Source organism: Deltaproteobacteria bacterium (genome assembly GCA_020845775.1).
Lineage (GTDB): Bacteria > Bdellovibrionota_C > UBA2361 > SZUA-149 > JADLFC01 > JADLFC01.
In genome coordinates this window covers 1-55,594 of the sequence record JADLFC010000017.1, presented here as the reverse complement: position 1 = coordinate 55,594, position 55,594 = coordinate 1, and the positions used below count along the sequence as shown (strand labels likewise).

Sequence of the window (55,594 nt, the reverse complement as noted above, 5' to 3'; positions counted from 1 at the left end):
TGGCCTTCGAGCTTTGAAAGTTAGTCGTTGGAAGCCCAAATACTGCCTCGATGTTAACCATTTTGTTATCTCGCTCGGGAAGCTTACCAGCGGAAGAGCTTTCTGGAACTGTGCGCAAGACATAGGATTCAGCCAATCGAGCCCCCTCCTCTAACTGCGGCATCTCTTGCATTCCCACTTTTGTAGCTACCTCTCTGGAACATTGCTTCTCGGCGTGAAACTCATCGTACATGAAGCCATCGTCTTTTGCGCCTGGGGCCATGCGCAGCATGCAATCCTTTATTGCAATTGGCAGTACGCAAACTTCCTGAACCTCGTTATCGGAAATTGCAGTACTTACTCTCGCCGTAGTGCCAATCTTTGACTGCCCAAAAACTTTCGCAAAAGTTAAATCCATTTCAGCAAGCTCTAGGCTAACTTGAGCGGCATTCGCTAAAGCATAAGGTGGAAAATCATTTACTTCCTTCAAGCCCTCAAATGAAAAAAACTTCTGTTGGCCGGCATCGTCTTTGTGTTCATCCACTTCATACCACCATGCACCTCGCTCAATAGTTAGTGCAACATCGCCAACGCGCATCTTGGTGGCTTTGTAATTGGCACTATCCTCATATGGGTCATCAACGCCATCATTAAAACTTGCAGACTCGAAGCTAATATTCCCCACTCCGTAAATCTTACTTTGCCTCAATACTGCTACGGCCGCACGTTTGGCCTGTCGCCAGCCGTCATGGGTTCCATCCAGTTTGCGCGATGCCGCAAGCGAGGCAGCATCAGCAACAGTCTTAAGGTGAAGAGCAGTTACGGCATGCCTAGAATGATCCACTACCAAACCGACCACGCCAACCATTACTCCAATTAGCAGTGCGACAAAGACTATCACTGAGCCACGCTCGTCAAAAGCACGAGTCCGCCTGTCGTTAGAATTAAAAAAATTGCCTAAACCCATATCAACCAAAAAGCCTCATTCCAAACCAACTACTATTCATTTGCACAGCGAAAATTCATATTTTCGATTAAGGAGCTACTTCTAGTTCTTACAGTGAAATTTTTGTTATCTGGCAGCAATAAGCAAAAGAAACAGTCTAGCGGCCATCTCCCCTCAAGTGATACGAACTCCCTTCCCTTACTTCCAACTGTTGCTAAAAATTCATAGTCACCGCTAATACCCATCTCCTTTTCGAGTGCATTTTTCGCACTAAGCGCCAAACATGCGCCCAACTCGTTACATTTTGGCGATGCCTTATTGCTTACTAAATCTTCACATGCCGGAGGTAAGAGCAGCCCACCCGCTCGCGCTGCAAATTCGCGAACAGCCTCATTTGTGGTATGAGTCATCAATACGTAGTTGCGAAAACCAATGCCTACGTCGAAAACGGCGCCCACAATTCCAATTAAAACTAGACACGAAAGGCTGAACTCTAGCATCGTAGCTCCCTTCTGCTGTCTAAAGGTTTGTAGTAACGATGAGATCGATTGAGCATCTACGGACATTTGCATCCTGGCTCCATGGCAAATGTGCTCTCCGCGTTAGCGCGAAGCCCAAGAAAAGTCTCGCCCAAACAGATGACGCAGGACGGAGTGTTTTGGTCGATCGATACCCTTAACATGCACTCATCGAATGCCGCCGTTCCCAAACCCTCTTGGTGTTGCGCCTGAACGGCAGCGATAATCCAGTGGTTAATAGTCTCATCTCCTTTTACTTCCTGAACTTTATAACCAGCATTCGTAAGGAAATTAGTAGCAGTGTCCACAGCCACGCCGGGAGCGTCAGCACAGCTAACGCCACTACCAACTCGAGCCGCCTGTCTAGCAGCTTCCGAGACGACCTGATAAGTCCTAAGCGTTAGACCGACATCCACTATGCCGCCTAAAAGCAGCATCAACATTGGAAGAATAATTGAAAGCTCTACTAGTGAGATACCTCTATTATCTCCTAGATTACACCTCATTAAAGGCATAGCAAAAAACCCCCCAAATCCTAAAATATCACGCAGCAGTATCCAATTCAAGCAAGTGAACAAGCGCGAGAGAACAAGCGCCTCCTGTTAGGCAGTTCAGCGCAAAAAAACCTGCCGTCTCTGCATCTCGTCGAACAGAATGTGCACAGAAGTAACCGCCTATGAAAAATTGCACGCCGTAATCACTCTCGAACAAAAAACTGCAATAATTGTGCCACCTTAAAAAAGCCAATTTGGCGCGAATGTTACTACAAAACAACTTACCGAAGCCTAAAATCTATCATCTTACACTAATAGTTATTAGCGGTTTTTCAATAATAGTTACGCTAATACTAGCTTATTTCCTAGTTATTCTTTAAATACTGCCTTATTAGGGAATGATGGCTCTCCATTACCTCTTTCTTGGAGCCCGAGGCTATTATTTCTCCTCCAGACCGTCCGGCGCCTGGCCCCAGTTCCAGAATAAAATCCGCCTCACTAATTATGTGCGTATTGTGCTCAATTAGTAGTACAGTATTACCAGCATTTACTAAGCGCCTAAAAAGTTTAATGAGAAGCGAAATTTCGTCTCTATGTAGGCCCTCCGACGGCTCATCGAAGATATAGAGTGCTGGGCTGTTTCGTCCTCTCAGGGATCGAGACAGTATGTCTCTTGCTAGCATTAATCGATTGTACTCGCCAAAAGATAGAGAGGCGGTAGGCTCGGACAGCTTTAAATAGCCCAAGCCCACCTCAATGGCCTGTGAAAGCGGATGCCCAATCTGCTCAATCTTCTGAAAAACGGCAAATGCCTGCTCAATGTTTAGGTCTAAAACCTCCTGGATAGACAGATTGCGATAACGAATCTCCTCTAGTTCCGGGCGGTAGCGCCTTCCACGGCAATCCTCGCAGACTGCCTCTAGTATGTTGCCAGACTCAGCTAAGCTTTTTTCGACCCCAATTCCCTTGCAGCGCATGCAGGCGCCTTCAATCAAGTTAAAAGAAAAATGCCTATTGCTAAAACCTCGCATCTTGGCGCCGACTGTCCGAGCAAACATGCCTCTTAGAGGAAGCATCACACCGATTGCAGTAGCGACAACGGATCGCCGATTGTCTTTCCTAGCAGCTCGCCATGAGTCAACCACCCTGCTTATGCCCTCAAAGCCCGAAATACTTTCAAGTTGCCACTTGCTCCAGTCAATCGCTATCAGTTTTAAACCTTGAGCACCCTTCTTTACCCTCAAAGCCTCTTTTATAGCTGGCGCAATAGTTTCGGCGATTAAGCTAGTTTTCCCCGAACCCGAAACACCGCAAATTACTGCGAGACGGTTTAGAGGAACAACGCAATCGAGGTTTTTTAAATTATTTTTCTTAGCACCTTTGATACTTAAGCACGGCGGATTCTCCACAGATGTAAGATTATCCACTACGCGCGACGTATCTTCTATTCTCGCCTGCGCCTCATGCTTAGGAGTCGACCTCTCATTATCGGCGCAAAAGCTCAGATAATCCCTTGCATTGCCAGAAAAAACCACTCTTCCACCATTCGTCCCTCCGCCAGGCCCCAATGAAAGTACGTGGCTTGCATGAGCAACAAAAGAAAAGTCGTGCTCGATAACAATAGCTGTATTGCCGAGACTAATGATTCGCTCCAATACGCGCACTACATTTGTTGTATCTTTTGGATGTAAACCCAACGTTGGCTCATCCAGCGCATAGACGATTCCACTCATGCCATTGTTTAACACCCGAGCAAGCTGTGCTCGCTGTAACTCTCCTTTAGACAAACTGCTTATTGGCCTGTTTAATTCAAGATATCCAAGTCCCAATTCGCTTAGATTGCTAGCTCGTGCAATAAGTTCTTTAGCTGCGGCACGTAACACATCGAAGCTTTCACGAAAAGGCATTCGTTCGCCGTTAGGAGAAGAAGAATCGCCAGTGCGTTTAAAGTGCTCCTGAGCGCCAAGCTGAGACTCTGCCTGTTTAGCAAATATTAAGAGGCTGTCCACTGAATCGCCGACCACTTGTGCGAAAGATCTGTCTAATAGGCGATAGTGCCGAGCCTCCACACCCACTCGGGCACCTCCACAATCTGGACAGTGTTTTTCCTCCGCCGCGCCATGTCGACCGCGATGCCTGCTGCGAAATCCGCTTCCACGGCAGGTATCGCAGGCGCAATGAGGGTTGTGGTACGAAAACGCTGCCAACTCTATTCGCCTCTGTACGAGTTCGCAATCCTTACATCTCAGCAACTCCGAGAGATGTCTTTTTTCCCCACTGTCGCGCATCTCGGCGATAAATGCCTCGCCGCCTCCGACACTAAGCGCCGTCTCGAGTGCCTCGATAATTCGAGCCTCACTGCGATTGTCAGCACACTGTGGAATTACATCTATTACTAGCGAAAATGTTAGCTGTGGCTCATTAATCTTTAGGCGTAACGCATCGTCGATGTGAAAAAACTTCTTTCCCAATCGAATGCGCGAGAATCCCTTGGATCCAAAATCCTTGCATTTTTCCCTAAACTGCTCCCGCGAAACTTTTTTAAAGCGTACAATTACGGCAATCGCCGAATCCTTGGCCATTGTCAGCGCGAAACGACACATATCGCGGCGCGAATGGCAGGAAAGTTTCGCACCGCAATTTAGGCAATGTGGAGCGCCGCAGTAATAGAAAATTAAGCGCAAGTACTCATAGATGCGAGTAAGCGTAGACAACGTAGCAAACGGCGACGGAAGATCGCGGAAACTGATCCCAGATACAAATGAAAGACCGCTGATGGATTTGACGTCCGGACGCTTTAAACTAACGGCAATATTTTTTGAGCGGCTTAGAGAACTCTCAAAAAAACGCCACTGCGCTTCTCGGCATAATACGTCAAATACTAATGACGTCTTGCCAGAGCCAGACGGCCCAGTAACCACGTTAAGGGCATTTCGCGAAAAAAAACAGTTAATGCGCGCCAAATTGTTTTCATTGGCCTCGATGATGCATATCTCATCACGCATAAGGCGAATTCGCGGACGCTTAGCCAAGTTCTTTAACTGCTTGTTCGAGCCTAGACTCCACTATCTTTCTGTATTCGTCCAAATGCTCTGCACTGTCCGCCTCAAATCTCATTACTAGCACCGGTTGGGTGTTAGACGCCCTGACCAAACCCCAGCCGCTGGGAAACGTTACTCGAACCCCATCGAGCGTGTTTACAGTGTATTCGGAAAAGGCCGACTTCATAATGTCGACAATCTTAAACTTCTGTTCCTCAATACAGTCTACGCGAATTTCGGGCGTGCTTACCATATGCGGAATGTCGCCTAATAACGTCCCTAGTGACTTGTCGCTATTGCTTAAAATCTCTACTAATCTTGCCGAAGCATGAATCGCATCGTCGAAGCCATAATAGCGGTGCTTAAAGAAAACATGACCACTCATTTCGCCTGCTAAATGGGCATTTAATTCTCGCAACTTGCCCTTTATTAAGCTATGGCCAGTTTTCCACATAACTGCTTCGGCTCCTTCATTGCGAAGAGTAGAAAACAGCACTTCCGAACACTTAACATCAGCAATGATAATGGGCTTTTTTACCTCCTTGAGAAGTTGTCTCCCGTAGAGAATTAACAGCATGTCGCCGTAGATCACAGCCCCGTTTTCATCAACCACCCCAATTCGATCAGCATCGCCATCCCAGGCTATCCCCAAATCCGCCCTCTCGGAGACGACGCGCTCGCGCATTTCAGCGATATTTTCTAACACCGTCGGGTCTGGATGATGATTGGGGAAGCTACCGTCAGCCTCGGTGTACAGCTCAATTACTTCGCAACCCAAGCCCCTCAAAACATCCGGGCCACAAAGTCCACCTACCCCATTTCCAGCATCAACAACAACTCTTAGCTTCCTTTGCCCCATATGCGGCTTTGAGCGCTCGATTAGTTCACTTACGTAAGTTGACGTCATGTCTAACTCGCGGCAGCCGCCACCGGGGCCGTTATACGAATTGGCACGCCTAGTGTTTACGAGCTTTTTTAGCAATTGTATGTCGGCCCCACTAAGCGTTAACTCACCAATCATCATTTTAAAACCATTCTGGTCTGCCGGATTATGACTGCCAGTGATTTGTATGCCTGCCTTTGTACCAAGAGCAAAAACTGAATAGTACAACTGCGGGGTCGGTCCCATACCGGTAAACACTACATCCATTCCCGCATCGCACAATCCTTCTATTAGGCGAGTCCCTAATTCTTCTCCGCTTAAGCGACAATCTCGGCCAACAGCAACTTCGTAAACTCCATCGCCAAGGCGCTGGCGCATTAGCTCCGCAAATGCGCGGCCAAGCTCGTAGGCAAAATTGGCATCAAAATCTTCGCCTACCACGCCTCTAATGTCATACTCTCTATAAATTTTTTCTTTTGCGACCAATTGTCTTTCTCCCTAGTTCGAATAACAGAAAAAACACAAATTAATTACAGTAATTAGATAGTCGAGAAACATATAGTAGTAATGTCTATAGCTTTATCTCGACCTCATATTTTGTTGGTAGTTGCTCAGTAAGGAATTTTTCTAGCCCTTCCTTAAGCGCAGCTTGGTAGAGCTCGTCTCGAATCTGTTTTTCCATGCCCGGAGCTACCCCGTTCTCTCCGCGCGTAGATCCCGAAACGCGCAACAAATAAACCCCCTGACCTGCGATTATTACATTACTTACGCCACCGTCTTCAAGCCCCACCGCCGCCTGCCTCAACTCAGTTGATAGATCCGCTAAATTCATATATCCCAGGTCACTATAATTCGCGCCACCAGCCTGTGAGAATTCCAGGCCGCCGATGATTCTTTTTCGCAACTCCGATAGTGTCTCGGCCAAAGCCTTTTCGTTCGCAGAAATATCGATTGGAAAAAATATCTGCTCTACTCTAACCATTCCTGCCGGCGGAATCCTTTGTGGGTTTTTCTCTATATATCGCTTGACGTCCTCGTCGACTATTTGAACTTTTGCACGCACTTTGGCGCTAATAACCTTGGCACGCAAAATATCGCCTGCAACCACCCTTTTGTAGTCTTGTTCCGAAAGGCCACGACTCTCCAATAACTTCCGGAAACCATCTATGTCGACTCCGTTCTGTCGCCGAATCTCCTCAATATATGAGGCTATCTCCTCGGAACTCACCTCTATCCCACTTTCCTTAGCTTCGCGTTCGATTAGTTTGCTTAGCACCATATCCTTGACGAGCTGCATAATTTTTGTGTCCCCGCCAAAAATGTCTGGCGGTAAATCTTGTCCCTGAAGGGCTGCGTATTGCTCTAAATCTTTAACTGTCAACGGTTCTCCATCGATGTCGGCCACTACCTCATTAATGATGTTGCCGTCTGTCCTAGCAGCGGATTGCGCAAAAGAGGCCGGCGAAAATAGCAAAAAAAAGACCCCTATGGTGACAAACATTAACGCCGACTTAAGTATATTCATATGACTCATATAGCGACCTTTTTTTGCGAAGAATTTACACTTGCACGCCAAGCTGTTTTAATATTGCCTTTGTGTGACCTAGCAACTCGGCGGGTGACTCCAGTTTCTGTACTCCAATATCAGCTTTTAATACCATATCTGGGCTAATCTTTAGGCGACCCCTTGCGGTCTGAATAGCTTCGATAACTGTTTTGCCATCCAGAGAAACGCGCGGGTGAAATGCTAACACTAGCTGAGAATTTCTAAAACTAGCCGACACAATTCGAGCTTGTTTTAGCAAACTGCGAAAAGTCATTAGCTCGAGCAGCAAAGCGACTTCTTCTGGAAGCCTGCCAAATCTGTCCTCGATCTCTTCTCTTAACTCGCCAGCTCGCGCCTCGTCTCGCAAATCTACTAATCGCTGGTACAATACTAACCTCTCGGCAACATCCGGAATATACCACTCCGGTATATGAACGGGAAAACCAATATGAACCTCTGGTTCCACTATGGGAACATCTTTTGTGAGATTGGTGGTTTCTACAGCACTCTCCTGCATGTTATCCACAACTTCCTTCAAAATCCGAGAATATAACTCAAAGCCAACTTGGCTTACTTGTCCTGACTGATCCTTTCCCAAAAGATTTCCTGCGCCGCGAATTTCCATATCCTGAAGCGCTAATCGAAAGCCCACACCTAGGTCGTCTAACGATTGAAGCACTTGTAGGCGCCGCTTTGCATCCCCGGCAATGTTCTTTAAATCTTGCACTAGTAGGTAGGCATAGGCGCGGCGCGAGCTCCTTCCTACCCGACCTCTAAGCTGATAAAGCTCAGCCAAGCCGAATTTTTCTGCTCCTCGAATGATGATGGTGTTGGCGTTTGGAATATCTAAGCCAGACTCGACAATCGTAGTTGAAACCAGCACATCGATCTCGCGACTTACGAATCGATGCATAATAACCTCTAGCTCCTTTTCGTGCATCTGTCCATGGGCAAATTCTATCTTGGCCTCTGGAACCAGTTTGCCAAGCTCGGCTGCAATAGCAGCGATATTGCTGACTCGATTGTGAATGTAAAACACCTGCCCGCTGCGTCCTATCTCGCGCATTATCGCCTCGCGCACTACGCCATCGCTATACGGCGCAATGTACGTTCTAATTACTTGCCGATCGCTTGGTGGTGTTTCGATTACGCTTAAATCCCGTATACCAGATAGCGACATGTTGAGAGTTCTTGGGATAGGCGTAGCGCTCAATGTCAAGACATCTATTTCGCGCTTAAATCGCTTAAACCTCTCCTTATGTGCCACTCCAAAGCGGTGCTCTTCATCGATAATCAACAATCCCAGATCTTTAAAATGCACATCTCGCTGCAAAAGGCGGTGTGTGCCGATTACTACATCTAGGCTGCCACTAGCAAGCTCCAAAACGGTTTGGCGATTTGCAATAGGCGAACAAAAACGGCTCAAACATTTTAGGCGAATTGGGTATCCTGCAAAGCGCTCACTAAAGGTAGCGAAATGTTGATCCGCCAAAACCGTCGTCGGAACCAAAATGGCGACCTGTTTACCCGACATGACGGCCTTAAATGCTGCGCGCACGGCAACCTCAGTCTTGCCGTAGCCGACATCGCCACATACTAGGCGATCCATGGGCTTATCAGACGCCATGTCTCTCAATACATCGTCAATGGCCGACATCTGATCGGGCGTCTCAGTAAATGCAAAGGAATCGGCAAAGCGCTCGTCCTCTTCATCCGGCTCCCCAAACGATAGTCCTTTGGCTACCTGTCTTTCGGCATAAATCTTAATGAGTTCGCCCGCCAAGACTTGAACATTTTGCCGAACTTTTGTCTTAGCCTTTTCCCAGGCAGTAGAACCGAGTTTAGTTAGCTGCGGTTCCGCGCCTCCTCCGGCACTGATATACTTTTGTACCTTAGCTATGTTGTCCATTGGAACATAGAGCTTGGCCCCTTCGGCGTACTCTAGGTGGAGATAATCGTTTATCTCGCCTTCCACTGTCATGGCCTTTAGGCCCCGATAGATGGCGATGCCATGATCGACGTGAACCACGAAATCGTTCTCGCTTAATTGCGACTTAGTGCCAAGAAAGCGCTTAATGTTTTGTGCTGCAAAGCGCGTCTGGCGCACGGCCATGTCTCTAAAAATTTCCGTGTCCAAAATAAACATCAAAGCATCATCGAGCGCGCGCAATCCCGAACCACACACACCTTCCAGAATACTAACTACCTTGCGATCTCGTCCGCTACTGCTCTCTACTCTACTTCTCCAGTTCGCAAATGAGCCTTTAAACCTTTCACAAGATATTTCGTAATTAGTTAGTAGCTCGACAATGCGCTGAACTCGCGATGCCTGGCTAGTTACTAAAGCGACGGCTACTCCCTCGTCTATGCGTGCCTTTATCTCCCTCGAGAGTTCCTTAAAAGGTTGAACCTGGTCGGTGGAAGACCAGAGTTTCTTAGTTATCTCTGAATTCGAGTAAACACGCACTTTCTCCAGGCTAGGAGACTCTGCGTGCGACTCATTGGCGGCGTCTCTAAGCGAATCGTCGAAGGAAAGCATATCGACAGTGTCAAAGAAGAAATTTCCCCTCTTGCGTAGCTGTCTTAGCGTATGCTCTGCCGTTTGGAACGCAGAGGATGTTTGGCAAAAAAGCCTCCCTTCCTTCTCAGCCAAGAGGCTTCGCTCTTCTACTAATGCCTCAAAGGAATCCAAAGCCTGTGCGATGGCAATTTCGTCGTATGCTACGAGCAAGGAACTTTCCGAAACGTAGTCAAGAAACGTTCCTGAGCTTTCTGAAATTAGGCAGAACAGGTGTTCGAGGCCTGGATAATCGGCATTGCCTTTAAGCGCATCTATCAAGCCCTCGATCTGGTTAGTTGGAATTGCAAGGTCGTCTGCGCGCTCCTTAATCTTATCTATTGCAAATTGGACGCGTTGAGAGGAATCGGCAAGATGCACGCATTCACCTACCGGCATGATTTCAAACTCCGCTAACGAAGTGACGCTTCGCTGAGTGGCAGGATTAAAAGTGCGAATTGATCCAATTATATCTGCGAACAGCTCAACTCTTATCGGCAGATTTATGCCTGGCGGAAAGAAATCCACTACGGCTCCGCGCACAGCCATTTGTCCGACTTCCTCCACTAAAGTAGTTCGAACGTAAGAAAGGCTATCGAGGCTGGCAATGAATTTATCTCTCGATAGTTCCATGTTGAGAGATATTTTCCTTATACTCGTCATTAAATCTCGTGGGAGGAGAATTCTCTGCATCAGAGCTGGCGCAGTAGCGACAACTATTGAGCATTGATTCATGGCGAGGGTCTTTAAGGAAAACAAGCGCTCAGCGCTTATGTCTCGGGCTGGAGATAATTCGTCAAACGGCAGAACCTCCCAGTTTAGGAATTTGGAGATAGTAATCGCAGGAGTGCTGGTTTGATCCTTAGCCTGCGCCTCATCTAAAAAAAAGTGCAGATCTCGCTCTATCTCCTCCGCCGCACGTGAGTCGGGAACGACCACGACGATCGAAAAGGTTCGCTTTTGCTTACGGGCGAGCTTGGAAATCTCGTAAGCGGCAACAGTGCTGCCCCAAAAACCCGAAATTCTCGTTGGCCTTGTTGAGAAGTTGCTCTTACCGTGAATAACAGCATGGTAAGGCTCTCTTCGATCTTCTGTGTCGCTTGCCAATGAATTCATAAACGTTAGTATTTAAATCGCAAATTCCCTACTAAGAACCCCAAATTAATATTATGCGCGAACCCGATGCGGGTTGTAATAAAAATCTACAATCGGAGCATTCAACTAATCGATTTTTGCGGCAAATGCCAGCAATGTTGCAACTATGTTGTAAGTGTTAATTTTGTCCATTCAAAAAGATTAATCATTATGCTAAGCTAAATACATTAATTAAATCTATCATTAACGGCATGATGTTTAAATATTTCCATAACGAAAAAGGCGCTACGTTGTTAGAGTATCTTTTAGTCGCATCGCTCATAATGCTCGCCTGTGTTATAGGCGTTGCGGCGGTTGGCGGCGAGGCCTCTAAGCTGTTAAGCAATCCAGAGCTCAAAGAGGCGATAGACACGGATTGATATTGTTTTAATGAGTAATTTCGTGCGCGTCAGCGCAAGAACTTTATAAGTTGTTGTTTTTACGCGGGTTTTGCTACTTAAAGGCCTAATTTAACAGGTCTGTTGAGTGTAAATCGGAAGAACGGTTTTTAATAAATCCCATCACAATTTCTTTTCCTAGCGCTTAAGGGTCAAGCTTTGGCGAGAAACATTCGATTTCAATACTTGTACGAATCTGCTCTTGGCTGTAGGTAGCAGATTCAAGGCGTACGAAACTAATTTTTAGCCCATAGATACTCTAGCATATGGATATAGCTCAGTTACTAACATTTACGTATCAGCAGGGTGGTTCGGATCTACACATTAGTGCCGGCGAGCCGCCTATTATTCGCGTACATGGCGACATGAAAAAAGTAAAGTTGCCAGTGCTTAGTCCGGAGCAGACGCATGCGATGCTTTACGACATAATGGGTGACTCTCAGCGAAAAGTGTTCGAGGAGTACAATGACATTGATTTTTCAATTGAGCTTGGTGAGGGAGCGCGGTTTCGCGTCAATGTTTTTAGGCAGCGGCGTGGGATGGGCGCCGTGTTTAGGACTATTCCTACTGCAATAATGAGCCTCGAGCAGTTGGGCTTGCCGTCAATTTTGGCGCAGCTAACGCGAAAGGAAAAGGGTTTAGTACTAGTTACTGGCCCAACCGGCTCTGGAAAATCCACCACCTTGGCAGCAATGGTCGATCTAATAAACAATGAGCTGGAAGGCCACATTCTTACCGTCGAGGATCCGATTGAGTTTGTGCATCCCTCGAAGCGCTGCTTGGTTAACCAGCGTGAGGTTGGGCCACACACGGGCTCGTTTGCGGCGGCGTTGCGAGCCGCTTTGCGAGAGGATCCAGATATCATTCTCGTTGGCGAAATGCGAGATTTGGAGACTATTCAATTGGCGCTTACCGCCGCAGAGACAGGTCATTTGGTGTTCGGGACACTACATACTTCAAGTGCACCTAAGACAGTAGATCGCATTATCGATGTGTTTAGCGCTGACCAACAGGGTCAGGTGCGAGCAATGCTAAGCGAGTCGGTACAAGCAATAATAACTCAAACGCTTTGCAAGAAGGTCGGTGGCGGGCGAATTGCGGCACTGGAGATACTGGTAGGGACGACGGGTGTTAGAAACCTCATACGGGAAAACAAGATTCACCAACTGCCGAGTATGCTGCAGACTGGGCAGAATGTGGGCATGCGGACGATGGAAATGGCATTAGTGGAGTTAGCCGATGCTCATCTGATTACGAAGGAGACGGCCATCGAGAAATCTGGGAATCCGAATCTCTTTGGTACTGAGCAATAAGAACCGCTTGTCGCCGAACGAATGAGCCTGGAATGGCTTGTGGTAAAGCGCTGTTGCGAACTACGGGAAGGCAAACAATATGTTAGATATTAGAAAGCTTTTAACAGTAATGAATGAACACGATGCTTCAGACCTTTATGTAACGGTTGACAGCCCGCCGTGTTATCGCGTTAACGGCGTTGTGCGACCGGCTGGTTCGCGCGCTCTTGAGCGCGAGGAGACGGAGATGCTCGCCATGAGTGTAATGACCGAAAAGCAACAGAAGGATTTTGAGGCCACAAACGAGCAGAATTTAGCTCTCTACTATTCCAGTTTAGGGCGCTATCGCGTAAACATTTTTCGCCAGCGTGGTTGTATTGGCATGGTAATTCGACAGATTAAGTCTAAGATTCCAAACTTAGACGATCTTGGTTTGCCAGCCGTTATCAAAGAAGTTGCAATGAGTAAGCGCGGTTTGGTGTTGGTCGTTGGCTCTACTGGCTGCGGAAAGTCTACGACTCTTGCGGGAATGATTGACCACAGAAACTCAAACCAGGCTGGTCATATTATTACAATAGAGGATCCCATTGAGTTTGTGCACGCGCATAAGAAGTCGATTGTAAATCAGCGCGAGATTGGCATGGACACGGACAATTATTTTAGTGCCTTAAAGAATGCGCTCAGGCAGGCACCTGACGTAATCCTCATTGGTGAGATTAGGGATTCGGATACGATGGAAGCGGCCATTGCGTTTTCTGAGACTGGACATTTGTGTCTTGCAACGCTTCATTCGAATAACGCAAACCAGGCGATGGAACGCATAATGAACTTTTTTCCGCCGGAGCGGCATCAGCAGATCTATCTTCAGTTAAGCCTAAATCTTCGCGGGATTATTTCTCAGCGCTTAGTGCGCACGGTCGAGGGCAACAGGGCTGCCTGTGTCGAGATACTGTTAGGCAGTCCTCGTGTTAAGGATTTAATCTACCGAGGCAAGATTGCAGAACTAAAAGAGGCAATGGAAATTAGCACTACTGTGGGAATGCAGACGTTTGACCAGCACTTGCTCAGTCTTTACCAGGAAGGTCGCATTTCCTTGGAGGAGGCGCTTAGAAACGCCGACAGCACCAACAACCTGCGCCTAAAAATAAAGCTAGCCGAAGACGGTTCGCTGAACGAACCGGCATCGGCCTTTAGCGGAAGTAAGGGCGGCGATTCCACCGAGGGCGAAGGAATGGCCGCCGGCCTTTCGCTACAGATGGACCGCGACAGTTAGATATAGTCGCTACTAGCGTCTTCGCTGCCACAAAAAAAACTGCAAAAACACCCCTTGCCTATTTACTAGTCGGGGCGTGTTGATATTATCCTCTGGGCAAAAGCCAACGAAAACAGTATAAGCAGAGCTAATCGAACTTATCAGGGCAGCGCAGGCGTGCCAGGTATTGGAAATCATCCTAAGGCATTATTCCTTACTATTTTGGAGTCTAAAGAGTCTATGAAACTGTTTTGCAATTCACTATCGAGAGTTGCGCTTATCTTACTAACATCTGTATTTTTATTTACCGCTTCATGTTCCAAGAAGAAGGAGACTTCGGTCGTTGCAAAAAAAGCACAGGCGACCGACGTTGCGGCTGAGCTCACAAACAGCGATTCGCTCGTAAAGTCTATTCCTTCTGATGCATATTGTTTTGTATCTGCCGATTTGTCGCATGCGGCGTACAAGCGATTACTGGCTTCTCCATGGTCCCCTCGGCAAAACAAGTTTTCAGCTAAGGACATCTTGACTAGCGAGGGCTTTCCGAAAAAAGTGGCTCAGATTTTAGAGGGATCATGTAATCTGAGCGAGCAACCTCAAGTAATTGAAGACTTCGTTGGCGAGGTAGCGCTTTTCGCTACGCTGCCACAGCAGGCAAGCGAACCATTGACGAGTATTGGATTGTTGTTGCGAAGCAGCAAAAAAGACGAATTGCCGAATAGACTGGCGGTTATAAGAGATGAGATCAAAAAGGCTGGTATTGAGGTCAAGGATGAGTCGATCTCCGGGGCTAAGGGTTTTAGTTTTTCGAGTTATGACTTATGCGACGATGTCGATGCATGTAAAGCGGCGGCTAAAGTGCCGCCAATGATTTTCGTCGCGTGGAACAACGGCACGGGCGTGTTCTCATTTAGCGAGACAGTGATTCAACAAGTACTGACTGCGAAGCAAGGAGTTCCGCAGTTTGTAAATTCGGAGAATTTTAAACGCGCTACGCAGGACTTTCCTAGTAGCGAAAGCCGTTACGGCTTTGGGTACATCGACCTTACGAAAATCGTTGAGCACATCGCTAAGGCCGAAAATAAGTCCGATTTAATTGCCTCTGTTTCTAAGTCACCAATAGAAGCGATTTCATTGTCCTCCGCTATGGCAGATATTCCAAGCGCGATTGTGAAGCTTCTATTTAATCCCCGAGACGAGAACCAAAAGAAAGTTTTTGAGATCTTTGGAAGCTCAAACGCAAAAAGCATGTTGGAAGTGCTTCCAGCAGATCCACTGCTGTTTATAAGCTTGGACGGCCAAACGCTTCTAAGAGCTAAGGCACTCTTAGCTGCTAACGCCCCAGCGCCGGTGCAGGACCAGCTCAAGGTGCTCGATGCCGTTCAGCGCGTTGGTTTGGTAGTCAACTCACCTAGCAGTGGCGGTTCGATGTTGCCAGTTCCAGATCTACTCATCGTGCTCGAATCGAATGCGGCGGAACAATCCGAGCAGCAGATTTCGCAAATAGTGACGTCATATATGGGAACACAAGGCGGCGCCCAGGGTTTGCAGTGGCAGGAAAATGAAATTGATGGCGTGAAGGTAAAAAGTATGATGAGTCCATTAGGCTTTGGGATGTTCCTTACACGTCACAAGAATTTCGTCATCGCCTCTTCAACTGATAATCAACTCAGGGCGCTTTTAAAAGGAATAAATGGAAAGGGAGAGGTATTTGCGTCAATGGCGTCTGGCATGGAAAAATCGATTCTTTCCGAACGGGACACATTGTTTAACTGGTACATGAGCTTCGATCGCTTTGGAACTACTTTAGAAAATATGGGTCAGATGTTGTTGATGTTCGCACCGCCAGACGATCAGCAAAAGGCTAGAGAGTACCTTACCCCTGATGCAATCGAGCAAATCAGAAAAATGGGAGTAATGCTCGGCTCTACTACCATTGATAAGGGTGCAATAACGATTGAGAGCTATCAAATGGGGAAATCAAAGGGCAAGGCTTAAGCCAAGGGCGTTAAGGAAAAGAAAATCCGTAGAATGACTCATCTATTAGCGGAGAATAAATATCGTTATAAATTAGCTACTTAGCTCTTATTTAGAAGCACATGAATATAATAGGTTGATATATATTCATGAGCGAATTAGCGTACAAAACTCAGGATGATTGTTGCTTTTACTCTGTTTCATCTAAAGTAGGACGTGCTTCATGTGCGGCGCTGCCAATGACGGCTTCGTCGTTCATTCCTTCGCGCGACGTATTAGCGCTAGGATCCTTTCTTGTCGTTCTTCAGGCACTCGATGCAATTTTAACGGGCATGGGTGTAGCTCGCTTTGGATCGAGTATTGAGGGAAACCCACTGCTTCGCTCTCTCATGGACGAGGTCGGAACAGTATCGGCTCTCGCATATGCAAAGATATTAGCCATCGTTGTAGTTGTAACCTTGACCCTCATCACTGCGAAAGTGCCTTGGGTAAAAAGGGCACTGGGAGCAATAAGTGCTGTATATGTGTTTGGTGCCATTCTTCCATGGACGTATATTCTTTTCATAAAAGCATAGCTCGTTAGTATATACCGTTTCCAAAAAGTAAGTTAAATATTTTACTTTTTGTAAATGGTATAACCCCATCGCCAGATCCACCTAGCTGTTGAGCCACAGGAATTTGTCGCATATACTCTCTCTCTAGAGGCAGGCACTTGCGAGCGAGATTTGAAATATGCGAATTACACAGTGGGGAGAGTATGGAGTTTTGCTTTCTCTATACCTAGCTAAACGCAATCAGGAGCGCCCCTTGGTAGCGGCCCAAGATGTTTGCGTAACTGCTACTGAAATCGCTGAGAATCAAGACATAGCTCTGCAATACGCTCAACAGATACTTCATCGCCTGCGCCGAGGCAATGTGGTTACAAGCACTCGTGGCCCGCACGGTGGTTACAAGCTAGCCCGTAGCCCAAGTGAAATCACTCTCTATGACATACTGCTTGCCGTTGAGGGGGAGACATTTGAACTAATTTGCAGCACTAAACCACTGGATCCTAAGTTGCGTTGCGCTCCTCATTCTAGTTGCTGGCTAAGGCCAGTATGGAACGATCTCAAGGAACACCTAAATGCCTTCTTGAAAAATTACACATTGGACAAATTGCTAGATAAATCAGACTCCTCGACATCTCTTAAGGTACTGTCATGTTGTGAATAGGCCTTCGGTAAACAATAAGCTGTTGTTGAGAAAATAAACAATGGACGTTTTATTACAGTGGTTTAATTCGAGCTGGAAAATGGCGACAGATAGCGCGGCTTGGTTGCTAGTGGGGCTATTTTTGGCCGGCGTGATAAAAGTTTTCTTTCCAGCCGATTTTATAAGGCAACATTTGCGGGAGCCCGGCCTAAAATCGGTAATTAAGGCGTCTCTTATAGGGATGCCACTGCCGCTCTGTTCGTGTGGCGTAGTCCCGGTTGCGGTTTCTCTTAGAAGGACTGGGGCTAGTCGCGGAGCAGTGGCTAGTTTCATGATTAGCACGCCAGAAATTGGCATAGATTCCTTTTTTTTGAGCCACGCGCTGCTTGGGCCTTTTATTGCGATTGCCAGAGCCGTTGCGGCCTTTGTATCAGCACTTACCGCTGGTGCGCTCATTGACACCTTTGCCGCTCCTGAGGAAGCCGCGCCGCAAGGTGTCAGTAGTTTAACGGAAGAGTCTGGCGCAGCGGTCTGCTGCAAGGCGTCTTTGGCTAAAACGCGAGCTTCAGAATCGCCGTTCCTAAAAATAGCTTTCGAGAAACTCGTCTCAATACTTCACTTTGGCTACGTAACGGTAATTGACGACATCGCGCTTAGCATGCTTACTGGATACTTTATTGCAGGAATAATTGCAGTTGCAGTTCCTGCTAATAGCATAGAGTTGCTAGGACTTTCTCCCTTTACCTCTATGCTATTAATGTTTATCGTGGCGCTGCCGCTATACGTATGCGCAAGTGCCTCCACTCCCGTCGGGGCAGCTATGCTCGCAAAAGGCCTAAGTCCTGGCGCAGTCCTGGTCTTCTTGTTGGCTGGGCCTGCTACCAATATCGCCAGCATTCTCGTTCTCAAAGAAGAGTTGGGGAATAGAGCTTTAGGCATTTATCTCGGGGCGATCGCGGTAGTCACTCTTGCTATAGGCTCGCTGGCTAATGTCATTCTGGAGCCATACAGTGGCTCAGTAGCTACTCAGACACACGTTCACGAAGGCTCTCAAGCTTTAGACCAGCTAGCTGGCTATGTACTTGTTCTATTAATGCTTACTAGCCTTCTTAAAAAGGTTTTTCGTAGGCTATATGCTTCTTCTTGCGCGGAGCTAAAAAAAACTTAGGCGAAACAGGGAGTTTCTAATGTACCAAAAAGGCAAGAACCTCGTCCTAACTTGAAGCGCCATAATGCGGTCAGTTAATAAGCGGCGGTCTATGGCTCCATGATCGATAGTAAATGGTCGCCATTCAATGTTGGCGGAATGGCTAATTGGCCCGTCAAGTTCTACAAAAAAATTCTTCCTGTCTGATAACTTATCCTTAATGACCTCTGGGCTATCTGACATTCCGGTATCGAGCTTCTTTGAAGCTTCAATTGGCTCTACCTTCGGTAGAGCACTCGTCGCGCTCGTTGCGAAGCTAGGAGAAGTAATCACGCTGCTATTCGCTTGTTCTCTCTTATCCTCGGATGCGGCGCTTGCAGAGCAAAACCTAAAATCGCAGGAGCGAAATTGCTCGCTACAGGCCAAATTAAAAATCCGATTAACATCTTGTAGTCGCGTTCGCGAAAGATCCTTAAGTCCAGACGCAATCTCGGTATAAACCCGCACGCGAAGCCGAAAATCGTCGCAATCGGTAGCCTCGTCAATCCATGCCATATCCGCAAGTGCAAGCCCTGGAAGACTGCCAAAAAATGCCACAACTATAAAAAACGCCCCTAAATATACCGTTTCCAAAAAGTAAGTTGAATATTTTACTTTTTGGAAACGGTATTTGTTGTTTATTGGCAAGTGCTTACGCACTTGCTGTTTATACCATTTACAAAAATCCTTTTTGTAAATGGTATAAACACCTCTAACTAATCTGATAGACCACGGCATCATTCTATAAACCACGAGAATTCTTCCGACTTTATTGAAAGTAAACAGTAAGTTAATTGTAGACAATAAATAACAGTTATTACCTATTTGCTTAGAAACATATCAGAAGTCTACTGTTATTTGCTTCAAAAAAACTAATATGCCCTAAATCACCCCAAGGCGTCTCAGTATTTTAATAACATATCGCTACGAGCGACTTTGGTCAAAGTCGCCACCAGCCGTATCGGCAAACCGTCGCCGCTCTACCTTCATAACCGCATCAATCTTTTCTAAAGCTCTAGTTATAGCATCCACTTGGGAAGCCCCGTCGACGGTTATGTCAAACACGCTAATAGCCTTTTTGTCCGGCGTAACGGTAGTCTGTGCCGTCACTATATTTGCGCCAGTAGCGGCAATGGATTGGCTCATTTGGGCCAAAATGCCCACCTGATCTCTCGCTATAACGGTAATGCGAACCTGCCGCTGAGTAACGCCCTTGGCACTGTCCCATGAAACATTTATAAGCCGCTGAGGGTCAAATCCCATAGCCTGCGAACAATGCCTCGTGTGAATCGTTACCCCTCGACCGCGTGTCACATATCCAATTAGCGGATCCCCCGGCAACGGCTCGCAACAACGAGCAAACTTAAAGACGACATCCTCCATGCCGCTAACCTTTATCCCACCGCGATCTTTGAATGCCTTAGCAGCGCGATTAAAAATCCTCTGAAGGGTTGTCTCATCCTGAGCTAATTTAGCCTCGAGATCCGTATCTTCTGGCAATAATTTTCTCAAAACCCCATTGACAGGGAGTTTGCCGTAGCCAATCTCAGCTAACAGTCCATCTTCGTCCGCAAAGCTAAGTTCGTGCGCCACTCTAGCCAGCTCGCCGCTTTTGAGTAGCTTGTTTAAGTTCATCTTAAGTTTAGCCAAATCCTTACTTAAGAGCTCTTTTCCAACCGCGATAGAACATTCGCGCTCCTCCGTCCTCCTCCAAGCCCGGATGCGTTGCTTCGCTTTTGAGGTTGCTACGACATTTAGCCAATCCTTGTTGGGAATTTGTCGACTAGACGTAATTATTTCCACGGTGTCGCCATTTTGTAAGCGATGGGATAACGCTACTTGCTGCCCATTAACGCGAGCACCAGCGCAATGGTTCCCCACTTCCGAATGAATGTGATATGCGAAGTCAATTGGAGTGGAGTCTTTAGCTAGACCAACCACATCCCCTTTTGGAGTGAAAACAAAAACCTCCTCTGGAAATAGATCGTCCTTGACGGTTGACATAAATTCCACTGGATCCCGCAGTGCCTTCCCGGATTCAAGTAAGTCTCTTAGCCAAGGGAATTGTCCCCAGTGCTGAGGAGAGGCCTTGGTGCTCGAGCCTTCTTTCTTGTACACCCAGTGAGCAGCTATGCCTTTTTCGGCAATGTCGTGCATCTCCTGAGTGCGAATCTGGATTTCAATCCTTTGGGCACGCGGACCAATAACGGTTGTGTGAAGCGACCTGTAATTATTCGGCTTGGGCATGGCTATGTAATCCTTAAAACGCCCAGGAATCGGGCGCCAGGCGGCATGAACCACACCAAGGGCTGCGTAACACTCCATCTGCGTATTAACGATTATGCGAAAAGCGGTGAGATCGAAAATATCATCAAAGTTTAGCTCCTGCGACTGCATCTTTTGGTAAATCGAATAAAAGTGCTTAGGCCTACCAGACACGTCCGCCGCAATATTGTTTTGCTCGAGTTCGCGCGAAATGAGCCTAACCACTTCGTCGATGTAGCGCTCTCGCTCTCTCTTGTTCTTGTTAACGGCCCGCTTGATGTTGTCGTAAATTTCGGGCTTTAAGTGGCGAAACGACAGATCCTCGAGTTCGGACTTCATCCAGTGAATACCAAGGCGATGAGCAAGCGGAGCATAGATATCTAAAGTTTCCTGAGCGATTCTTCTGCGCCGCGATTCAGAGAGATAACCAAGAGTGCGCATATTGTGTAGGCGATCGCAAAGCTTTACGAGGAGCACGCGAATGTCACGCGCCATGGCGATTAGCATTTTGCGAAAATTTTCCGCCTGCTGCTCCTCCTTGGAGCTAAAATTAATTTTGCTAAGTTTAGTTACTCCGTCAACCAAGGTAGCAGCATCTTCGCCGAACTCTTTCTGTAAATCCTCCAACGTAACGTCAGTGTCCTCCACCGTATCGTGAAGAAGTGCCGCAACAATAGAAGATGTATCGAGCTTGAGCTTGGCAGCGAGAAAAGCAACCTCCGTGACATGAGTTACATAGGGTTCACCAGACACGCGAGTCTGCCCCTTATGGTGATGGAGAACGTAAGAATAGGCGCGGCGCACGCTTTCTATGTCGGGCGCATCTTGATAGCTCTGGATCGCAACGATGATCTCCTGCAACCTCATGGTACGCCTCTTAAACGTCTAGGAAAACAACCCTCCCCGCACACACTCAAGCGCGCGGTGAGGTGAGAAGGACAGTAAAGCAAATGATTTCAGGCTAATAAATATCAAGCATTGCCGCTAACTGGCGACATCCTTTCATCGCTAGAACTAGGCACCTCATCCCAGACAGTTCTGGGCTTATTGCGAAACTTGACCTTGCCATCGGCAATCTCTCTAAGTGCGGTAACAATTTCTCGATTGCTTGTTGAATCTACCACCGCTCCGCTCCCACTTAGTAACTGTTTAGCCCTGACCGCCGCCAACCTTACCAAGTTAAAACGATTCGGCTCCTGCTCTAAACAATCCTCAACAGTAATTCGTGCCATAAAATATACAGTAACTTACTCTAAATTAATAAATAATCAAGATACCTATGCTTCCATTAATGCGCCTAATTATACACGTAACTTCATAAAAACTCTAGCCTTCTAAAAAATTTACCAAGCTAATATACATGGATTTGATATAAACATGAATCAACTTCCGTGCGTTCAATGGACATCGCTCGCGTAAATAGACTAAAATCAGAAGAATTTCATCTGTCGTGAGATAGCAGTTTTCTGGCTAACGGTTTATTTATTAACTAAACATGACCACACTACAATCAAAGCTAGCATTTAAGAAACCACGCTTGGTTAGAAACAAGATTCAGGAGAAGATGTTTCTAATCCCTAGTTTAATCACTGTAATCGGGAGTTTTTGTGGTTTCCTCGCAATTCTTCAAGCGGTTAAGGGCAATTTCGATTACTCAATACGCTGCATAGCTCTAAGTTTTGTCGTCGATGGCCTGGACGGGCGCGTCGCGCGTAGACTTAATGCTACTAGCGCCTTTGGCCGGGAGTTCGATTCGTTAAGTGATTTAGTAGCCTTCGGAGTTGCGCCCGCCATACTTATTTACTCTTGGGCGTTTAGCCAAATTGCCGATGAATTTGGCGTCTTGGTGGTCTTTGCATATATGGTGGCGGGAGCGACGCGTTTAGCTAGGTTTAACATCGATACTCGGTCTAGGAATTACTTTGTGGGACTGCCTATACCGGCAGGCGCTGCCGCTCTTGCATCTCTCGTCTATTGGAATCCGCAGCCAGTTACAAGCTACTACGGAGTCATGCTGCTCTTGATATATTGCGTTATTATAGCCGTTCTTATGGTAAGCACGTTAACTTACCCTAGCGTTAAGAAGATAAAGCTCATAGATGCTGGTAGCATGAGAAATCTCGTAATCCTGGCAATACTGGTTGCGCTTACCTGGTACCACAGCCGCTTGATAATTGTTGGCATATCTACCGGCTATGCACTGAGCGGTTTGTTTATCTATGCAGCTAAAAAGCTTTCGCCAAATATTGCCAACAAACTCAAACTAATCTTTGAACCAAACGAGCACTAGGAGTGTGTTGAAATCGCGCCCATGACGGCCACTTGCTAATTGCTGCTAAATCTTAACGAGTGTTAGAAACCTTAGCGTTCTGTGCATTCATGTGAACCACCTTATTGCCATTGTGCACACCTTCGTTAACGCTCACAAGTTCGCCCATGAGCTCGCTCATGTTAGCTAAACTGTTGTCTTGCTCCTTTACTAATTCCTCTAGCTTCGTTTGAAGTGCCATGGCATCGTGCATTCGCAAGCCTTTAATATAGGCAAAATGCCCCGAACTGCTAGTGGGAGTTGATACGTGTAAAGTTGCCAGGCCAAATATTAGGTCACCAACACCTCTTCGCAGATAGATGTCCGTGATGCGCGACAATGGAAATGAACCGCGTTCCTTGATAATAATGCCCTTAGAAATATACAAATTGCCGCCTCTTACGTGGTAGTCGTAAAACCTGGCTTCCAGTTGTAAGAAAATAAAGCGAATGACACTTGCGGCTAACAGAAGCGCCATCACGCCGATTAGCACTCCCTCAGCCCTCTCGCGCCAAAGATCGTCCTGAATGTAGGCAACGTAATACTCGCTTACCACCCAAGCAACGCCAACCGAAATTAGGAAAAAAAGAAAGAGAAGACTAGCACCCCTACCAGCCCATAAAGTGCTCATGGGGAATTCCTTCTTTAAATCCAAATAATCCGTAACGTGAGACGGCTTATCGCTATGCCCCTGCTGCATAGATAATCTCCATTAAGTATATAAAATAACACGTATTATACACGGCGACGTCTATAGGAGCAACGACCGTAATTACGCATAGTAGTTATGCAAAGTTAACATCAGTTGTTTACATCCGGGCTTATTATTTATTGGGCGCTTTTGTCTTTAAATAAGCCTCGAAATATCCTACCTCAAAACTAGCACCTACCGTTCCATCCTTCTCTATATACATTTGCTGGTAAAGCTCAATAATGTCCACTACTTCATTCTTTGATAGCGGCTTAACCGAACGAGAGAATTCGCCCGAATTAACGCCTAAATTTCTCAAACTATCGACGAAGGCCTGCGCGTTTCTATAATACTCCTTGTACGAAACTTGCCTACAAGAAGCTATATCCAATCCTTTAGCCACTAGAGCGTCGCAAACAGTTTGAAAACTAGGGATTTTCCCCACCGGCATTTTGTCCGGAGCAACTCGTTCTCGAACTGTTCTAAGTTCGGCAAGAGTCCCACTAGTCATCAATGAAAACAAAAAAACACCCCCCTTGGCTAGGAGTTTTTGCAAATTTCCAAACAACTCCGCCAAAGGACTCATCCAGTGAATAGCCGATGCACTTACAATTAGATCGTAGCGACTTAAGGAAGTGAAATAGCGCGCATCACAGCAGAGCCACTCAATGTTTCGATCGTCGTTTAGCTCAGACCGCGCCACTTCAAGCATTTTCTCCGAAATATCTAGCGCGTGAATGAGCGCAAATGGGAACGCCTGTCTTAAAAGCCGCGTTAGCAAGCCCGTTCCGCTTCCAAGCTCGAGTATCGTTTCCGGCGCGCGCTGCACCCTAAACATCTCTAAAAGCTCCACGCAGATCCGCAACTGCAAAGCCGCGCTATCGTTATACGTATTGGCTGCGCGTGAAAACTGTTTTTTTACAGAAAAGTCATCAGTCTTCAAGAATCAACAAACTCCGATATGCACTCACTTACCGCCCTTAGGTGACTACTAACTAAGTCGTGCCCAGCCTCCTCGATGATAACCAAGCTACTGTCCTTTAACTTAGCCGCAAGATAATGAGATGCTTCACACGGAATAACTTTGTCGCAGCGACCGTGTAAGAGCAAAGTAGGGACTCTAACGCCAGGAATCTTGTCTCGCAAATCGACATTTTCCAAATACTCGAGGCCACCAATTAAACTCTCCTTGCCCTCTCTAGTGGCATTCATCACCATGAATTCGGTTTCCTCCTCAGTTAATAGTCCAGGGTAGCTAACTAGAGAAAAAAAATCCCGCAGTGCGGGCTTATCCTCTCGCAAAAAACGCTGTTTCATGAGTCGCAGTGCGCCCAAACTACTGCCATATGGATAATCTTTATCAGAGGTAAATCTGCACGCAGAACTAAGCAGAATTAGTTTTTCGGCGATATTGCTGCCACTTAAAGCTTCTAAGCCTATCATGCCACCCATGGACCAACCAATAAATATCCGAGGTGGTGGCAGGCTTTCTATTAACGCTAAAAGCGACTGAGCGTAAAGCCCTATATCCTTTCTCTCCTCTCTTCTCTTATCACTCTGGCAAGCCACAAGTAATTGCGAAGGCGAGACTAAAAGCGATGACTTTACGCCACCCAGTTTCTCAAGAAGCGGCCTAAACACCTCGGCGCTATGCGCCCAACCACTTAAAAATACCAACGAGGCACTCATGTGATATTAGCGCGTCTTGCGCATTTAAGAACGACATCGGCCACCGCGCTAATCTTCTGCTGATGATAGGCAAGAGACAGCGAAAAGCGAAGCCTCGCCGTGCCCCTCGGCACTGTAGGTTCTCTAATCGCAACCGCAAAAACGCCTTCATCCTCCAAAATACGCGAAAGTGACATCGCGGCGCAGTTCTCACCAACGATAAGCGGAACTATCTGGCTGCAAGAACTGCCAGTGTCTAAGCCGCCATCATGCAGAACACCTCTAAACGAGTCGGCAATTGCCAAAAGCTCAGCACCTAAATGCGGCTCCCTCTCCAGCACTGAAATTGCCTCGCTGCTAGCAGCGACTACGGCTGGTGGCAGGCTAGTATTAAAGATAAAAGGCCGAGAAACGTTTATTAGCAGCTCTGCCACCAACCGCGAGCCAGCGACGAAACCACCATAACTGCCAAGTGATTTGCAGAAGCTACCGGTGCATATATCTACTTTTCCCTGAAGCTCCAGCTGGTTAACGAGACCGCGCCCATTCTCCCCAAAAACGCCGATGGCGTGAGCTTCATCGACGACAAATATCGCACCGAATTTTTCGGCCAACCGAGACATCTCGACCAAAGGTGCGACATCTCCGTCCATACTAAAAACTGACTCTGTAACCAAAAGCACCTTCCCGCCGCTACCTGCTATATCCCTAGCCTTTACTAAAACCCGCGCGAGATGACTAATATCGTTATGCAGAAAGCGCAGGAGTTTTGCGCCACTTAGCGAGATTCCATCGATGAGCGACGCGTGAACGTGTTTGTCGGCAACCACGACATCGTTTCTGTGGACAAGCGCAGTTATAACGCCCAGATTAGCCAAATAGCCGCTTCCGTAGACGATTGCTCGGGGATAACCCAAAAAAGCCGCCAGCCGCTCCTCTAGTTCGCTATGCCACCTAAGTGTTCCCGTTACTAGGCGCGAAGCACTCGAGCTCGTAGAGTTCGTCTCAGATAGCGCGCGCCTAGCCGCTTCAATTACCGAGGGCCTATGGGCTAAATTGAGATAGTCATTTTGTGCTAAGTTTATTAGCCTCCTGCCATTTACATCTATCCAAGCTCCGCTCTGAGGCATCAAACGCAGTTTTCGCCCCAAATCTCTCCCTCGAAGATCCTCAAGAATGTTAGCAATCCACTGCTCGTCCTGCATATAAGGCCTTATAAAGTTAATATTTAACGACCAAACAATTGCGTCATGATAGCATAAAACTCTCAGTTTGTCCGTGCCTTTGCTTCGAATCTCTGCTAACATAATCGACTTATTTGAGCACCGTATATGGAAGTAAGAATTTCAGATCTACTAAAAGATGAGAAAGAGGCTCTCGATCTAATCGAGGAGCGGATTCGGTCGCGACTTGCGGCGGAGGCACCCTTACTGACCGACATTTCGACATACCTTCTAGCTTTGGGAGGAAAGAGGATTCGTCCGCTCGTTACAGTATTGGCGAACAAGCTGTTTGTAAATTCAAGAACGACCGAGGAACTCATAGATGTCGCGGCTGGCATTGAGCTCATTCACATGGCAACACTACTACATGACGACATTATTGATGAGTCACCGATTAGGCGGCACAAAGTATCGGCTTATGTTCGTTTTGGACTCGCGCCTAGCCTGCTAGCGGGCGATTTTCTTTTAGTAAGGGCGTTTGGCCTTTGTGCTCATTTAGATGCGGCGATTGTAGATGCTACTGAGCGCGCATGCGTGGAGCTCACAGAGGGTGAGATCCTCGAGGGTCAGCTTACTAGTAGTAGTCCGCGAAGTTTAGATAGTTACATTGACGTCGTTGGCAAGAAGACAGCCTCTCTTTTTGCGCTGGCTGGCGAGGTGGGTGCGCGCCTAGCGAATGTGAGCGCTCGAAATGTTCAGAAAATGAGAACTTATGGGTATTGGGCCGGCGTGGCATTTCAAATGATTGACGATATTCTGGACGTGGTTTCGACTGAGGATTTATTGGGGAAGCCTAGCGGAACGGATTTAAGGCAGAAGACTCCGTCGCTCGTTAATATTCTCTGGCTCGAAAGTGGCGACAGGAGGGCGTTGGATTTTTTTACCAAAGAGACAATAACGGCTGGCGATAGCGCGGAAGCGATGAACTACTTAAGGAACACTGCGGTTATCGAGCAGTGTAGAGAAGTTGCAAAGAAATACGCTAGCCTTGCAAAGTCAGCGGTTAACGATATAAGCGATGGTGGGCTCAATTTGTTTACCAAAGAGAAGCTTTTGGGTCTAATCGACTACACGTTAAATCGCTGCTTGTAGACTGTGTGTTAAGTCGATACGAGAAAGGGTTTTTTAATTTATGAGTTCGTTAGCAAGCGTTAGGACGGGGCTGGACGAGATGGCGTTGTCGAATTTTGAAAAGCTAAAATCTGCGCGCCTCGGCGTCATTGCGAGCACGGCGAGTGTAGATTTTCGTTTGCGCCATATTGTCGATTTGATGAAAAACAGCGCTAACTGCAATGTCGTAAGGCTTTTTGCGCCGGAACACGGAGTTCGCGGTGTATATCAAGCCATGGAGGAGGTTAGCACATCAGTCGATTTGCATACTGGTATTCCAGTGGTAAGTCTTTACGGGAGTTCTGAGGGAAGCCTAACGCCCAAGCCAGAAACTTTTGAGGATTTAGACGTAGTTGTCGTCGACATGCAGGATATTGGCAGTAGGTATTACACTTATGCCCAAACGCTTTGCTTTGCCATGCGCACAGCTCAAAAGACTGGGACAAAAATACTAGTGCTAGACAGGCCAAACCCCATCAATGGTGAGGATGTGGAGGGCTCGCCATTATGCAGTGAGTGCAAGAGTTTTTGTGGGCAATACCCAGTAGCGAATCGCCATGGCATGACTATAGGCGAGCTTGCGATGTTGATGCACAAGGGCTTTTGCTATGGGGATAACGCCGTGGCCCCGATTCCCTGCGAGCTTGAAATCGTTTGTTTGGAAAACTGGTCGAGAAGGTTATATGCCGATGAGATAAACTGGCGATGGGTTCAGCCGTCTCCTAATATCCCGAGCGTTCATTCGGCCGTTGTTTATCCTGGAGCTTGTCTATTTGAGGCAACTAATATTTCGGAGGGCCGCGGCACGACGCAGCCTTTTGAGTTATTGGGCGCTCCGTTTATCGATGGGCGCGCTTGGGCGGAGGAGACGCTTAAGAGCGAGCTACAATTAGAGGGCGCTATACTTCGGCCAGTTAGTTTTATGCCGCAGTTTGATAAATATAAAGGAAAGATTTGCGATGGAATTCAGATTCACGTCGTCGACCGCGAACGCTTTAAGCCCTTTCGCTGGGCGCTAGCTTTAATTGCAACCGCGGCGCGAATGTATCCTGACAAATTTATTTGGCGGCAGGGGGCTTATGAATTCATTGAGGATGTGCAGGCTATAGATCTTCTTTTTGGCAGCAATGAATTTAGAAAGTGCGTAGAGAGAAAGACTAGTTTAGCAAAACTGTTGAACGCCATTGCTGAGTTTGAGGCCTGGTTTAGGAATGCGCGTCAGGAATTTCTATTGTATTAAACAGCATGAACAAGCTCTATAAGCCACAGGCTGCCCGCATTGATAACTTAAACGTCTTACAGACGAGTTCTCATTGCTCGTTCTACGAGCTGCCAAAAGAGGAGGATATATCGATTTCGCGCTTTCTCGCATCTACTCCTGAAAGCCGAGAGATTTGCAACGATCCCTTTCTGGTGGGCGTTAATTACACGGCGGCGCTTACTAAAACGTGCACTGCGGTGCTCAAGGCTTTTCAAAAAAAAGCGCCGTTTGAGCTTAACGAAAAGCATGCGACGGTACTAAATATTTTAAGAGGCGGCTTAAACTTTGGTTTAAGGGAAGCTCTGTTTAATGCATTCAATTGGAATGAGCACGCTTCTGCTTTTATCAGCGCCCAAAGGGCGCGAAAGAGTGTCGGCAGTGAGGATTGGTATATTTCGGAAAACGAATACCAGAAAGTTTATTTCTCGCCTCAGTCTTGTCTTATTTTTGCCGATGTGGTTGCCACCGGCACTAGCCTAGCCTATGCCCTTCAGCGAGTGCTATCTTTAGCGCGATATGAGGAAAAGGAGATAGAGTCCATTTTGTTTCTCACTATTGGTGGCATCAAAGCCGAACAGCTGTTGCTGAGCGCCGACAAATATTGTCGTGAGCATTTTCGGACTTATAGTGGGGCAGCGGTTATCTACTTAGAAGGCCGCTTCGACGTAGCGACTTCTCATTCCGACTTAAGAATAAAAATATCTGGCACTGACCTCTTGCGCAAGAACGCCTTGCTTACGCCGGAGTTTTTCAATTCTCAATACGACGATCCCGCGTTCCCATTAGAGCGCTGTGCCATTTATGACGCCGGCTCTCGTGCGTTTTTAGTGGAAGAGCATTACCGCGATGTCCTCGACTATTGGCGACAGACTCTAGCTCTCGCCAACAACGGCAGTACCTACGAAGAACTCCTCACCGAACGCTGCCCCGACCTAACCCCAGACCGCTTCAAATCCCCCAACCTTTCCGATCTCTGCTGGCGTCAGGTTCACAGGCTGCAGGAGAGGTTGAAGGGTTGTAGCGAGAGTTAGCGACGCGCTACTTGCCATTGGAGGCGGACACAACTACGCGAAGTTATTTAGTAGTCACGATTTCTCGGCTTCTATAGCATTCTGGCTAAGGTCGCCTAAATAGGCTGGCAGTTCCACGCCCGCCATATTTGCAACTTCATGAAGAGGCGGAAGAGCCTTAATTAGGTTGCTCATAAATTTCGACGTAGAACTGGTTCCGTTTTCGCCCCCGGAACTGTCCCATACAGTTACCTTATCGATCTTAATATTCTTAATCGCCTCAACTTGCAGTTTTACGACCTCTTCGATTTTTTCTACCATGAGCATAGTAGCTGCGTCTTTTGGCCCGTCATTACAAGCGTCGACCATCTGCGCATATCCATTCGCCTTCGCCTGAAGTATTTTTCCAATGCCCTCGGCTTCGGCGGTCTTAACGGCGATAATAGCAGCCGCCTCACCGCCCGCCTCTCTGCGCAAGCGTTCCGCCTCCGCCTCGGCGTCGATCTCCACTTTGCGCTTCTCAATCTCCCGCGGCACTACCTGTTCAGCAATTAAACGCTTCTCCTCTGCCTTAGCTCGCGCTAACTGAATTTCCGCCTCGGCTTGCTGCTGAGCAACAGTCCCTCGCTGATGCGCCGCAGCCTGCTTCTCGGCCAAATCGGCATCGTAACTAGCAATGGCAGCATTGGCCTTGTTCTCTCCCTCAACCGCCTCGGCGTTAAAGGCCGCAACCTTAATGCGCCGCTCGCGATCGGCATTCGATGCGCCAATGTCTCCCCGCTTCTCCTCCTCCGCCACATCTATCTTCGCTTGGTTAATAGCTACAGCGGCAGCCTTCTTGCCAATGCTTTCAATATACCCCGACTCATCCGTAATATCGGTAATATTAACGTTAATTAACGTAAGTCCAATTTTTTGTAGCTCCGGGCCAATGTTATTTCTAATCGCCTCCAAGAAGCGCTCGCGATCTTGGTTTATCTCCTCAATGGTAAGCGAGGCAATTGTTAAACGCAGTTGACCAAAGATTATTTCCATCGCCATGGACTCAATATCTTGCTGATCTAAATCGAGCAAGCGCACAGCGGCATTGGTCATATTCTCCGGATTTGTGTCTATAGCAATAGTAAACGTCGATGGCACGTTCACGCGAATGTTTTGCTGGGACAAGGCGCCCTTAAGCGGAATCATAATGGTTAGCGGAGTTAAATCGAGAAATTGCGAGTGCTGGAACAGCGGAACAACAAAAGTCGCTCCACCGTGATAACACCTAACCGAACGCCCAGCGCCAACACTGCCCTGAACTGCCAAAATCTTATTCGCCGGACAGCGCACGTAAATTCGTCCAGCCAAAAAAACTAAAACAATAAATAACAATACAAAGCTTGCAATCGCAACTATAAGATAAACATAGCCCATTTTTGCCAATTCCTCCTAATTTCCCTTTACTCGCTGCACTAATACACCCGTAGCTCCCATTAACCCTATTACCCGAACAGGGACAAAGGACTCAATCTCTTCTCCATGCTCAGATCTAGCATCTATTTCTCGAAGCATGCCATCACAGGTTACCTGAATTTTTCCCTGCCCTTTTGCGGGGATCCTCTGATATACTTGCGCTTCGAGCCCTATTAAATCCTTCATCTTAAAATCAGCCCCACGACTTTGCAGTCCCATGAGCCACTTAAAAAAATAGGCAGTAAGAACCAATGTAAGACCTCCAAACAAGGTCGCTATTATTAGCGAAAAACTTGGACCCAGTTTGTACTGAACATAAGCAGCAAGTCCAACCCACCCAAACATCATGAAAAACGCCGCTACACTATTTAGAGAAACCAGCTTAAACGCCATCTCGGTATCATGGCTGTCCTGAACGTGCGGCATATCGCCATGACTATCCAAGCTTCCATCGGCGTGTCCTGCGTCTAGATCGCCAGTTCCAAAACCACCAACCAACACCATCATCACCCTCAGCAAAAAAAACAAACTGCCACAAATAGCTGAACCCATGAAAGTGAGTTCAATGGCACTGGGCGTATCTGATAAAAAAAACATTTCCTCGCACTCCCTAACGTTACGTTTCTAGACCAAAACAACTAAACTACATATATATTAACAGCCGCCTACGGCAAAGGATAAAACGGCGTTTCTGCCACTGGCACTCCGCTATGTGCCCCAAGAACAGATGCGGCAGAAACAGTATATTGTGCCCCCTGAACAGAGCGGATGTATAGGGTTTTATTAGACGCTCTATAAACTCCAAAATCGCTGCTTGCCGAAGACGTAAAATGACCAGCCACGGGAATGTCGCCAGGTAGTCCCCATTGGAAGACACCGTAATTTCCTCCAGAATAAAGCAGAAACCACATGCCTAAACTCTCTCTCCAAATGGCTCTATCTATACGGCCATCGCTATCGAAATCACCCACCCGCGGCGCATCTCCTGGCAGGCCCCATTGTGTAACCGCTAATGGCGCAGCAGAGCGAGCGTCCAAAACATACCAATTTCCGTCTGCCGGACGCCAAACCGCCGCGTCATCCCAGCCATCACCGTTAAAATCTGCCGGCACTGGTACGTCGATTGATAGTCCCCAGGTAAAAACCATCGGCAAGCCATTTTGCGAGCGAATTATCCACCACTCGCCAACTCCTAAAGCGCCAACAGGCCGATAAATCGCAATGTCCGCCTTGCCATCGCCGTCAAAATCAGCCGCTACGGGTTTATCGCCAGATGTGCCCCAGGCGGCGGTGTTAAGGCCAATAACTTGAAAAGAGCCAGAGAGGTAATAGAACGTCCAGAACCCCCCGCTATATACGGCAATATCAGCTACTCCATCTCCGTTATAATCTCCGCGCAAAATGTGCGAGTCCGAGCCAGCACTAACTCCGATGTTGCTGATGCCGCCAAGACCAACTGAGTACAGTCGATCCGTTGAATCAACAAAAAGCCCCACATAATCTATCCCGCCTGAAAGCCCCGCAGTGCCGCTCTTTTGACTATTTCGCATTGCGTAATATCGGCTCTCGACAAGACTAACTACATCCGTAGGCAAGCCAAAGGCATGAGATGCTGCACTTGAGTCATCAGCACGCCAGTACCAGGTAGCGACACCAGGACGATATACGACTAGGTCGGCGTCTCCGTCGCCGTCCATATCTTGTGGCGATGGGACATCGCCACCGAGACCAAACTGTATACTAGATAAGGAACCACTTACATACCACTCTCCCGTTATTGGACGCCATACTGCAATATCGCAGTCGCCGTCGCCATCGTAGTCAGCAGGCACAGGTATATCGTAATCCAAGCCGAACTGGGTTTCCCCGCTGCCATTTACCAACCACGTACCAGTACTCGGCCTATATACGGCGACTTCATCGTCACCATTCCCATCGTAATCACATGGAACTGGAATGTCCCCTCTTGCTCCGATGCTAGCGATTACGTCGCTAACGCCATCGCTGGACTTTCGGTAAATGAATGCTCCTATGGCAGGGCGAAAAACTGCAAAATCAGCTCGACCATCTCCATCAAAATCTCCTGGAGCGGGCAAATCGCCATCCAAACCAAAAGAAAGCGTTGTCATGGCTTCACTGCCCGAATTTCTGACAAACCACATACTAAGAGAAGGGCGAAAAACCGCTACATCAGTAATGTTGTCGCCGTTGTAATCAGCCGGCACCGGAACGTCGCCACTAAGGCCAAAAGATGTTGAAGCGGGCAGCCTAGCCGAGCCAAACCCAAATGTTTCAAAATACCACTCACTCGTAGAGGGGCGATAAACCGAAACCTGTGAACGGCCTTCGCCAGTATAGTCGCCAAAAATATGAGAACTTGGTCCCTCATCTACGCCTGGAGCGTCGGACACATCAATCGTTATGGTCGTAGTGTCGGTTTCTCCAAACACATCCCTAACTTGCACTACGACCGAATAATCTCCACTTTGGCTACCGCTCGGCACCCAGCTAAATGAACCGTCTAAGAACCCGAGCGATGCTCCACCTGGTAACCCATTGGGGGCCGAAAATGCTAGAATATCCCCATCGGAATCGCTAGCGGCGACGACAAACTCTAGTTTCTCTCCTTCCGACACGTCATAAGATAAGGCTGAGGAGCCAAACTCTGGGGCGCGATTTGTATTTTGAATAGTTATTACTACCGCCTCGCTGTCGCTTAATCCAGTAGAATCGGTAACGGTAAACGTAACAATTCTCTCGGCCGTCCAGCTCCCGCCGCTAACTGCGCTATATGGAGCAGTATACGAAAAATTGGCTCCGCTTAAAGTAGCTCCACTTGGAAGAGAATCAGCCGAAAACGCAAGCGAGCCCCCATTCACATCAGTTGCCGAAAGTGTAAAGCTCAACGTAGAGCCCTCAGCAACGGAACGCGAGCCGATTGCTCCCAGAACGGGCGGACTAGGTTCGCTAGGCACGCCGGGGTCGTCGATAGTAGTCAAGCAATCAGATCCAGAAACCACAGAAGATATCTGACTAATACTTGAAGTCGAAAAAGTCGCCACATCAGAGATTAGGAAGGGGCACATTATGTATTCTTGCCCGTTGCTACAATTGTCGTGCCCAGCGCCAAAATTGTGTCCTATCTCATGGGCGGCCAAAGGAACCGTCAAAGAGCGCGTGCTAAAGTATTGTCCGGTTCCGTAGGCAAAGCTGCTACAAATTGCGCTAACGTACGCCAACCCAGCAACGCTATCATCGTAATCCTTACCCGACCACAAGTGAGCTAAATCGTAATTAACTGACCCTCGGAAACGCGACTCCCAATACATTAAAAACTCATCCAGGGACGTATCTGGCGAGGTGCTCGAATATGGGTCAGAACTTGTGGTCCAGGCATTTTGAAACGTAACCACCAAAGTAACCCCTAACTGCGACCGATAAAGGCCGTCCACTCCATTCAAAATCGCTAATATCTCAGCGTTGGCGCTACCACTGCTCCCTAATGTCTGCACATATTCGTAATCGGCCTCAGTGGCAATTTGTGCCTGGCGGAGCGTAGCCGACAATGGCTCATAGCTCCTCTGCAACTCATCGTTTTGGTAATAGTGCGATACACTTACTCCGCAGCGGATGGCCATTTCCCGTAGCTGCTCGGGCTTGACCATCTCGACCGAAAGCTTTTCGTTGCTATTATCGGTTGCCTCTACACTGTAGTACAAATCATTTGCCCTGACATAGCCACTTAACCGCTTTTCTCCCGTATCCGCCCGCGACACCAGTGCAAAGCGGGCAAAATCGGTTGCAATCCCTGTATCTACTGTGCCAGTAAACAAATCCGTCGCATATGCGGCATCATCCAGCTCGACACCCCTAGCACTTAGCGTTTGCGCAATATATCCGTGGGCGCGAATGTCGTGTGGCTCAATGCGCACCTCCACATCGCCATCTTGAGTTGCTAAATTAAAGGTCACAGCAGTTGCTACGCCGATAGCTCTATATTGCCTTGCGGCCGCCGCCATTGCTGACAATGTAGCAGGCGACACGCTACTAAGTTGCACCGACTCAGCGGCAAGGGATGAGGGAGCAATGGCAGAAAAGAGAAATAAAATTGAAAGACCCAAAGCCCCAAAACTGTTTTTTGAAACCTTCATAGAGACGCCATGACGCTTAAATTAAGGTCTGAAGACCTTCGCTTTCAGAATTGATGTTGCGGTTTACTGCCTCAAACGTTTTTGTTTGCTGCAAATTCGTCGAGACTATCTCGGCAAATTTCGCTAATTCGTTATGGGCCTCATCTATTTGCTTTAACGCCTCGTCAAATATTAGGGCAAATGACTTCGCATCTTCGCAGCGGGCAGCTTCGACAGTTCCCGAAAACTGTATAAAGCGAAGAGCCTTCACAAACCTCTGCAAGTCCGCAATCTGCTGATTCATAGCGTTTAGGTCGCTATTTAACATGTTGAGAAGCGGAGATATCTTTTTAAGTCTTACTAACAATGTATCCACCAGAAGCTCTATATGCTCCCTTATGGCGCAATCGTTTTTTTCACTCTGCGACGACTGCTCTGTGGCAGCAGTATGTTCGTCCAATAGCTCCTTAACAAACACACAAATCATCTCCACTTGAAGCTTTGGAACGATTAGATCAAAGGTCAATTCTCCCAAAGAACTGCTTAGGGAGGCGATGCTAGTCGTTAACTGCTTTACGGCAGCTGAGCCTTCGTTAGAACTTCGACCCATGGTCTCAGCTACTACCGTAAGCGCCGCACCTGTGTCCTGTAGGCGACAAGCCTCTACAACGGCATTGAGTGAGAAACGCCTTAGCGATTCGGCAAGTTTTAGGATAAAGGTGGATTTATGCAACAGTTGCTTGTTTAGATTTTCAAAATTACCTACGTTGCCAAAAAGGGTGTTTAGGTGATTATCTAGGCTTTTACACGTTTCTAACAAACCACGAAGCTTGTGATTAGCGTCAATCGCTGGAGTATCGCTCCTTTTAGCTCCATTTGAGAAGCTGGTTGAAGCCTTCTTATCGGGTTTATCATTTGCTTCTATAGCCTGACGTCTAGACAGCATTTCTGTGGAAAAAATAGCCCACATAAATTCGTCGTAGCTATTAAATCCCTTGGATTTTAGCAACTCGAGTGTTCGCGCCAATCCAGCCTGAATTCCACGCTTGAGCGCATTCGGCTCACCGTCAGCCTCTACGGCCCTTTCAGTCGCGAGGACATCAGCATATACGGCCTTAACGACATCGAATATTGGACTAGATGGTTTGATGCGAATCGACAAATATCCACCCTTGCACGGAAGAACGCTTGCTAACACCCAGTAATAGCTTCCATCTTTAGCCATGTTCTTTACATAGGCAACTATTGGTCTATCTGCCTGAATAGTGTCCCACAATAACTGAAACACCGCTCTCGGCATATCTGGATGCCGTATGATGTTGTGAGGCTCTCCAATCAGTTTTTCAAGCTCGTAACCAGCAACTCTCGAAAACACTTTATTGCCATAGCGAATAATTCCCTTGGCATCAGTAGTTGAAAAGAACAGCTCCTCGATTGCAAATGTCCTTTCCCTGTCTAGAGGTTTAACGTTTGGGATTGCCATACATGTATAGTCCTACTTGTTGAGAGTTATACCGACTGCCTGCAAGTCTAATATATCGACCCATGCCAGGTTTTCTTGAGCTAGAAGAAAAATGTAGCAAAAATAAGACCTTAGACGATCAAAGAAAGCTCCCACCTTTGGCCGTCCTTAGCCCCTACCTTGCGAGCTAAGCCAAAGAAGTGGTTAAAGTTATCAAAAAGAGCTGCTACCTCAGCATTCCCTGAAGCGATTGCAGCTGCCGACTCTATAGCAGGAGTTGTCCTAAGCGGGTTTTGATTTCCCATTTTTAGAAGCTGAGAATCCCTTTCCTCAAAAGTAATTCGTGGAAGATGCTCTACCAATCGCTCCATATCCAGAAACCAGTTCGGTATTAATGGCGCTTCGAGCAATCTCTCCAAAGTTACAGCCTCGCTAACTAAGAAGTTGCACGACGCAACTCTTCTAATGCTCTTAACGCACGCTGGAACTCCCAAATACTTGCCAATATCTCGCGCAACAGCCCTAACATACGTGCCCTTAGACACAGTCATCCTGTAAGCGAGTTCATATGGTGCGTCAATAAATTCTAGCGACATGGCATGAATAGTAACTGTGCGTCCGGAAAGAACCACCTTTTCGCCTTGACGCGCTAACTTGTAGCTTCTCTGGCCAGCGATTTTTATAGCCGAGTACTCTGGTGGAACCTGGAGAATCTCCCCAACAAATGCTCTCTCGAGCTCGCGCTCGATACCTCTATCTCTCGCGCAAGCTGTGCGAAGAGGTTCTAATTCGCAATCCTCACTAATTGTGTTGCCACTAATATCATCTGTATCGGTAGCTCTCCCTAGCAAAAAGACACCTTCATAACTCTTTTTCCCTTCAAGCAGAAGCGATTGCAGGCGAGTAGCTTTGCCAAACAAGACTACGAGCAGGCCAGTAGCAATAGGATCCAATGTGCCGGCGTGGCCAAGCCGCTTGAAGCCAAAGCGCGCTTTGATTTTCTGAACCACAGCAGACGACGTAAGACCTTCTGGTTTATCTACGAGTAACGCACCACTTTGAGGAACTACTTGCGACACGAAAGTAAAAAATATTAATAAATCCTAGGGGCCTCGCTGAAGGTTATTTATGACATTTCCAAAAAGGATTTTTGTAAATGTCATAAACAGCAAGTGTGTAAGCGCTTGCCAATAAACAACAAATGCCGTTTCCAAAAAGTAAAATATTTAAGTCACTTTCTGGAAACGGCATAGATGCTTTTCGAGCTCGGCGACAATTTTCCTTTCAACATCCTCTCTACTGCCGCGCATCCTGCATCCCGCTGCTGCGTAGTGTCCGCCACCGCCAAAAACTGCTGCAATGTCCTGTACGTTAAGGCAACTAGCCTTGGACCTTAAACTTAGCTTCCAGCCATCATCGGTTTCGCGCATAAAAACAGCTCCTATGGTTCCGCGCAGAGCTCTCACGTCATCGATGATGCCTTCCGAATCCTGAGCAGTGGCACCGCACCTATCGAGCATCTCCTTCGTAACGACAACCATGCCAACCTGGCCATCGAGAATAATGTTCGTCACTTCCATAGCTAAGGCTCTTAGTTGCATCACTCTAGCTGGAACGGAATAATACAGCCAATTTGAAACGCGCTCAGGCTGCGCCCCACATCTAACGATCTCAGCAGCGCACATAAAAACCTTCTCATTGACGTTTGAATACCTAAAACTCCCAGTATCGTCGGCTAGACCAGCATACAAGAGATTCGCCATTTCAGTATCTACACTTACGCCAAGCTCTTTAATTAGAGAAAAAACAATTTGCGCACTAGCCGCTGCTTCGCAGTCGACGTAATTAATCTCGGCCCAATTGGAATTTGAAACATGATGATCCAAGTTAAACGTGAGGCTTGCTCTTTTGAGCAAGAGCTCAAAATCGTCCCCAAAGCGATTAGCCGTTGCAGCATCCAAACCCACAAAGGCGTCGAATTCTTTCTCTGGAATCGAATGAATTGGAGAGACCCCAGATCTAAAAGGCTCCATCCGTTCTGGAAAGACATCGAAGAGGTAAACTACCACCTCTATGCCAAGCAAACGCAAGGCCAATGCGAGAGCAAAGCTCGAACCAATTGCATCTGAATCGGGAGAAATATGAGTGCTCACCAGCACTTTTTTACAAGCACCTAAGCGCCTCGCAATATCTGCTAATTGCTCTTTGTTCAAACTCACAAACCCGCCTTTTCGAGCAACATATCTATACGCGCTCCGGTTTCTACGGAACTGTCATACTCAAAAATCAACTCTGGCACGTATCTAAGTTCGAGCTCTTCACCGATTCGCCGACGCAAAAATTTTGTAGCTTTTTTTAAGGCTGCGTCAACTGCCGCAATTTCCTCGCGATTCAAAAAAGCCGACTCATTAGCAGAGTTCCCAATTGCGCCAAAATAGCTCCAGTAAATGCGCGCAACTCTTCCGTCTGGCGACAGCTTTATTCCCGTAATACTAATAAAACCCAAACAGGGATCGCCAAGCCTTCTTATCTCCTCGGCTAAAAAGGCGTGCACTCTCTCGGTCTTTCTCTCTTTCTTATACATCTATGAACCTAAGTTGGCCTTACTTCTTCGAGTTTATATACTTCGATAATATCCCCATCCTTGATATCCGAGTAGCCATCAATTCCAATTCCACATTCATACCCACTACCCACCTCTTTGACATCGTCCTTAAATCTCCTAAGGCTCGCCATTTTTCCCTCAAACACCACCCGACTATCTCTAATCAAACGCACATTTGCACCCCTCTCGATAATGCCGTTTAAGACGTAAGACCCTGCAATGGTGCCAAGTCTTGGAACCTTAAAAGTAGTCCTTACCTCAGCTCGACCGAGCGACTTTTCCTTGTAGGTCGGCGCCAAAAGCCCAAGCATTGCACTCGTAAGAGAGTCTAATAACTCGTAAATAACTCTAAAGAAGCGCACGTCAACTCCATACTTATCAGCCATGTCGCTAGCCCCGGATTCAAAGCGCACGTTAAAGCCGACAACCACAGCACGCGAAGAATGAGCGAGCTGTATATCGCTTTCGTTAATACCACCGACCCCCGCATGTATGACCTTTACCTGCACATCGTTTCTTTGCAGGTTGCCAAGCGATTCCTTAAGCGCCTCAACTGAGCCTTGGGTATCGGCCTTTACGATAACTGGCAACTCATGCACAGCTCCCTGCTTCATCATTTCCGAAAACGTCTCCAGGCTCATTGCGCCGCGAACAGCCCCCTTCTGCGCCAGCTCTTTATTGCGCTTGCGTAGCGCCCTGTGCTCCGCCACCTGCCGCGCTTGCGCCTCATCCGCCATGACGAAAATCTCATCTCCCGCTTCTGGGGTGTCCGAAACTCCTAACACTTCGACCGGAAAGCCTGGGCCCACCTCCTTAACCCTAACGCCATCATGCGACCATAAGGCTTTTATTTTACCAGTAGTAGCCCCTACTAAAAACACATCGCCTTCCCTTAACGTCCCATTTTTCACCAAAACTGTAATGACCGCGCCGCGTCCTCTATCTAACATCGATTCAATGACGACGCCGTAGCCTGCTCTATCTGGGTTTGCCTTAAGCTCGAGCATCTCTGACTGCAACAAAATGCCCTCTAGTAACTCATCGATACCCTGTCGCGTGCGCGCCGATACCGGGACAAACATCACCTGTCCTCCCCAATCCTCTGGAATTAAACCCTGATCGGCAAGCTGTCTCTTGACGAAATCGATATTGGCACCTTCCTTGTCTATCTTATTAACAGCCACAACTATTGGAACTTCAGCTGCGCGCGCGTGATTAATCGCTTCAATAGTTTGAGGCATTACGCCGTCATCGGCAGCAACTACGAGCACCACGACGTCAGTAACCTTAGCACCGCGACCGCGCATAGCCGTAAAAGCCTCGTGCCCCGGAGTGTCGATAAAAGTCACGAATTGACCATTGGGAGCGCGCACATTGTACGCCCCTATGTGCTGAGTAATTCCTCCAGCTTCCCGCTCGCTAACGGAAGTCTTGCGAATAGCATCGAGCAAGGAAGTCTTACCGTGATCTACGTGGCCCATGACGGTAACAACCGGTGGCCGAGTTACCAGAAGCGCACTTTCATCGGCCTTTTTAAGCTCAGACAAAAACTCCTCTTCATCATGGCCGGTATTGGCTGTAGTAAACCCAAATTCGCTCGCCACGACAGTAGCGGTATCGAAATCGATCAATTGATTTACGCCGGCCATTACGCCCAAGCTCATTAGCTTAGTAATAACATCGCCGACCTTTGCTCCCATGTTTTTTGCGAGCTCGCCAACGGAAATTTCCGAATCGATCTTAACCACCAATTTAGAGGCCCTCGTTGGACCAGACTCGCGAACCTCGGCCTTTTGAACCAATACATCCGCCCTTCCCTTTTTAGGTTTTCTATCTCGACCTTTTCGCCATACGTCGCGATCCGTCTCGTAATCCAGTAGTTCGTCCTTCTTTAGAACTTGTTTCTTTGGTTTAAGGCCGCCGCGATCCAGCTTTGCACCTCCATCGGCCCATTTACGCGTATGCTTTCCAGGCTTGTGCGCAGACGGCGATACCTCCTCCTCTAATTCCTCAACAATTTTTACTTTTTTTACAGCCGGTTTCTTCTCAGCAGGCGCCTTTTCTGGCAGGGCGATTTTTCCAAGAACTTTTAACGCCCTAACATCGTGCCGACGCCTAACTTCATCCAGTGGATCTTCCTCACCACTAATCTCAGCACCATCTACTGTCGCAGGTTCTTGCTCCTGGAAAATACCTATCGCCCCTACCTCCGAGTCACCTAATTCCTCGCTGCTAGCTCCATTATTTAGAACTGCATGCTGTTCTCGAGATTGAGCATCCTCAGGAACCAACGCCTGCTGAGCTGCGCCAGTAACCTCTGGGCTGCTAATCTCAGTTAGGTTTGGCGACCTGAGCGACCATTTTTTTTCTTCAATCGGCTGCTCAACCTCTTCTTCCTCCTGCTCATTATCGCTAGACCGTTCAAAAAGCGCGTTTGCTTGGGCCAATGCCTCCTCGCGCGTTCGTCGCTCATCCAAATAATTCGGCAGGTCACCTCGCAAGTCATCCACACGACTGCTCGAAATAGCCAAGTCTAACCTCGCACCCTCTGGAGCCTCGTCCTCGCTTTTTTTTCTGCGCCTAATGACATTGCCCATGCGACGTTCAATGCCTGAGCCATTTTTCATCTTGACGTCTCGCACCGTGTCCTCGGCACTGCTACTCACGGCCTCGCGAATTACCGAACGGCGCACGCGATCTGCTTCATCGTCGCTTAACGAGTTGGAATGAGAACTCTTGCCGCCGATACCTAGCTGCGCACATAACTCGATAACAGCCTTATTTTCCAACCCTAGCTCTTTGGCTAATTCGTAAACTCTAATATTCGACATAACTCAATTGCTCAATATCCTTACCTGCCGTCGCTCTTTACCGAACCCAGGCGAAATGCTTTCTTCTCACATCCCATCAACAAATCCTCGTTATCCCCATCGCCCTCTAACAGATTCCTAATACTTAAATGGGCACCTTTTAGCCTCTTAAACAAAGCGCGGTTACCAGTTTTCTTCGCATCTTCACTGACTTCCCTGCCGCTTCCGCGCAACAGAGAAGAAATTACAGAACTAGCCGCTCGGGGACTAAACAAGCATTCGGCCTTCTTATGACAATAAGCCCCACGCCCTAAACATTTTCCAACTCTGTCTAGTTTAGCAGTTTTTAGCAAATCAGTGTTTAAGCCGCTGCTTTCGCAGCGCAAACCTGCTGACTCGCTGCGCAAACACTCTCTGCGAAACGCGAAACGCCACAACTCCTCCTTTGCGCCGCGCTTTCTGCATACTACACATGTGCGCTGGGGCTTTGCCCTCACTCTCGACCTACGCCCCCTTAGCTCTCGACCTACACCCTCTGTTGAAATTTCAAAAACGACTCCGTCGCCTTACAGACTACTGCCGCCTGATCTTCCTGCAAGCCAGTAGCGCGAGATAAGTCCTGTGGACTTATGGAAGCAAGGCTCTGAATTGTCACAAAGTTGTTTTTAACTAGCACCTCTCGGAATCCCTCCGGCAATACCAGCTGATCTATATCCGTAGCAACCGACTCGTCAGTAGACTTAGGGCCGCTGCCGTTAACCTTTTCCTCATCCAGCAATCTAGCCGCTCCTCCGATGATGTCTCTGGCTCTTAGCTCGTCAATTCCCTCGATGGAGGTGAGATCTTCCACAGACGCATTGCTCACCTCCTGAATAGTTCGATATCCCTGTTGATACAAAAGCTCTGCTTCGCCAAAACCAATTGCGGGAATCGATTGAAGCGCCTCTCGTGCTCGCTTCGACTCTTCCTCGGCAACTGACTCGCTGCGCACATCAATCCTCCAGCCCGTTAGCTTTGAGGCCAGCTTAACGTTTTGTCCCTGGCGTCCTATTGCTAACGACAGCTGATCGTCTGCTACAACGACCTCCATCGCGTGCTCCTCCTCGTCGACGATAACGCGCACAACTTCCGCAGGTGAAAGCCCTCTAGCGACAAAACTCGGAGCATCCGGTGTCCAGGTAACGATGTCGATGCGTTCACCTCTTAACTCAGACACCACTGCCTGCACCCTGGAGCCCTTTATCCCAACACAAGCCCCGACTGGATCCACATTTGTATCGTTAGAATATACGGCGATTTTCGCGCGCTCTCCTGGTTCGCGGGCAACGCTCTTAATCTCCACAATGCCCTCGGATATTTCGGGAACCTCAATTTCAAACAGCTTTCGCATAAACTCCGGATGGCTTCGAGTAAGGACGATTTGCGGTCCGCGACTTACCGGAGCGATGTCGAGAATCATTGCACGGATGCGATCGCCCTGTCGATATCTTTCGCGCTGAATCTGCTCACGCGCCGGCAACAGGGCATCGGTCTTGCCGAGGTTAACAATAATATTTCCGCGCTCAAATCTCTGCACAATGCCGTTTACTATCTCGCCCTTGCGGTCGCGGTACTCGCTATAGATGACATCGCGTTCGGCATCGCGAAGTTTTTGAAAGATGACCTGTTTGGCCGTCTGCGCCGCTATTCGGCCTAATTCTGAGGAATCGATTTTGCAGCCGATCTCGTCACCTAACTCGCAATCGGGATCGTAATCGCGCCTAGCGTCTTCCCAGCTCATCTGAGTAAGCGGATTGTCAACTTTCTCCACCACCGTCTTGAACTCTAGAACCTCGATTTCTCCCAGATCGGAATTATAGCTAGCCTCTAGATTCAGATTGTGGCCAAAATGCTTCTTTGCCGCACTAAGCACCGCAGACTCCAAGGCCGATACTAGCACGCTAGTGCTAATGCCCTTGTCTCGACCAACCTGATTTACGATCTGTTCTAGATCAAACTTTATAGCCATACGCAATTATTTCCTCAACCCGTTACAATTCTCAAAATTAAAATCTATTCTTGCGCTCTTAATGCTCGCATATGGGACGACAGCCCCTGTTGCGTCCTTTCCTTCCTCTTCTACGGTAATGTTTAGCTCATCCGCGGCCTTCAATGTTCCGCGAATAGTTCTAGCTCCTCGGTTAGCCACCTTTTTGCCGTCATCACTAGTTTCCGCCCCGTAAAGTGTTAGGCGAACTCTTTCTCCCACGGCGCCCATAAAATGACGCTGTAAGCGCAAATTGCGATTAATGCCTGAAGACGACACTTCTATGCGCATCTCCTCGCTCAACCCAAACCTACTAGCCTCTACAGCAAAAAAAGTAATCAATCTCTTGCATAACTTTGAGCAATCTCCGCTGCTAACGCCGCCTGCGATCTTTCCATCGCCACCGCTCTTGCATACGTAGATAATCACACTACTATTGCCCTGCAAGGCAGCGTCATAAAGCGTAACGCCATCATCTTCCGCGAGAGAAGCGAGCTCGCGCCAAAGTTCGCTATTGACATCGACAAACGCCATAAACTATCAACTCATCCCAACAGTCAAAAAACACTACTCCCGAGAACGCCGCGCCACCCACATCAGCGAGTTCAAACAAGTCCACATGTAGTGAAGTTAGAACCACCCGAGCGCAGATAAAACAGCTATAATGCAGCCTACTTGCTAAGAGAACTTGCGCCTTGGCGCCGGGAAAACTGGAGAAAAATTAACACGCTCGAAAAAACTTTTTGATTATAGCAGTTTAGCTAAAAGGCTTCAACCATAAAGGCAAGCAATGTCTCGAAGTGACTAAGTCCCCGTATTTATTATCGTTTTGGACCTACGCTGGGTCTTGAGAAAAAAAATGAACGTCAATTTGCCATATGCCATTTACAAAAAAGATTTTTTTAAATGGTATAAACAGCAAGTGCGTAAGCACTTGCCAATAAACAACAAATACCGTTTCCAAAAAGTAAAATATTTAACTTACTTCTTGGAAACGGTATGGCCTTGAATTGCAAGGGCACATGAAAAAAAGCTATTTAATTATTATTGTTGAATGTCATTCGTCTAACGTCATGCAGTGTAATTATTGTTAACTGGGAGAAATACAAATGAAGAGAAGCTACATAGCAAAATCAGTTTTTGCCGTATGCGCGGTAATGGTTCTCAGCACGCCTGTGCTGGCTGAGCGAAATGGCAAGTGGGTCGACCAGAAAATAGAGCGGCTTCAGGCCAAGCTCGAGCTCACGGATGACCAGGCTAACCAAATTGCCGAAATTTTTTCGCAAATGAAAAAAGATAACAAGCGATGCAATTCCCTAAATAAGTTTTCCGAGAGAAGGGATTGCCGGCAAGCAAAACACGACGAGAAGGTTAAGAAGGTTCAATCAGTTCTAAACGACAAGCAAAAAACTCAATTCGAGGAAATGAGAAAGAACTGGAAAGGCGATAAAGGGATGCCATGCGGGCATAACTGCGGCGGTGGTAGCTGCGACAAGGCATAGCTTAAAAACATAGTTGCCAACTGGCAGGCTCCGAGGGCGCCTGCCAGTTTACGACGACGACACGGTCGAATAAACCCGGGGAGTTTCACACCGTGTTTACTCGACCAAAGTTTTTTTTAAAGAAAGCCCTAACGATCCACCCAAACCGCCTTGATATTTACAAACTCCCGCATCCCCTCTCTTCCCAACTCCCGCCCAAAACCAGAATCCTTAACTCCCCCGAAGGGCGTGCTGGGGTCGGAGTGGATTATTCCGTTGATTACTATGTTGCCAGCATCGACTAGACGAGCCAAAGCTTTTCCGTGCTCTACGTCCTTAGTCCAAATACTTGCTGCCAAACCAAAGTTAGTGTCATTTGCAATGGAAATAGCTTCGTTTTCCTCCTCAAAGGAAACTATGTGCGCTACTGGCCCAAAAAGTTCTTCTTGAAAAAGCGATAGTTGCGTGGACGCCGAACTGAGCACTAGAGGTGCAAAGAAAAAGCCTTTAGGTGGCAGTGAAAGACCCTCTTTTGAAATCACCGTGGCCCCTAAATTGACAAGCCTTTCTACTTGGCGCTGCAACTGAGATTTTAAATCCGCTCGCGCTAAAGGACCCATGGTAACTTCTGGATCCAGCGGATCGCCGAGCACTTGGGACTCCATTTCCTGCAAAAAGTGATCAACAAAAGGTCTAAAAATACCTGCATCTACGATAAATCGCTTTGCTGCACAACACAGCTGACCGGCATTCGCACAGCGAGACCGCGCACCAGCACTAGCAGCAGCCGCAATATCAGCATCTTTAAGCACTATAAACGGATCACTTCCGCCAAGCTCTAACACTATCTTCTTCAAATTGCGAGCAGCAATGCTACCGACAAGTTTTCCAGTCTCTACGCTCCCAGTAAAAGAAACCCCTGCCAAACGCCTATCGGATATAACCTTTTCCACCTGCTCATTGCTAAGAAAGAGCGAACGAAAAGTGCCTCTTGAAAAACCACTAGAATCAAACAACCCCTCAATTGCTAGGGCGCACTGAGGAGTATTGGGAGCATGCTTTAACAAAACCACGTTGCCGGCCATTATCGCAGGAACCGCACAGCGAAACACCTGCCAAAACGGATAATTCCACGGCATGATAGCTAATACTGGGCCAAGCGGCTCAAACCTAACTTGCGCCATATTCCCGTCAAGCCTAACTACCTCCTCCCCAGCCAACAAGGCCTCGCCGTGCTCTGCAAAATAGCGGCAAGTAGCGGCACACTTTCTTACCTCCGCCTCGCCTTGAGCAATGGGTTTACCCATCTCTATAGCCATTAGGCGAGCACAAGTATTTGCCTCCATCTCAAGGCGCCTTGCTAATTCCAAAAATAACTGAGCTCGCTCCGAAAAGCTTGCCCGGCGCAGCAGCAAGAAAGCCTCGCACGCTGCATTTAGCGCAGCCTCGACCTCATGACCGGAGCAAAACGCAAACTCTCTAACTAACTCGCCCGTAATTGGATTTATGGTTCTATAAATCGAGCTCACGACTAACTCCAATCTCTCGACCGCTCAACCGCAGACTTCCAACGTCTGCGCGCGACTGCCACTTGGGATTCCGCTTTTCTTGCCGCAAATCTCCTTAATGGCTTTGCAGAACCGCTGCCGCTCGCTAGCATGCTCTCCACTGCGTGCTCCAAAGAATTAAATTCTCCAGCTCCAAAGGCAGCAGCCCGCGCGGCACCTAAAGCCGTTAGCTCTGCGCTAGATGAAACAACTACCTCTCTTTGAGATATATCCGCTAAAATCTGACAAAACACTTCGTTAGCGCTCATGCCACCGTCTATATTTAGCTCGCGTAGCTCACTTAAACCGCTGCACTCAAGTAAATCAGCCACCTGGTGAGCAACGCCCTCTAGGCATGCACGAACGATGTGGTTAGCAGTCACATTCCTATTAAGCCCAACAATTATTCCGCGCGCACTATCGTCCCAATAAGGCGCCCCTAATCCAACAAAGGCCGGCACTACAACTACACCAGAACTGTCGTTTACTTGCGAGGCCTTTAACTCGCTCTCAGCCGAACTACTAATGAGCCCAATGCCGTCTCTTAGCCACCCGATGAGCGCACCGGCCATAAATACGCTGCCCTCCACTACATAAGAGCAATCCCCCTTTTCGACAGCAGCTCTACCCACTTCACCTCGCATCTGCCAGGCAACCGAGCTTAGCAAACCCTCATTAGAAGTGACGATCTCTCTGCCAGTATTAACCAGCATAAAGGCACCAGTGCCGAACGTGCACTTTCCGCTACCCGACGCTATGCACCCATGTCCAAGCAACGACGCTTGCTGATCGCCTAAAACCCCACAAATGGGGATTTCACTTCCACCACCGAGTATGGAAGTCCTTCCAAATATGCCAAAAGAAGCAACAATCCGTGGCAAGTTATGCCTATAAAGCGAAAATATTTCTAAAAGCTTGTCATCCCAATCAGTCTTTTTGAGCGAAAAAAGCATGGTGCGAGAGGCATTCGAGGATTCAGTAACCAATGCCGGAGCCGAGGTCTTACTTTTAGTCAAATTGTACACGAGCCAGCTATCAACCGTTCCAAAAACAGCTCGGCCAAGCTGCATCCTTTCTCTTAATCCATCGACATTTTCTTGAAGCCAAAGAATCTTGCTCGCGGAAAAATAGGGATCTAATACCAAGCCCGAAATGCTTCCAATCTCGTCTTGCAGGCCAGCCCTGCGAAGCCGAGAGCAAATTTCAGACGAACGCCTACATTGCCAAACAATGGCAGGCGCCAACACCTTGCCGTCTAATGGATCCCAGCAAATTAAAGTCTCGCGCTGGTTCGCAATTCCAATAGCTGCAATGCTTGCAGGCTCTACTCCGCTACACACCTCTCTCATCGTAGCAAGCTGTGCCTCCCAGATCTCGCATGCCTCCTGCTCGACCCATCCGTCGCTGGGGAAGTTCACCGATATAGGCTTGTTAGCTACCGCAAGTTCACAACCACTTAAATCGTACAAAATGGAGCGCGAAGACGTAGTCCCTTGATCCAAAGCCAGAATATATTTAGCTACGCCAGCCAAAACACTAGCCCCAACTATTTTTCTGCAAAGCTAACCGCTAAAATTTCGTAATCTTTCTCCCCAGAGGGCAATTTAACTTGCACGACATCGCCCTCTTGCTTTCCAATAAGAGCCCGCGCGAGAGGTGATTTGTAAGATAAAAACCCTAACGCAGCATTCGCTTCGTCCTCGCCTACGATGTAAATCTCACGCCGCTCGTCATCGTCCAAGCAACAAATCTTTACAGTTGCGCCGAAAACCACCCTATCTCCTGAAAGCGTAGAAACATCGACTACTTGCGCCGTACCTAGCTTGGACTCCAAATCGCGAATTTTTGCCTCCAAAAGCCCTTGCGCCTGCTTTGCCGCATCGTACTCGGCATTTTCGGATAAGTCGCCGTGCTCCCGAGCTACCTCAATGGCTTTAGACGCCTTAGGTCTCTCGACATATTTTAGTCTCTGCAATTCCTCGCTTAACACTTTATGCCCCTTAAGGGTCATGGGCGTTCGTTCACTCATTAGCCTTACTCCATCTAATCCACTACTCAACTCATTGCGCCAGATATCTCTGCAGAGAGAGCACATCTAGTCTATCTCCGAGACTCATCTGCTCGATTGCCTCCACTGCCGCACGAGCCGCCGCCACTGTCGTAAAGAGCGGCAATCTAAGATCAGACGCGGTAGTGCGTATCGTGCGAGAATCGAGCAGTGGCCCACTTCCTTCCGGCGTATTGATGACCAAGTCTACCTCCCCCGCAAGAAGAGCATCTACGATATGTGGCGAACCCTCGCGAACTTTATTGATGGATTCTACCTCTATATCGTGTTTGCGGAGAAACTGCGCGGTCCCACTAGTCGCGACTAGCTTAAAGCCCATACTCTTTAGCTTTCGCGTATAATCTAAAGACTCGTCCTTATCTTCATCCCTTAAACTTAAAAACACAGTTCCTTTCAATGGAAGCGTAGCGCCAGCAGCCACCTGCGCCCTATAAAAACCACCTGCAAAAGTCCTATCAATCCCCATCACCTCACCAGTAGAGCGCATTTCTGGCCCCAACAGGGCATCGACTCCATGAAATTTAATGAATGGAAACACCGATTCCTTTACCGCTACATAATTTAGATCGCTAATAGCTAAGGCATAATTTTCAAAGCGAAGAATATCTCCATACTCGGCACTGTCATGTAACTGCCGCAAAGTTTCCCCCGCCATAACTCTCGCAGCTACCTTTGCCCATGGAATGCCCGTGACCTTTGAGACAAATGGCACACTCCTAGATGCTCTGGGGTTAACCTCAATTACGTATACATCCTTGCCACCGCATACTGCAAACTGCACATTCATCAAGCCCACTACACCACACGCCCGGGCGAGGATTTTCGAGGCTCGCTCCACTTCAGCTAGCACCGAATCCGTAAGCGTTTGGGCGGGCAGCATGAATGAACTATCTCCAGAATGTATACCAGCCCGTTCCACATGCTCCATAATTCCTGCAATTACTACCAGCTTCCCGTCACAAACGGCATCGACGTCAATTTCAATGGCGTTATCTAAAAAGCGGTCTATTAACACCGGCCTCTCATTAGACACCATTACACTCTCCTCAATATAAGTCTTAAGCTCGTCCTCCGTATATACGATAGCCATTGCGCGCCCGCCCAAAACAAAGCTTGGCCTTACAACTATTGGATACCCGATTTCCTTAGCTGCCTGACAGGCCTGATCCGGCCTGCTAACCGTCCTATTCTCTGCCTGCAACAAATTTAGCTCGGCAAGAATCCGCTTAAATTTCTCCCTGTCCTCCGTAAGCTCTATAGCCTCTGGACTAGTGCCAATAATTGGGACTCCGCAATCCTTCAAGGCATTTGCTAGCCTTAGTGGCGTTTGGCCGCCGTACTGAACGATTACTCCCCACGGCCTCTCTCTATGCACCACCTCCATTACATCCTCTAACTCCAAGGGCTCGAAATACAGTCTGTCAGAAGTATCGTAATCGGTAGAAACGGTTTCCGGATTGCAATTCAACATTATCGTCTCGATATTTATGCCCCTTAGCGCCATGGCGGCATGTACACAGCAGTAGTCAAACTCTATACCCTGCCCAATTCTATTGGGTCCACCACCCAATATGACCACCTTCTTGGCCGAGGATACCTCTCCCTCCTCCGTGCTATCATACGTAGAATATAGATACGGCGTATGCGATGCAAATTCGGCCGCGCACGTGTCGACTGTCTTAAAAACGGGCCGCAGACTAAGCTCTCGTCGGCGACTAGCAACATCGATCTCCGAAACCCCACACAATTTTGCAATTCTCCTGTCACTTGTCCCAAGGCGCTTTAGCTCGCGCAACACTTCTCTACTACTTAGCGCATTCTCACCTAACTCAAGCAGGCTTTTTTCAGCCTTCACAATTCGCTGCATCTCGAAAAGAAACCACATATCGTAGTTCGACTTTCTGGCTAATTCCTCTAGCGACGCACCGAGCTCCATAGCTCGCGCAATTTGAAATATGCGCCGAGGATTAAGCGTTTCAATTTTTGCTAGCAAAACTTCTAAATCCCCTTCCGCGCTTTCCTCACCCCCTAAAAGCCCTGTTCTGCCGACCTCTAGCGATCGACAGGCTTTTTGTAGGGCTTCTGGAAAAATTCGCCCAATGGCCATCACCTCGCCCACTGACTTCATCTGCGTGCCAAGAATGGGATTTGTCGTCTTAAATTTCTCAAAATCAAAGCGCGGAATTTTAACGACCACGTAATCTATGCTCGGCTCAAAACAAGCCGGGGTCTTTTCGGTAATGTCATTTGGCAACTCGTCGAGCGTGTAACCCACAGCCAGTTTCGCCGCAATCTTTGCTATGGGAAAACCAGTCGCCTTAGATGCCAAGGCCGAACTGCGCGAGACTCGCGGATTTAGCTCTATCACTATTGCTCGCCCCGTTCGTGGACACATCGCAAATTGAACATTAGAACCGCCTGTATCTACTCCAATTTCATTCATCAGGCGGATAGCACCATCTCTAAGCTGCTGGTACTCCTTATCGGTAAGGGTCTGTATAGGTGCCACGGTAATCGAGTCTCCCGTATGAACTCCCATGGGATCGATATTTTCGATGCCGCAAATTACCACGGCATTTCCAGCACAATCGCGCATGATCTCTAGCTCCATCTCCTTCCAGCCAATGAGCGACTCCTCCAGTAAGAGTTCTCCAATAGGACTCAAGCTAAAGCCCAAACGCAGTTTCTCTTCTAACTCCTCCTCGCAAAAAACAGTTCCACTACCCGCTCCTCCCAAGGTGCGCGAGGGTCTAATGATTAACGGGTAGCCGAGTTCTGCCGCCGCGCGCCTGGCAGTTTCTAAATCGCGGCAAATAAAACTCTTTGCGCTACTTAAGCCACAACGCGTAACAGCCTCCTTAAAACGCTCTCGATCCTCAGCCGTCTTAATAGCTTCCGCACTAGCCCCAATGAGCTTTACTCCGCACTCCTCGAATATTCCCGATTCTTCGAGCTCCAACGTAACATTTAGTGCAGTCTGCCCTCCAATAGTGGGAAGCAAAGCATCGGGACGCTCTTTGCGTATTATTTGGGAAACAAATTCGCGGGTTATTGGCTCTATATAAGTCCTGTCAGCCAAGTTTGGATCAGTCATTATTGTAGCGGGGTTGGAATTTACGAGTATGACCCTATAACCCTCTTCCTTTAAAGCTTTAACGGCCTGAGTGCCAGAATAGTCAAACTCGCAAGCTTGCCCTATTACTATAGGCCCAGAACCAATGATGAGAATTGAAGTAATATCTGTGCGCTTTGGCATTTTAAAATACCTCTACCATTTTTCTAAACTGAGCAAACAAATAACGCGAATCGCGCGGTCCGGGCGAGGCTTCGGGGTGATATTGAACCGAAAAAGCACGGGCATCGGCAACACTCAAGCCTTCGACCGTTTGGTCGTTTAAGTTGACGTGGCTTACCTTCACTGAAGCCAGCTTGTCGTCCGGAACGCAAGCAAATCCGTGGTTTTGCGAAGTAATCTCCACTAAACCGGTTATCTTATTGCGCACCGGATGATTGCCACCGCGGTGGCCAAATTTTAGCTTATAAGTCTTTAACCCAAGAGCAAGCCCCAAAATCTGATGCCCCAAACATATGCCAAAAATCGGCTTCTTGCCGAGAAGTTCCCTAACGCACTCTATGGCCGCAACCACGGCCGCCGGATCGCCTGGGCCATTCGACAAAAAAACTCCATCCGGTGAGAGAGCTAGAACGTCCTTCGCCAACGAATCTACAGGCAAAACGCGAACGCGAAAACCACTATCTATGAGCAGCCTAAGAATATTGTACTTTACCCCGTAATCCAAAACTACTACCAAGGGACGCTTACTTAGCTCACTAGTAGTATGCTGCTTATATCCTCTACCGAGAACCCAAGTACCTTGAGTCCAATCATAGGCAGCCGAGGCACTTACGCGCTCAGCCAAATTGAGTCCCTCTAGACTTGGAAGCGCGCGAGCGCGATCTACTAGCTCATCGGGATTGTGTTCACCGCTAGCTATTACTCCCATCTGCGCTCCAACATTGCGAATGTGCAGCACGAGAGAACGCGTATCTATCCCAGCAATCCCCACTACGCCGTTAGCTTTTAGATATTCTTCAAGCGAACCCTGAGCCCTAAAATTCGAGTAGCAAGCTGAAAGCTCATGGACTATAATTCCAGCTACCTGCACCCTGGCCGACTCAACATCTTCGGCATTTACTCCCACATTCCCAATATGAGGATAAGTAAATGTGACCATTTGATTTACATATGAGGGATCCGTAATTATTTCCTGATAGCCATACATGGAGGTGTTAAACACTACTTCTCCCGTAGCCTCGCCAATCTGTCCTATAGCTCTACCCTTAAACACAGTTCCATCGGCTAGGGCCAAATGCGCCGGAACACTTGAACTTACTTTATCTCGCATAGTTCTTACTTCTTAAACTCCTTCTCAAACGAAAACACCTCTCGCCCTCCCACAAAAGTCTTCACCGGTACTCCGCGCAAAAGACAATTTAAAAATGGCGAGTTACTGCACTTAGAGCGATTTATAGATTGGTCAAAAACAACTTCCTTATCGAGATCAACAATCGTGACATCAGCATCCGAGCCAACCTTGAGACTCCCGCCAGGTAACCCCAAGCAGGCCGCGGGTGCGCTCGTCAAAGCCTCGATGGCGCGAGCTAAAGTCAGCTTTCCCTCTTTAACTTTTTTAAGTGTTAGCGGAAGTGTCGTCTGCAATCCAATTATGCCCATGGAAGCTTTTGCAAACTCTACATTTTTAGAATCCCTTTCATGCGGAGCATGGTCGCTTGCTATGCAATCGATTACCCCCCTACTTAGTCCATCTAGCAATGCGGCAACATCTTCAGCACTTCTAAGCGGCGGACTCATTTTATAGGCAGTATCAAAATTCGCCACACTCTCCTCAGTAAGCGAAAAGTGGTGAGGCGACACTTCGGCGGAGACTCTCACACCGTCATTTTTTGCCCGCTCGATAAGAGTGACCGCCCTAGCAGTGCTGACGTGGCAAAAATGCACCCGAGCACCCGTAAGCCGTGCTAGCTCAATATCCCTAGCAATCATGATGTCCTCTGCGGCCGTGGGCATTCCAGGCAAGCCGAGTTTAAGGCTTATGGCCGACTCGTTCATTGCAAAGCCCTCCGATAAACTTCGCTCCTCCTCATGACAAGCGAGGACAGCATCACACATCAAGCTATACTCCAAAGCTTTGCGCATTACGGCTGGACTAGATACGGGACGCCCATCGTCTGAAAATGCCACTGAACCGGCTTCCCGTAGCTCCAGCATAGGAGCCAAGCTTTCACCCTTTTGCTCTTGCGTAATTGCACCGATTGGATACACGCGCGAGAAACCTGCATTTCGCGCTTTTTCCAAAATAAACGCGACAATTTGCGCCCTATCGCAGACAGGAGAAGTGTTCGGCATACAACACACTGCGCTAAAGCCGCCGCAAACAGCAGCATGCGTGCCGCTCTCTATAGTCTCTTTCCACTCGTACCCAGGCTCGCGCAAATGCACGTGAATATCTATCAAACCCGGAACGACGATTAAGCCGCTAGCATCTACGAGATTTTCTACAGCACCAATGCCACCTAAAACTCCCGGCCTCTCCAGCCCAATAATTTTACCGTCTTCCAGCAAAATATCGAACTCGCCATCCAGTCCGTTTTTAGGATCTATAACTCTTCCGCCCTTAATAATAGTCTTTTTCGTCATAGCATTAGGCATTATATCTAAACTCCTCTTCGCCGCGAGAAACTTCAGCAGTCTTTTGCCTTTGACAAAGCAAAAACAGCACAGCCATTCTCACAGCCACGCCATTAGCAACTTGCTGATTTACTCTAGATCGCGTGCTATCTAGAACCTTGGACTCAATTTCCACACCTCTTATAAATGGCCCAGGTGCTAGAACTATGGCATTTGGCGCGTATTTATCCAATAATTCGGTTTTCACAGAATAGCGCCTGGCATATTCCTCTTTGGTGGGAATAAACGCCTCGTGAAGGTATTCCTCTTTCATGCGAAGCGACATCACTACGTCCGCTCCATGAAGTGCTTTTGACTGCTCATAGTAAAC

Annotated in this window: 44 protein-coding genes; 12 read left to right on the top strand and 32 right to left on the bottom strand. The window is 47.9% G+C overall.

The features are described 5' to 3' along the window. The 7 genes from IT291_01150 to mfd all read right to left on the bottom strand — a co-directional run. A partial coding sequence (locus tag IT291_01150; GenBank protein MCC6219828.1) for a hypothetical protein occupies positions 1-946 on the bottom strand: 946 nt, incomplete at its 3' end. Between the two features lie 32 nt (positions 947-978). Beyond that, positions 979-1,497: a hypothetical protein gene (locus IT291_01145; GenBank protein MCC6219827.1), complete on the bottom strand. Its 519-nt coding sequence runs from the start codon at positions 1,495-1,497 to the stop codon at positions 979-981. Further along, complete coding sequence (locus tag IT291_01140; protein ID MCC6219826.1) at positions 1,482-1,958, bottom strand: pilus assembly protein; 477 nt, start codon at positions 1,956-1,958, stop codon at positions 1,482-1,484. Before IT291_01140 ends, IT291_01145 begins: the two co-directional genes overlap by 16 nt. A gap of 344 nt (positions 1,959-2,302) precedes the next feature. Then, the gene (locus IT291_01135; GenBank protein ID MCC6219825.1) at positions 2,303-4,942 is read right to left on the bottom strand and encodes a hypothetical protein; all 2,640 of its coding nucleotides are present in this window, start codon (positions 4,940-4,942) and stop codon (positions 2,303-2,305) included. A gap of 19 nt (positions 4,943-4,961) precedes the next feature. Further along, a complete protein-coding gene (locus IT291_01130) occupies positions 4,962-6,347 on the bottom strand; it encodes a phosphomannomutase/phosphoglucomutase (GenBank protein MCC6219824.1) in 1,386 nt (461 codons plus the stop codon). An 85-nt stretch (positions 6,348-6,432) separates the two neighbouring features. After that, positions 6,433-7,386: a SurA N-terminal domain-containing protein gene (locus IT291_01125; protein MCC6219823.1), complete on the bottom strand. Its 954-nt coding sequence runs from the start codon at positions 7,384-7,386 to the stop codon at positions 6,433-6,435. Positions 7,387-7,420: 34 nt separating this feature from the next. Continuing rightward, the gene (gene mfd, locus IT291_01120; protein ID MCC6219822.1) at positions 7,421-11,080 is read right to left on the bottom strand and encodes a transcription-repair coupling factor; all 3,660 of its coding nucleotides are present in this window, start codon (positions 11,078-11,080) and stop codon (positions 7,421-7,423) included. 230 nt (positions 11,081-11,310) lie between these two features. On the opposite strand from mfd, the gene IT291_01115 reads away from it, so the two are divergent. The 7 genes from IT291_01115 (at position 11,311) to IT291_01085 (ending at position 18,376) form a co-directional block, all read left to right on the top strand. Further along, positions 11,311-11,478: a hypothetical protein gene (locus IT291_01115; GenBank protein MCC6219821.1), complete on the top strand. Its 168-nt coding sequence runs from the start codon at positions 11,311-11,313 to the stop codon at positions 11,476-11,478. Between the two features lie 284 nt (positions 11,479-11,762). Further along, the gene (locus IT291_01110) at positions 11,763-12,809 is read left to right on the top strand and encodes a type IV pilus twitching motility protein PilT (GenBank protein ID MCC6219820.1); all 1,047 of its coding nucleotides are present in this window, start codon (positions 11,763-11,765) and stop codon (positions 12,807-12,809) included. Between the two features lie 79 nt (positions 12,810-12,888). Further along, the gene (locus tag IT291_01105) at positions 12,889-14,061 is read left to right on the top strand and encodes a PilT/PilU family type 4a pilus ATPase (GenBank protein ID MCC6219819.1); all 1,173 of its coding nucleotides are present in this window, start codon (positions 12,889-12,891) and stop codon (positions 14,059-14,061) included. Positions 14,062-14,280: 219 nt separating this feature from the next. Then, a complete protein-coding gene (locus tag IT291_01100; GenBank protein ID MCC6219818.1) occupies positions 14,281-16,038 on the top strand; it encodes a hypothetical protein in 1,758 nt (585 codons plus the stop codon). Between the two features lie 128 nt (positions 16,039-16,166). Continuing rightward, on the top strand, positions 16,167-16,592 hold the full coding sequence (locus tag IT291_01095; GenBank protein ID MCC6219817.1) for a hypothetical protein: 426 nt from the start codon (positions 16,167-16,169) through the stop codon (positions 16,590-16,592). A gap of 157 nt (positions 16,593-16,749) precedes the next feature. Beyond that, a complete protein-coding gene (locus tag IT291_01090; GenBank protein ID MCC6219816.1) occupies positions 16,750-17,229 on the top strand; it encodes an Rrf2 family transcriptional regulator in 480 nt (159 codons plus the stop codon). 40 nt (positions 17,230-17,269) lie between these two features. Beyond that, the gene (locus IT291_01085; protein ID MCC6219815.1) at positions 17,270-18,376 is read left to right on the top strand and encodes an SO_0444 family Cu/Zn efflux transporter; all 1,107 of its coding nucleotides are present in this window, start codon (positions 17,270-17,272) and stop codon (positions 18,374-18,376) included. On the opposite strand, the gene IT291_01080 is transcribed toward IT291_01085, so the two are convergent. The 3 genes from IT291_01080 to IT291_01070 all read right to left on the bottom strand — a co-directional run bounded on the left by IT291_01080 (position 18,362) and on the right by IT291_01070 (position 21,891). After that, on the bottom strand, positions 18,362-19,147 hold the full coding sequence (locus IT291_01080; protein MCC6219814.1) for a hypothetical protein: 786 nt from the start codon (positions 19,145-19,147) through the stop codon (positions 18,362-18,364). The two genes, IT291_01085 and IT291_01080, sit on opposite strands and share 15 nt — an antisense overlap. A 171-nt stretch (positions 19,148-19,318) precedes the next feature. Beyond that, complete coding sequence (locus IT291_01075) at positions 19,319-21,526, bottom strand: bifunctional (p)ppGpp synthetase/guanosine-3',5'-bis(diphosphate) 3'-pyrophosphohydrolase (GenBank protein MCC6219813.1); 2,208 nt, start codon at positions 21,524-21,526, stop codon at positions 19,319-19,321. 104 nt (positions 21,527-21,630) lie between these two features. Then, the gene (locus tag IT291_01070; protein ID MCC6219812.1) at positions 21,631-21,891 is read right to left on the bottom strand and encodes a DNA-directed RNA polymerase subunit omega; all 261 of its coding nucleotides are present in this window, start codon (positions 21,889-21,891) and stop codon (positions 21,631-21,633) included. A gap of 305 nt (positions 21,892-22,196) precedes the next feature. Here IT291_01070 and pssA point away from each other — a divergent pair, with 305 nt between their 5' ends. Then, positions 22,197-22,949: a CDP-diacylglycerol--serine O-phosphatidyltransferase gene (pssA, locus tag IT291_01065; protein ID MCC6219811.1), complete on the top strand. Its 753-nt coding sequence runs from the start codon at positions 22,197-22,199 to the stop codon at positions 22,947-22,949. A gap of 52 nt (positions 22,950-23,001) precedes the next feature. Here pssA and IT291_01060 read toward each other — a convergent pair whose 3' ends face one another. The 4 genes from IT291_01060 to IT291_01045 form a co-directional block, all read right to left on the bottom strand. Next, on the bottom strand, positions 23,002-23,667 hold the full coding sequence (locus IT291_01060; protein MCC6219810.1) for a PH domain-containing protein: 666 nt from the start codon (positions 23,665-23,667) through the stop codon (positions 23,002-23,004). Positions 23,668-23,791: 124 nt separating this feature from the next. After that, the gene (locus IT291_01055) at positions 23,792-24,601 is read right to left on the bottom strand and encodes a methyltransferase domain-containing protein (protein MCC6219809.1); all 810 of its coding nucleotides are present in this window, start codon (positions 24,599-24,601) and stop codon (positions 23,792-23,794) included. Next, positions 24,598-25,347, bottom strand: a complete 750-nt coding sequence (locus IT291_01050) for an alpha/beta fold hydrolase (protein ID MCC6219808.1) — start codon at positions 25,345-25,347, stop codon at positions 24,598-24,600. The genes IT291_01055 and IT291_01050 overlap by 4 nt, the downstream gene beginning before the upstream one ends. After that, positions 25,344-26,633, bottom strand: coding sequence for an 8-amino-7-oxononanoate synthase (locus IT291_01045; GenBank protein ID MCC6219807.1), 1,290 nt, complete (start codon positions 26,631-26,633; stop codon positions 25,344-25,346). The genes IT291_01050 and IT291_01045 overlap by 4 nt, the downstream gene beginning before the upstream one ends. 24 nt (positions 26,634-26,657) lie before the next feature. On the opposite strand from IT291_01045, the gene IT291_01040 reads away from it, so the two are divergent. Genes IT291_01040 through IT291_01030 form a run of 3 tightly spaced genes read left to right on the top strand, consistent with a single transcriptional unit; the run spans position 26,658 to position 29,951 of the window. After that, positions 26,658-27,641, top strand: coding sequence for a polyprenyl synthetase family protein (locus IT291_01040; GenBank protein ID MCC6219806.1), 984 nt, complete (start codon positions 26,658-26,660; stop codon positions 27,639-27,641). 40 nt (positions 27,642-27,681) lie between these two features. Continuing rightward, positions 27,682-28,899 carry a DUF1343 domain-containing protein gene (locus tag IT291_01035; GenBank protein MCC6219805.1) on the top strand — a complete coding sequence of 406 codons (1,218 nt, stop codon included), beginning with the start codon at positions 27,682-27,684 and terminating at the stop codon, positions 28,897-28,899. A 5-nt stretch (positions 28,900-28,904) separates the two neighbouring features. Beyond that, positions 28,905-29,951 (top strand): hypothetical protein, encoded by a 1,047-nt coding sequence (locus tag IT291_01030; GenBank protein ID MCC6219804.1) that lies wholly within the window; start codon positions 28,905-28,907, stop codon positions 29,949-29,951. A 54-nt stretch (positions 29,952-30,005) separates the two neighbouring features. Here the strand turns inward: IT291_01030 and IT291_01025 are convergent, their stop codons facing one another. The 11 genes from IT291_01025 to IT291_00975 all read right to left on the bottom strand — a co-directional run bounded on the left by IT291_01025 (position 30,006) and on the right by IT291_00975 (position 44,952). Beyond that, on the bottom strand, positions 30,006-31,346 hold the full coding sequence (locus tag IT291_01025) for a flotillin family protein (GenBank protein MCC6219803.1): 1,341 nt from the start codon (positions 31,344-31,346) through the stop codon (positions 30,006-30,008). A gap of 15 nt (positions 31,347-31,361) precedes the next feature. Further along, the gene (locus IT291_01020) at positions 31,362-31,982 is read right to left on the bottom strand and encodes a hypothetical protein (GenBank protein ID MCC6219802.1); all 621 of its coding nucleotides are present in this window, start codon (positions 31,980-31,982) and stop codon (positions 31,362-31,364) included. A 68-nt stretch (positions 31,983-32,050) separates the two neighbouring features. After that, positions 32,051-35,536, bottom strand: coding sequence for a VCBS repeat-containing protein (locus IT291_01015; protein ID MCC6219801.1), 3,486 nt, complete (start codon positions 35,534-35,536; stop codon positions 32,051-32,053). Positions 35,537-35,552: 16 nt separating this feature from the next. Next, the gene (locus tag IT291_01010; protein ID MCC6219800.1) at positions 35,553-36,998 is read right to left on the bottom strand and encodes a PAS domain-containing protein; all 1,446 of its coding nucleotides are present in this window, start codon (positions 36,996-36,998) and stop codon (positions 35,553-35,555) included. Between the two features lie 110 nt (positions 36,999-37,108). Continuing rightward, entirely contained in the window at positions 37,109-38,056 is a 948-nt protein-coding gene (gene truB, locus IT291_01005) for a tRNA pseudouridine(55) synthase TruB (protein MCC6219799.1), read from the bottom strand. Positions 38,057-38,203: 147 nt separating this feature from the next. Beyond that, positions 38,204-39,196 carry a DHH family phosphoesterase gene (locus IT291_01000; GenBank protein ID MCC6219798.1) on the bottom strand — a complete coding sequence of 331 codons (993 nt, stop codon included), beginning with the start codon at positions 39,194-39,196 and terminating at the stop codon, positions 38,204-38,206. Beyond that, positions 39,193-39,561 (bottom strand): 30S ribosome-binding factor RbfA, encoded by a 369-nt coding sequence (rbfA, locus tag IT291_00995; GenBank protein ID MCC6219797.1) that lies wholly within the window; start codon positions 39,559-39,561, stop codon positions 39,193-39,195. Before rbfA ends, IT291_01000 begins: the two co-directional genes overlap by 4 nt. 8 nt (positions 39,562-39,569) lie before the next feature. Beyond that, the gene (gene infB, locus IT291_00990) at positions 39,570-42,413 is read right to left on the bottom strand and encodes a translation initiation factor IF-2 (GenBank protein MCC6219796.1); all 2,844 of its coding nucleotides are present in this window, start codon (positions 42,411-42,413) and stop codon (positions 39,570-39,572) included. A gap of 20 nt (positions 42,414-42,433) precedes the next feature. Then, the gene (locus IT291_00985; protein ID MCC6219795.1) at positions 42,434-42,889 is read right to left on the bottom strand and encodes a YlxR family protein; all 456 of its coding nucleotides are present in this window, start codon (positions 42,887-42,889) and stop codon (positions 42,434-42,436) included. Positions 42,890-42,918: 29 nt separating this feature from the next. After that, a complete protein-coding gene (nusA, locus tag IT291_00980; GenBank protein ID MCC6219794.1) occupies positions 42,919-44,394 on the bottom strand; it encodes a transcription termination/antitermination protein NusA in 1,476 nt (491 codons plus the stop codon). Between the two features lie 12 nt (positions 44,395-44,406). Next, a complete protein-coding gene (locus IT291_00975; GenBank protein ID MCC6219793.1) occupies positions 44,407-44,952 on the bottom strand; it encodes a hypothetical protein in 546 nt (181 codons plus the stop codon). A gap of 575 nt (positions 44,953-45,527) precedes the next feature. Here IT291_00975 and IT291_00970 point away from each other — a divergent pair. After that, positions 45,528-45,920 carry a hypothetical protein gene (locus IT291_00970; GenBank protein ID MCC6219792.1) on the top strand — a complete coding sequence of 131 codons (393 nt, stop codon included), beginning with the start codon at positions 45,528-45,530 and terminating at the stop codon, positions 45,918-45,920. A 128-nt stretch (positions 45,921-46,048) separates the two neighbouring features. On the opposite strand, the gene IT291_00965 is transcribed toward IT291_00970, so the two are convergent. From IT291_00965 to IT291_00935, 7 genes are all read right to left on the bottom strand, one after another. After that, positions 46,049-47,428 carry an aldehyde dehydrogenase family protein gene (locus IT291_00965; GenBank protein MCC6219791.1) on the bottom strand — a complete coding sequence of 460 codons (1,380 nt, stop codon included), beginning with the start codon at positions 47,426-47,428 and terminating at the stop codon, positions 46,049-46,051. Between the two features lie 2 nt (positions 47,429-47,430). Next, positions 47,431-48,978, bottom strand: coding sequence for a glycerol kinase GlpK (glpK, locus tag IT291_00960; GenBank protein MCC6219790.1), 1,548 nt, complete (start codon positions 48,976-48,978; stop codon positions 47,431-47,433). A gap of 14 nt (positions 48,979-48,992) precedes the next feature. Next, on the bottom strand, positions 48,993-49,475 hold the full coding sequence (gene greA / locus IT291_00955; GenBank protein ID MCC6219789.1) for a transcription elongation factor GreA: 483 nt from the start codon (positions 49,473-49,475) through the stop codon (positions 48,993-48,995). Between the two features lie 31 nt (positions 49,476-49,506). After that, positions 49,507-52,770 carry a carbamoyl-phosphate synthase large subunit gene (gene carB, locus IT291_00950; protein ID MCC6219788.1) on the bottom strand — a complete coding sequence of 1,088 codons (3,264 nt, stop codon included), beginning with the start codon at positions 52,768-52,770 and terminating at the stop codon, positions 49,507-49,509. A gap of 1 nt (position 52,771) precedes the next feature. Further along, positions 52,772-53,920, bottom strand: a complete 1,149-nt coding sequence (gene carA / locus IT291_00945) for a glutamine-hydrolyzing carbamoyl-phosphate synthase small subunit (protein MCC6219787.1) — start codon at positions 53,918-53,920, stop codon at positions 52,772-52,774. A gap of 5 nt (positions 53,921-53,925) precedes the next feature. After that, entirely contained in the window at positions 53,926-55,233 is a 1,308-nt protein-coding gene (locus tag IT291_00940; GenBank protein MCC6219786.1) for a dihydroorotase, read from the bottom strand. Positions 55,234-55,237: 4 nt separating this feature from the next. After that, positions 55,238-55,594 (bottom strand): aspartate carbamoyltransferase (locus tag IT291_00935; GenBank protein MCC6219785.1); only part of this gene is annotated, 357 nt, incomplete at its 5' end.

What these genes read in the sequence shown, in the direction of transcription:
- IT291_01145 (MCC6219827.1), bottom strand. Translation starts at nt 1,497, where the DNA reads ATGCAAATGTCCGTAGATGCTCAATCGATCTCATCGTTACTACAAACC.
- IT291_01140 (MCC6219826.1), bottom strand. Translation starts at nt 1,958, where the DNA reads ATGCCTTTAATGAGGTGTAATCTAGGAGATAATAGAGGTATCTCACTA.
- IT291_01135 (MCC6219825.1), bottom strand. Translation starts at nt 4,942, where the DNA reads ATGCGTGATGAGATATGCATCATCGAGGCCAATGAAAACAATTTGGCG.
- IT291_01125 (MCC6219823.1), bottom strand. Translation starts at nt 7,386, where the DNA reads ATGAATATACTTAAGTCGGCGTTAATGTTTGTCACCATAGGGGTCTTT.
- mfd (MCC6219822.1), bottom strand. Translation starts at nt 11,080, where the DNA reads ATGAATTCATTGGCAAGCGACACAGAAGATCGAAGAGAGCCTTACCAT.
- IT291_01115 (MCC6219821.1), top strand. Translation starts at nt 11,311, where the DNA reads ATGATGTTTAAATATTTCCATAACGAAAAAGGCGCTACGTTGTTAGAG.
- IT291_01110 (MCC6219820.1), top strand. Translation starts at nt 11,763, where the DNA reads ATGGATATAGCTCAGTTACTAACATTTACGTATCAGCAGGGTGGTTCG.
- IT291_01105 (MCC6219819.1), top strand. Translation starts at nt 12,889, where the DNA reads ATGTTAGATATTAGAAAGCTTTTAACAGTAATGAATGAACACGATGCT.
- IT291_01100 (MCC6219818.1), top strand. Translation starts at nt 14,281, where the DNA reads ATGAAACTGTTTTGCAATTCACTATCGAGAGTTGCGCTTATCTTACTA.
- IT291_01095 (MCC6219817.1), top strand. Translation starts at nt 16,167, where the DNA reads ATGAGCGAATTAGCGTACAAAACTCAGGATGATTGTTGCTTTTACTCT.
- IT291_01090 (MCC6219816.1), top strand. Translation starts at nt 16,750, where the DNA reads ATGCGAATTACACAGTGGGGAGAGTATGGAGTTTTGCTTTCTCTATAC.
- IT291_01085 (MCC6219815.1), top strand. Translation starts at nt 17,270, where the DNA reads ATGGACGTTTTATTACAGTGGTTTAATTCGAGCTGGAAAATGGCGACA.
- IT291_01075 (MCC6219813.1), bottom strand. Translation starts at nt 21,526, where the DNA reads ATGAGGTTGCAGGAGATCATCGTTGCGATCCAGAGCTATCAAGATGCG.
- IT291_01070 (MCC6219812.1), bottom strand. Translation starts at nt 21,891, where the DNA reads ATGGCACGAATTACTGTTGAGGATTGTTTAGAGCAGGAGCCGAATCGT.
- IT291_01060 (MCC6219810.1), bottom strand. Translation starts at nt 23,667, where the DNA reads ATGCAGCAGGGGCATAGCGATAAGCCGTCTCACGTTACGGATTATTTG.
- IT291_01050 (MCC6219808.1), bottom strand. Translation starts at nt 25,347, where the DNA reads ATGAGTGCCTCGTTGGTATTTTTAAGTGGTTGGGCGCATAGCGCCGAG.
- IT291_01045 (MCC6219807.1), bottom strand. Translation starts at nt 26,633, where the DNA reads ATGTTAGCAGAGATTCGAAGCAAAGGCACGGACAAACTGAGAGTTTTA.
- IT291_01040 (MCC6219806.1), top strand. Translation starts at nt 26,658, where the DNA reads ATGGAAGTAAGAATTTCAGATCTACTAAAAGATGAGAAAGAGGCTCTC.
- IT291_01035 (MCC6219805.1), top strand. Translation starts at nt 27,682, where the DNA reads ATGAGTTCGTTAGCAAGCGTTAGGACGGGGCTGGACGAGATGGCGTTG.
- IT291_01030 (MCC6219804.1), top strand. Translation starts at nt 28,905, where the DNA reads ATGAACAAGCTCTATAAGCCACAGGCTGCCCGCATTGATAACTTAAAC.
- IT291_01025 (MCC6219803.1), bottom strand. Translation starts at nt 31,346, where the DNA reads ATGGGCTATGTTTATCTTATAGTTGCGATTGCAAGCTTTGTATTGTTA.
- IT291_01020 (MCC6219802.1), bottom strand. Translation starts at nt 31,982, where the DNA reads ATGTTTTTTTTATCAGATACGCCCAGTGCCATTGAACTCACTTTCATG.
- IT291_01015 (MCC6219801.1), bottom strand. Translation starts at nt 35,536, where the DNA reads ATGAAGGTTTCAAAAAACAGTTTTGGGGCTTTGGGTCTTTCAATTTTA.
- IT291_01010 (MCC6219800.1), bottom strand. Translation starts at nt 36,998, where the DNA reads ATGGCAATCCCAAACGTTAAACCTCTAGACAGGGAAAGGACATTTGCA.
- rbfA (MCC6219797.1), bottom strand. Translation starts at nt 39,561, where the DNA reads ATGTATAAGAAAGAGAGAAAGACCGAGAGAGTGCACGCCTTTTTAGCC.
- infB (MCC6219796.1), bottom strand. Translation starts at nt 42,413, where the DNA reads ATGTCGAATATTAGAGTTTACGAATTAGCCAAAGAGCTAGGGTTGGAA.
- IT291_00975 (MCC6219793.1), bottom strand. Translation starts at nt 44,952, where the DNA reads ATGGCGTTTGTCGATGTCAATAGCGAACTTTGGCGCGAGCTCGCTTCT.
- IT291_00970 (MCC6219792.1), top strand. Translation starts at nt 45,528, where the DNA reads ATGAAGAGAAGCTACATAGCAAAATCAGTTTTTGCCGTATGCGCGGTA.
- greA (MCC6219789.1), bottom strand. Translation starts at nt 49,475, where the DNA reads ATGAGTGAACGAACGCCCATGACCCTTAAGGGGCATAAAGTGTTAAGC.
- carB (MCC6219788.1), bottom strand. Translation starts at nt 52,770, where the DNA reads ATGCCAAAGCGCACAGATATTACTTCAATTCTCATCATTGGTTCTGGG.
- carA (MCC6219787.1), bottom strand. Translation starts at nt 53,920, where the DNA reads ATGCGAGATAAAGTAAGTTCAAGTGTTCCGGCGCATTTGGCCCTAGCC.
- IT291_00940 (MCC6219786.1), bottom strand. Translation starts at nt 55,233, where the DNA reads ATGACGAAAAAGACTATTATTAAGGGCGGAAGAGTTATAGATCCTAAA.